At 38.9% G+C, this 54,487-nt stretch carries 66 protein-coding genes, 16 tRNA genes and 3 rRNA genes (2 of these 85 only partly in view); 10 read left to right on the top strand and 75 right to left on the bottom strand.

What is annotated here, in order from left to right; translation table 11 throughout:
* The 39 genes from LDX54_RS02635 to LDX54_RS02445 form a co-directional block, all read right to left on the bottom strand.
* A protein-coding gene (locus tag LDX54_RS02635; RefSeq protein ID WP_265666951.1) for a phage tail sheath C-terminal domain-containing protein crosses the window boundary here: on the bottom strand, positions 1-881 show its 5' portion. It extends 535 nt beyond the left edge of the window; only the first 881 of its 1,416 coding nucleotides appear in the window; it begins with the start codon at positions 879-881; its stop codon lies off the left edge, out of view.
* Positions 878-1,282, bottom strand: coding sequence for a DUF6838 family protein (locus LDX54_RS02630; protein WP_265666952.1), 405 nt, complete (start codon positions 1,280-1,282; stop codon positions 878-880). Before LDX54_RS02630 ends, LDX54_RS02635 begins: the two co-directional genes overlap by 4 nt.
* Positions 1,279-1,719: an HK97 gp10 family phage protein gene (locus LDX54_RS02625; RefSeq protein WP_265666953.1), complete on the bottom strand. Its 441-nt coding sequence runs from the start codon at positions 1,717-1,719 to the stop codon at positions 1,279-1,281. The genes LDX54_RS02630 and LDX54_RS02625 overlap by 4 nt, the downstream gene beginning before the upstream one ends.
* The gene (locus tag LDX54_RS02620; RefSeq protein ID WP_265667661.1) at positions 1,716-2,081 is read right to left on the bottom strand and encodes a hypothetical protein; all 366 of its coding nucleotides are present in this window, start codon (positions 2,079-2,081) and stop codon (positions 1,716-1,718) included. Before LDX54_RS02620 ends, LDX54_RS02625 begins: the two co-directional genes overlap by 4 nt.
* A complete protein-coding gene (locus LDX54_RS02615; RefSeq protein WP_265666954.1) occupies positions 2,081-2,440 on the bottom strand; it encodes a hypothetical protein in 360 nt (119 codons plus the stop codon). Before LDX54_RS02615 ends, LDX54_RS02620 begins: the two co-directional genes overlap by 1 nt.
* A 2-nt stretch (positions 2,441-2,442) precedes the next feature.
* Positions 2,443-3,462, bottom strand: a complete 1,020-nt coding sequence (locus LDX54_RS02610; protein WP_265666955.1) for a capsid protein — start codon at positions 3,460-3,462, stop codon at positions 2,443-2,445.
* Positions 3,462-4,016, bottom strand: a complete 555-nt coding sequence (locus LDX54_RS02605; protein WP_265666956.1) for a phage scaffolding protein — start codon at positions 4,014-4,016, stop codon at positions 3,462-3,464. The genes LDX54_RS02610 and LDX54_RS02605 overlap by 1 nt, the downstream gene beginning before the upstream one ends.
* A gap of 124 nt (positions 4,017-4,140) precedes the next feature.
* A complete protein-coding gene (locus LDX54_RS02600) occupies positions 4,141-5,166 on the bottom strand; it encodes a minor capsid protein (RefSeq protein ID WP_265666957.1) in 1,026 nt (341 codons plus the stop codon).
* The gene (locus LDX54_RS02595) at positions 5,144-6,580 is read right to left on the bottom strand and encodes a phage portal protein (RefSeq protein ID WP_265666958.1); all 1,437 of its coding nucleotides are present in this window, start codon (positions 6,578-6,580) and stop codon (positions 5,144-5,146) included. Before LDX54_RS02595 ends, LDX54_RS02600 begins: the two co-directional genes overlap by 23 nt.
* Positions 6,571-7,821, bottom strand: a complete 1,251-nt coding sequence (locus LDX54_RS02590) for a PBSX family phage terminase large subunit (RefSeq protein WP_265666959.1) — start codon at positions 7,819-7,821, stop codon at positions 6,571-6,573. Before LDX54_RS02590 ends, LDX54_RS02595 begins: the two co-directional genes overlap by 10 nt.
* Positions 7,805-8,647 carry a terminase small subunit gene (locus LDX54_RS02585; protein WP_265666960.1) on the bottom strand — a complete coding sequence of 281 codons (843 nt, stop codon included), beginning with the start codon at positions 8,645-8,647 and terminating at the stop codon, positions 7,805-7,807. Before LDX54_RS02585 ends, LDX54_RS02590 begins: the two co-directional genes overlap by 17 nt.
* A gap of 74 nt (positions 8,648-8,721) precedes the next feature.
* A tRNA-Trp gene (locus LDX54_RS02580) sits at positions 8,722-8,791 on the bottom strand.
* A gap of 348 nt (positions 8,792-9,139) precedes the next feature.
* Positions 9,140-9,643, bottom strand: coding sequence for an ArpU family phage packaging/lysis transcriptional regulator (locus LDX54_RS02575; RefSeq protein ID WP_265666961.1), 504 nt, complete (start codon positions 9,641-9,643; stop codon positions 9,140-9,142).
* A gap of 29 nt (positions 9,644-9,672) precedes the next feature.
* Positions 9,673-10,167 (bottom strand): hypothetical protein, encoded by a 495-nt coding sequence (locus LDX54_RS02570; protein ID WP_265666962.1) that lies wholly within the window; start codon positions 10,165-10,167, stop codon positions 9,673-9,675.
* Positions 10,164-10,691, bottom strand: a complete 528-nt coding sequence (locus tag LDX54_RS02565; protein ID WP_265666963.1) for a RusA family crossover junction endodeoxyribonuclease — start codon at positions 10,689-10,691, stop codon at positions 10,164-10,166. Before LDX54_RS02565 ends, LDX54_RS02570 begins: the two co-directional genes overlap by 4 nt.
* A gap of 21 nt (positions 10,692-10,712) precedes the next feature.
* Complete coding sequence (locus LDX54_RS02560; RefSeq protein ID WP_265666964.1) at positions 10,713-11,690, bottom strand: N-6 DNA methylase; 978 nt, start codon at positions 11,688-11,690, stop codon at positions 10,713-10,715.
* Entirely contained in the window at positions 11,687-12,190 is a 504-nt protein-coding gene (locus tag LDX54_RS02555; protein ID WP_265666965.1) for an N-6 DNA methylase, read from the bottom strand. The genes LDX54_RS02560 and LDX54_RS02555 overlap by 4 nt, the downstream gene beginning before the upstream one ends.
* Before the next feature lie 19 nt (positions 12,191-12,209).
* Entirely contained in the window at positions 12,210-12,689 is a 480-nt protein-coding gene (gene ssb / locus LDX54_RS02550) for a single-stranded DNA-binding protein (RefSeq protein ID WP_265666966.1), read from the bottom strand.
* Entirely contained in the window at positions 12,679-12,912 is a 234-nt protein-coding gene (locus LDX54_RS02545) for a hypothetical protein (RefSeq protein WP_265666967.1), read from the bottom strand. Before LDX54_RS02545 ends, ssb begins: the two co-directional genes overlap by 11 nt.
* Positions 12,913-12,926: 14 nt before the next feature.
* A complete protein-coding gene (locus LDX54_RS02540) occupies positions 12,927-13,379 on the bottom strand; it encodes a hypothetical protein (protein ID WP_265666968.1) in 453 nt (150 codons plus the stop codon).
* Positions 13,380-13,382: 3 nt separating this feature from the next.
* The gene (locus tag LDX54_RS02535) at positions 13,383-13,847 is read right to left on the bottom strand and encodes a methyltransferase domain-containing protein (RefSeq protein ID WP_265666969.1); all 465 of its coding nucleotides are present in this window, start codon (positions 13,845-13,847) and stop codon (positions 13,383-13,385) included.
* The gene (locus tag LDX54_RS02530) at positions 13,847-13,972 is read right to left on the bottom strand and encodes a hypothetical protein (RefSeq protein WP_265666970.1); all 126 of its coding nucleotides are present in this window, start codon (positions 13,970-13,972) and stop codon (positions 13,847-13,849) included. The genes LDX54_RS02535 and LDX54_RS02530 overlap by 1 nt, the downstream gene beginning before the upstream one ends.
* Entirely contained in the window at positions 13,944-14,156 is a 213-nt protein-coding gene (locus tag LDX54_RS02525; RefSeq protein WP_265666971.1) for a hypothetical protein, read from the bottom strand. The genes LDX54_RS02530 and LDX54_RS02525 overlap by 29 nt, the downstream gene beginning before the upstream one ends.
* 16 nt (positions 14,157-14,172) lie before the next feature.
* Complete coding sequence (locus tag LDX54_RS02520; protein WP_265666972.1) at positions 14,173-14,346, bottom strand: hypothetical protein; 174 nt, start codon at positions 14,344-14,346, stop codon at positions 14,173-14,175.
* 16 nt (positions 14,347-14,362) lie between these two features.
* Complete coding sequence (locus LDX54_RS02515) at positions 14,363-14,881, bottom strand: helix-turn-helix transcriptional regulator (protein ID WP_265666973.1); 519 nt, start codon at positions 14,879-14,881, stop codon at positions 14,363-14,365.
* A 19-nt stretch (positions 14,882-14,900) separates the two neighbouring features.
* Positions 14,901-15,347 (bottom strand): hypothetical protein, encoded by a 447-nt coding sequence (locus LDX54_RS02510; protein WP_265666974.1) that lies wholly within the window; start codon positions 15,345-15,347, stop codon positions 14,901-14,903.
* 10 nt (positions 15,348-15,357) lie between these two features.
* Positions 15,358-15,597 (bottom strand): hypothetical protein, encoded by a 240-nt coding sequence (locus tag LDX54_RS02505; protein ID WP_265666975.1) that lies wholly within the window; start codon positions 15,595-15,597, stop codon positions 15,358-15,360.
* Positions 15,598-15,599: 2 nt separating this feature from the next.
* A complete protein-coding gene (locus LDX54_RS02500; RefSeq protein ID WP_265667662.1) occupies positions 15,600-16,376 on the bottom strand; it encodes a phage regulatory protein/antirepressor Ant in 777 nt (258 codons plus the stop codon).
* Positions 16,348-16,560, bottom strand: a complete 213-nt coding sequence (locus LDX54_RS02495) for a hypothetical protein (RefSeq protein WP_265666976.1) — start codon at positions 16,558-16,560, stop codon at positions 16,348-16,350. Before LDX54_RS02495 ends, LDX54_RS02500 begins: the two co-directional genes overlap by 29 nt.
* The gene (locus LDX54_RS02490) at positions 16,526-16,741 is read right to left on the bottom strand and encodes a hypothetical protein (protein ID WP_265666977.1); all 216 of its coding nucleotides are present in this window, start codon (positions 16,739-16,741) and stop codon (positions 16,526-16,528) included. The genes LDX54_RS02495 and LDX54_RS02490 overlap by 35 nt, the downstream gene beginning before the upstream one ends.
* Positions 16,742-16,754: 13 nt before the next feature.
* Positions 16,755-17,444, bottom strand: coding sequence for an ATP-binding protein (locus LDX54_RS02485; protein WP_265666978.1), 690 nt, complete (start codon positions 17,442-17,444; stop codon positions 16,755-16,757).
* A 126-nt stretch (positions 17,445-17,570) separates the two neighbouring features.
* The gene (locus LDX54_RS02480; RefSeq protein WP_265666979.1) at positions 17,571-18,404 is read right to left on the bottom strand and encodes a conserved phage C-terminal domain-containing protein; all 834 of its coding nucleotides are present in this window, start codon (positions 18,402-18,404) and stop codon (positions 17,571-17,573) included.
* Positions 18,405-18,416: 12 nt separating this feature from the next.
* The gene (locus LDX54_RS02475) at positions 18,417-19,250 is read right to left on the bottom strand and encodes an ERF family protein (RefSeq protein ID WP_265666980.1); all 834 of its coding nucleotides are present in this window, start codon (positions 19,248-19,250) and stop codon (positions 18,417-18,419) included.
* The gene (locus LDX54_RS02470; protein ID WP_265666981.1) at positions 19,250-20,158 is read right to left on the bottom strand and encodes a DUF1351 domain-containing protein; all 909 of its coding nucleotides are present in this window, start codon (positions 20,156-20,158) and stop codon (positions 19,250-19,252) included. Before LDX54_RS02470 ends, LDX54_RS02475 begins: the two co-directional genes overlap by 1 nt.
* Entirely contained in the window at positions 20,158-20,457 is a 300-nt protein-coding gene (locus LDX54_RS02465; RefSeq protein ID WP_265666982.1) for a hypothetical protein, read from the bottom strand. The genes LDX54_RS02470 and LDX54_RS02465 overlap by 1 nt, the downstream gene beginning before the upstream one ends.
* A gap of 49 nt (positions 20,458-20,506) precedes the next feature.
* Positions 20,507-20,644, bottom strand: coding sequence for a hypothetical protein (locus LDX54_RS02460; protein ID WP_265666983.1), 138 nt, complete (start codon positions 20,642-20,644; stop codon positions 20,507-20,509).
* Between the two features lie 466 nt (positions 20,645-21,110).
* On the bottom strand, positions 21,111-21,659 hold the full coding sequence (locus tag LDX54_RS02455; protein WP_265666984.1) for a hypothetical protein: 549 nt from the start codon (positions 21,657-21,659) through the stop codon (positions 21,111-21,113).
* Between the two features lie 14 nt (positions 21,660-21,673).
* Positions 21,674-22,015: a DUF771 domain-containing protein gene (locus LDX54_RS02450; protein ID WP_265666985.1), complete on the bottom strand. Its 342-nt coding sequence runs from the start codon at positions 22,013-22,015 to the stop codon at positions 21,674-21,676.
* A 21-nt stretch (positions 22,016-22,036) separates the two neighbouring features.
* Complete coding sequence (locus LDX54_RS02445; RefSeq protein WP_265666986.1) at positions 22,037-22,246, bottom strand: helix-turn-helix transcriptional regulator; 210 nt, start codon at positions 22,244-22,246, stop codon at positions 22,037-22,039.
* A gap of 246 nt (positions 22,247-22,492) precedes the next feature.
* Between LDX54_RS02445 and LDX54_RS02440 the strand changes: the two genes are divergently transcribed.
* The 3 genes from LDX54_RS02440 to LDX54_RS02430 all read left to right on the top strand — a co-directional run bounded on the left by LDX54_RS02440 (position 22,493) and on the right by LDX54_RS02430 (position 25,304).
* Positions 22,493-23,239: an XRE family transcriptional regulator gene (locus LDX54_RS02440; protein ID WP_265666987.1), complete on the top strand. Its 747-nt coding sequence runs from the start codon at positions 22,493-22,495 to the stop codon at positions 23,237-23,239.
* Positions 23,240-23,332: 93 nt separating this feature from the next.
* The gene (locus LDX54_RS02435; protein WP_265666988.1) at positions 23,333-24,055 is read left to right on the top strand and encodes a DUF3862 domain-containing protein; all 723 of its coding nucleotides are present in this window, start codon (positions 23,333-23,335) and stop codon (positions 24,053-24,055) included.
* A 136-nt stretch (positions 24,056-24,191) separates the two neighbouring features.
* A complete protein-coding gene (locus LDX54_RS02430) occupies positions 24,192-25,304 on the top strand; it encodes a tyrosine-type recombinase/integrase (protein ID WP_265666989.1) in 1,113 nt (370 codons plus the stop codon).
* A gap of 73 nt (positions 25,305-25,377) precedes the next feature.
* Here LDX54_RS02430 and LDX54_RS02425 read toward each other — a convergent pair.
* The 18 genes from LDX54_RS02425 to LDX54_RS02340 form a co-directional block, all read right to left on the bottom strand.
* Positions 25,378-25,467 (bottom strand) — tRNA-Ser (locus LDX54_RS02425).
* Positions 25,468-25,471: 4 nt separating this feature from the next.
* Positions 25,472-25,545 (bottom strand) — tRNA-Ile (locus tag LDX54_RS02420).
* Between the two features lie 4 nt (positions 25,546-25,549).
* Positions 25,550-25,620 (bottom strand) — tRNA-Gly (locus LDX54_RS02415).
* 12 nt (positions 25,621-25,632) lie between these two features.
* A tRNA-Phe gene (locus LDX54_RS02410) sits at positions 25,633-25,705 on the bottom strand.
* A gap of 83 nt (positions 25,706-25,788) precedes the next feature.
* Positions 25,789-25,862 (bottom strand) — tRNA-Met (locus LDX54_RS02405).
* Between the two features lie 41 nt (positions 25,863-25,903).
* Positions 25,904-25,977 (bottom strand) — tRNA-Ile (locus tag LDX54_RS02400).
* A gap of 13 nt (positions 25,978-25,990) precedes the next feature.
* Positions 25,991-26,062 (bottom strand) — tRNA-Met (locus tag LDX54_RS02395).
* A 29-nt stretch (positions 26,063-26,091) separates the two neighbouring features.
* Positions 26,092-26,164: transfer RNA gene (locus LDX54_RS02390), tRNA-Ser, on the bottom strand.
* A gap of 6 nt (positions 26,165-26,170) precedes the next feature.
* Positions 26,171-26,244, bottom strand: a tRNA-Arg gene (locus LDX54_RS02385).
* 9 nt (positions 26,245-26,253) lie between these two features.
* A tRNA-Leu gene (locus LDX54_RS02380) sits at positions 26,254-26,339 on the bottom strand.
* Positions 26,340-26,349: 10 nt separating this feature from the next.
* Positions 26,350-26,421 (bottom strand) — tRNA-Gly (locus tag LDX54_RS02375).
* Positions 26,422-26,432: 11 nt separating this feature from the next.
* Positions 26,433-26,505 (bottom strand) — tRNA-Thr (locus tag LDX54_RS02370).
* A gap of 32 nt (positions 26,506-26,537) precedes the next feature.
* A tRNA-Leu gene (locus LDX54_RS02365) sits at positions 26,538-26,619 on the bottom strand.
* A gap of 11 nt (positions 26,620-26,630) precedes the next feature.
* Positions 26,631-26,703 (bottom strand) — tRNA-Lys (locus LDX54_RS02360).
* A 4-nt stretch (positions 26,704-26,707) separates the two neighbouring features.
* Positions 26,708-26,780, bottom strand: a tRNA-Val gene (locus LDX54_RS02355).
* A 4-nt stretch (positions 26,781-26,784) separates the two neighbouring features.
* Positions 26,785-26,901, bottom strand: a 5S ribosomal RNA gene (gene rrf, locus LDX54_RS02350).
* Positions 26,902-26,972: 71 nt separating this feature from the next.
* A 23S ribosomal RNA gene (locus tag LDX54_RS02345) occupies positions 26,973-29,877 on the bottom strand.
* Between the two features lie 206 nt (positions 29,878-30,083).
* Positions 30,084-31,644, bottom strand: a 16S ribosomal RNA gene (locus tag LDX54_RS02340).
* The 16S, 23S and 5S rRNA genes sit together here with 15 tRNA genes alongside, the layout of an rRNA operon.
* A gap of 460 nt (positions 31,645-32,104) precedes the next feature.
* On the opposite strand from LDX54_RS02340, the gene LDX54_RS02335 reads away from it, so the two are divergent.
* Positions 32,105-33,064, top strand: coding sequence for an NAD(P)/FAD-dependent oxidoreductase (locus LDX54_RS02335; protein ID WP_265667663.1), 960 nt, complete (start codon positions 32,105-32,107; stop codon positions 33,062-33,064).
* 9 nt (positions 33,065-33,073) lie between these two features.
* Positions 33,074-33,724, top strand: a complete 651-nt coding sequence (locus LDX54_RS02330; RefSeq protein ID WP_046324467.1) for a VTT domain-containing protein — start codon at positions 33,074-33,076, stop codon at positions 33,722-33,724.
* A 10-nt stretch (positions 33,725-33,734) separates the two neighbouring features.
* On the opposite strand, the gene LDX54_RS02325 is transcribed toward LDX54_RS02330, so the two are convergent.
* From LDX54_RS02325 to LDX54_RS02305, 5 genes are read right to left on the bottom strand one after another with little or no spacing between them, the layout of a single operon-like run.
* Positions 33,735-34,343, bottom strand: coding sequence for a TIGR01906 family membrane protein (locus tag LDX54_RS02325; RefSeq protein ID WP_265666990.1), 609 nt, complete (start codon positions 34,341-34,343; stop codon positions 33,735-33,737).
* Positions 34,340-35,116, bottom strand: coding sequence for a TIGR01457 family HAD-type hydrolase (locus LDX54_RS02320; protein WP_265666991.1), 777 nt, complete (start codon positions 35,114-35,116; stop codon positions 34,340-34,342). The genes LDX54_RS02325 and LDX54_RS02320 overlap by 4 nt, the downstream gene beginning before the upstream one ends.
* Positions 35,117-35,692 carry a YutD family protein gene (locus tag LDX54_RS02315; RefSeq protein WP_046324464.1) on the bottom strand — a complete coding sequence of 192 codons (576 nt, stop codon included), beginning with the start codon at positions 35,690-35,692 and terminating at the stop codon, positions 35,117-35,119. It lies immediately after the preceding gene.
* Positions 35,673-37,070 (bottom strand): bifunctional UDP-sugar hydrolase/5'-nucleotidase, encoded by a 1,398-nt coding sequence (locus tag LDX54_RS02310; protein WP_265666992.1) that lies wholly within the window; start codon positions 37,068-37,070, stop codon positions 35,673-35,675. Before LDX54_RS02310 ends, LDX54_RS02315 begins: the two co-directional genes overlap by 20 nt.
* Positions 37,071-37,082: 12 nt before the next feature.
* Positions 37,083-37,418, bottom strand: a complete 336-nt coding sequence (locus LDX54_RS02305) for a hypothetical protein (RefSeq protein ID WP_110445691.1) — start codon at positions 37,416-37,418, stop codon at positions 37,083-37,085.
* 85 nt (positions 37,419-37,503) lie between these two features.
* On the opposite strand from LDX54_RS02305, the gene LDX54_RS02300 reads away from it, so the two are divergent.
* Positions 37,504-38,892: a glycerophosphodiester phosphodiesterase gene (locus LDX54_RS02300; RefSeq protein WP_265666993.1), complete on the top strand. Its 1,389-nt coding sequence runs from the start codon at positions 37,504-37,506 to the stop codon at positions 38,890-38,892.
* A 26-nt stretch (positions 38,893-38,918) separates the two neighbouring features.
* Here LDX54_RS02300 and LDX54_RS02295 read toward each other — a convergent pair whose 3' ends face one another.
* Positions 38,919-39,920: a substrate-binding domain-containing protein gene (locus LDX54_RS02295; RefSeq protein WP_265666994.1), complete on the bottom strand. Its 1,002-nt coding sequence runs from the start codon at positions 39,918-39,920 to the stop codon at positions 38,919-38,921.
* A gap of 148 nt (positions 39,921-40,068) precedes the next feature.
* Between LDX54_RS02295 and LDX54_RS02290 the strand changes: the two genes are divergently transcribed.
* Positions 40,069-41,169 (top strand): Xaa-Pro peptidase family protein, encoded by a 1,101-nt coding sequence (locus tag LDX54_RS02290; RefSeq protein WP_265666995.1) that lies wholly within the window; start codon positions 40,069-40,071, stop codon positions 41,167-41,169.
* Between the two features lie 80 nt (positions 41,170-41,249).
* Here LDX54_RS02290 and LDX54_RS02285 read toward each other — a convergent pair whose 3' ends face one another.
* Both LDX54_RS02285 and LDX54_RS02280 read right to left on the bottom strand, forming a co-directional pair.
* Positions 41,250-41,663 (bottom strand): YtxH domain-containing protein, encoded by a 414-nt coding sequence (locus tag LDX54_RS02285; protein ID WP_046324458.1) that lies wholly within the window; start codon positions 41,661-41,663, stop codon positions 41,250-41,252.
* A gap of 17 nt (positions 41,664-41,680) precedes the next feature.
* Positions 41,681-42,106, bottom strand: coding sequence for a DUF948 domain-containing protein (locus LDX54_RS02280; RefSeq protein ID WP_046324457.1), 426 nt, complete (start codon positions 42,104-42,106; stop codon positions 41,681-41,683).
* Positions 42,107-42,217: 111 nt separating this feature from the next.
* Here LDX54_RS02280 and LDX54_RS02275 point away from each other — a divergent pair, with 111 nt between their 5' ends.
* Entirely contained in the window at positions 42,218-43,033 is an 816-nt protein-coding gene (locus LDX54_RS02275) for a mechanosensitive ion channel family protein (protein ID WP_046324456.1), read from the top strand.
* Positions 43,034-43,110: 77 nt separating this feature from the next.
* Here LDX54_RS02275 and LDX54_RS02270 read toward each other — a convergent pair whose 3' ends face one another.
* Together LDX54_RS02270 and murI are read right to left on the bottom strand one after the other, a co-directional pair.
* Positions 43,111-43,725: an XTP/dITP diphosphatase gene (locus LDX54_RS02270; RefSeq protein ID WP_265666996.1), complete on the bottom strand. Its 615-nt coding sequence runs from the start codon at positions 43,723-43,725 to the stop codon at positions 43,111-43,113.
* 16 nt (positions 43,726-43,741) lie between these two features.
* The gene (gene murI, locus LDX54_RS02265) at positions 43,742-44,530 is read right to left on the bottom strand and encodes a glutamate racemase (protein WP_265666997.1); all 789 of its coding nucleotides are present in this window, start codon (positions 44,528-44,530) and stop codon (positions 43,742-43,744) included.
* Positions 44,531-44,610: 80 nt separating this feature from the next.
* On the opposite strand from murI, the gene LDX54_RS02260 reads away from it, so the two are divergent.
* Together LDX54_RS02260 and mscL are read left to right on the top strand one after the other, a co-directional pair.
* A complete protein-coding gene (locus LDX54_RS02260) occupies positions 44,611-45,018 on the top strand; it encodes a DUF2507 domain-containing protein (protein ID WP_174795213.1) in 408 nt (135 codons plus the stop codon).
* A gap of 72 nt (positions 45,019-45,090) precedes the next feature.
* Entirely contained in the window at positions 45,091-45,462 is a 372-nt protein-coding gene (mscL, locus tag LDX54_RS02255) for a large-conductance mechanosensitive channel protein MscL (protein WP_265666998.1), read from the top strand.
* Between the two features lie 27 nt (positions 45,463-45,489).
* On the opposite strand, the gene trxA is transcribed toward mscL, so the two are convergent.
* The 8 genes from trxA to LDX54_RS02215 all read right to left on the bottom strand — a co-directional run.
* Positions 45,490-45,801 carry a thioredoxin gene (gene trxA, locus LDX54_RS02250; protein WP_046324452.1) on the bottom strand — a complete coding sequence of 104 codons (312 nt, stop codon included), beginning with the start codon at positions 45,799-45,801 and terminating at the stop codon, positions 45,490-45,492.
* 85 nt (positions 45,802-45,886) lie between these two features.
* Positions 45,887-48,241, bottom strand: coding sequence for an endonuclease MutS2 (locus LDX54_RS02245; RefSeq protein ID WP_265666999.1), 2,355 nt, complete (start codon positions 48,239-48,241; stop codon positions 45,887-45,889).
* A gap of 54 nt (positions 48,242-48,295) precedes the next feature.
* The gene (locus LDX54_RS02240; RefSeq protein WP_046324450.1) at positions 48,296-48,601 is read right to left on the bottom strand and encodes a DUF1292 domain-containing protein; all 306 of its coding nucleotides are present in this window, start codon (positions 48,599-48,601) and stop codon (positions 48,296-48,298) included.
* A 1-nt stretch (position 48,602) separates the two neighbouring features.
* Positions 48,603-49,031, bottom strand: coding sequence for a Holliday junction resolvase RuvX (gene ruvX, locus LDX54_RS02235; RefSeq protein WP_046324449.1), 429 nt, complete (start codon positions 49,029-49,031; stop codon positions 48,603-48,605).
* Complete coding sequence (locus tag LDX54_RS02230) at positions 49,031-49,288, bottom strand: IreB family regulatory phosphoprotein (protein WP_038521496.1); 258 nt, start codon at positions 49,286-49,288, stop codon at positions 49,031-49,033. Before LDX54_RS02230 ends, ruvX begins: the two co-directional genes overlap by 1 nt.
* Before the next feature lie 52 nt (positions 49,289-49,340).
* Complete coding sequence (gene alaS, locus LDX54_RS02225; RefSeq protein WP_265667000.1) at positions 49,341-51,980, bottom strand: alanine--tRNA ligase; 2,640 nt, start codon at positions 51,978-51,980, stop codon at positions 49,341-49,343.
* Positions 51,981-52,275: 295 nt separating this feature from the next.
* Positions 52,276-53,106 (bottom strand): ammonia-dependent NAD(+) synthetase, encoded by an 831-nt coding sequence (gene nadE / locus LDX54_RS02220; RefSeq protein ID WP_046324447.1) that lies wholly within the window; start codon positions 53,104-53,106, stop codon positions 52,276-52,278.
* On the bottom strand, positions 53,103-54,487 hold the 3' portion of the coding sequence (locus LDX54_RS02215) for a nicotinate phosphoribosyltransferase (protein ID WP_265667001.1). 94 nt of this gene lie beyond the right edge of the window; the window shows 1,385 of its 1,479 coding nt (coding positions 95-1,479); the start codon falls outside the window, past its right edge; it ends in the stop codon at positions 53,103-53,105. Before LDX54_RS02215 ends, nadE begins: the two co-directional genes overlap by 4 nt.

Below are 54,487 nucleotides of genomic sequence, written 5' to 3'. Positions count from 1 at the left end.
AATTGTGTTCCATCATTGAGAATTACACCGTTGGCCACTTGAGAAATACCCTCATAATTGGCACCGCCACCGATAGCTGGAATAACACCACGTACTTTAATACCGATGTCATCACGTAAGTGTTTAATCTCTGCCACTAATTGTTTATGGATTTCATCACCGATTGCAAAACCAGCTGTAGTAGCTACGTCATAGTTTTCAGTCTCGAGTGCATCAGTTAGTAGGTCACTAATCGGTTCAGGATTAGTCGCACCACCGGTTAAGTTGACTGTTACATCACTCTTTAGATCATCTAATAAATTAGAGCTTTGTGAGCCTACAATTGGCGTATTGTTTGTATCCTTGGTATCATCGCTTGCTGTGCTACCTGCATTACTTGGCACGCTTCTGTCAGTTAATTTAACGTCCACATAATCATTAGCCATTAAATCTTCCGGTCTCGAGGTACTGATCATCTGTTGATCTACCATTTTTGTGTTAAATAAAGTTGAAACAGTAACCTGGTCGTCTTTCTTTTCAACTGAAACATGTAAATTGTTGCCAATTGTTCCAGGGTATTTAGCAGTAAAAACCCAAGGTAATGTTTCATCATTAACAAGTGCCTTCTCACCATCATTGTTATTCAGCAATAACACTGTGTTGGCTCCCTTGAGCACTTCTCGCAACGTTTGCAATTCAGGGTCATTGATGTCATGACCTAGAGTCGCTAAAAAGTTAGATTCGGCATTTAGTTTGATAATTCCTTTAGCGCCCCAGTTAAGCTGAGTATTAATGGGCAATAGTGTTCTACCGATTTCTGCATTAAGTTGGTTGTTACCCTTGCCTATGACATTAATATAAGCACCAGGGCGGCGCTTATTTTGCGTTTTCCATACTGTCATTTAAGTCTTCCTTTCACTTCTTCATTATTAAATTTAACTTCGTCTTTATCCGGGTAAAATCTTCCCCAAATTTCAAATTGATAAATTAGTGTATTATCTTCCTGCTGAGTTACCTGAATATGTCTAAGTGGGGCATAGTCTTTTAGCTCTAGTAGGCCACTCAGGAGGTAATCTTCCACTTGTTCCATATCCGTTTTTGGATTGTCTGGATCAGGAAAATAGATTACCTGGTAAGCATACTTGCGATATTGTCTGTCAAACATTTCAGGAGCAGAACTGGTATCAATTTTTTCAATAAAAAAAGACGGCTCGTTAAATCCGTCTGCTTGATTCTCTGTGTAAATTGTTGCTTTAGGGAATATCCTAGCAATCTCATCTGCAATCCGTTCAATAATTGTCAATCCATTAACCTCCTTAGTATGTCGGTCATAACCGGTGTTAACAGTCTTGGCATTTGATCATCTGTCTGCTTAGTGGCTCTTTGCAAAAAATGCCTTCCTGGCACCCAACTGGCTTTTAACCTTTTGCCGATTGCGGGCACATATCTGCCTGGTGTCTGTCGGTGACCGTTCTCCACGAATGAAGCATAATCTTTGGGATTTTGAAGCTCTATTATAATGTCTGAGCCTGAGAAAAAGGGGCCTTTAAGCATCCAGTTACGACTAAGATCACCGGTCTTTTTCGGTGTCCTAGATTCTGCATTTTTCTTATAGGCTTCCCCAACATTTTTTACATTTTTCTTAACTTCATTTTTTAGCTCACCACCTGATACTTGGGCATTAACATGTTTTGCAAACTCTTCAAATTGGCTATTGTCAAAGTCTCCAAATCCACTCATGCTTTCTCATCCCTTGTCATAGCAATTTCTTGATGACTGACATAGCCTGAGTAACCCTTACTGCTACGCTTGTACTTCGTCACTTTGCCATTAACATCAGTAACAATAATAGTCGCACCTGCTGGCACATATATTCTTGTTCTGAGTAGTAACGTTGCGTCATACTCATCTGTGCCAAAAAACGACTGCTCACTGGCTTTTAGACCTTTAAGTATCACTTTAGCTGGTTCGTCTGAAACAACCGTCACAGGCTCACTGGTGGTTATATGATGTTCATTAACAACCTTTTTAGTGGATTGGATGGTTACTTTGTCAGTCCATAGCATTGGGGCTAATTCTTTCAACTTGTTAAAAGCATTAATCATTGTGGCAACCTCCGAAAATGGATTAAGTCGCTGATAAAGTCATCTGTAATCGGGTTAAGTTTCTGCACCTGAGCATATATTTCAGCAGGTGATCCGAAGTTAACGGACACATCGCCTTCACTGATTGAATTGACTGCATCGTTGTTAGTCCACTCGTGTGTTTGAATTAGCTGTAAGCACATCGCTGTAATGGTGCTATCTATTTCTGGTGGCAGTTCATCAACGGGAATGTTGGTAAAATTGGCTACTGCTTGATTTACTCTATCCACGCTGAAATCTATCAGATCATTATTTGCCTTATCACCCAATAATTGGGCGATCTTATCTTTAATCTCCTTTTTTCTTTCATCGTTCATTTTTACTTCCCACTTTTACTTGCAGTTTTAGTGCTACTTGCCTTAGTATCTGAATCTGCATCTGCTGACTTAGTCTCTGCTTGAGTTCCACTTGAACTATTAGATGGTGCTTGTGCTGTAGCTTTATCAGCTATAACGAATTGAATACCTGCTGTCTTGGTATTAAGTAAAAGAACATCATTGTAAGATTGCTCGTAGTAAAGGTAATTGCCATTATTAGCAGCACTAGGAGCGTCAAATCCTGCGAAACTGTATTTTTCAGGGGCAATTTGAACACCATTGTAAATGAGCATCATTTCAATTTGCTTAGAATCATCAATAGTCTTAGCACCAACCGTGAAATCATATGCTGTCTGCATTAAATCAGATGGAATTACCGTAATTGTGACATCATCAAGGCTGTAAACCGTACGTTGTACATTGTTTGGGTCTTTAAGCGTTAAGCCACGGTTCATTGCCTCAGCACGTTTTAAGATTGCGTTGATTTTAGGTGTAACGTACAGATATCTGTTTTGGTTAGGAATTCTTGCCTCGTCAAATTCAACCATCATGTTGTCAAAGGCAGTAAGGATATTCTTTTCGTCAAGCGTATCTGTTGTAATGCCTTTACCATTATCTTTAGTTTGTTTCTCTAAAAACAGCTTGCTGAACATGTACTTGTCCATCTCGGGCATCTTTTCGTCCAAATTAAACTGACGAGTAATATTGGCCATTGAAACGACGTAATTAGATTCGTCTACATCAGATGGATCTACAAGTGTGCTCCAGTAACGTTCATTCTTCAATTCATAAGAATCCCAATCATTGCTGTAGTTAGCCTTTATATCTGTGATGGTACGACGCTGTCTGTCTCGACGACCTTCCTCAATTGTGAGTCTAGGAAGTTTGATATGTTTAGCACCGTCAAATTTGATTAAGCTGTTGCTTGGTGATTGCCATAGTGGAGCAGTATACAAGTGTCCGTCATAAAATGCTTGTTGTACTGCTTGTTGATATGCTTCTGCGTAATTTACTGTTGCCATTATTTACTTTCTTCTCCTTTGAATATATTTGTCATAGTGGCTACTGGATCAGGGTCGGTCTTAGATCCGCCACCTTGTGGTTGATACGGCTCTTTACTGCCCTGGTCGAACAGGTAGCTATCTGTTTTTTGTAATGAACTAATTTGATCGTCTAAGCCTTCAAGTTCGCCTTTATCGTTGAGCTTTACCTCGTCCATATTCAGCAGAGCCTTAGCAGCCTTGTTATTACGTACCTTTGCCTTGCTTAATGCACTGTCGACTGCGCTATTAAGCTTGGTTTGTTGCAATTCCTTTGATAGATTTTCTGTGTCCTGCTTATATTTCGATTGAAGTTCCTTAAATTGATTAGTGAGTTCTTCGTTGTCACCAACCTGCTTTTTGAGTGTTTTTAAATCTTTATCTCTTTCGGCAATCTGCGACTGCAACGACTCATTAGTCTTATTTAGTTCTTCAGATTTAGACTTCATGCTTTCAACATCGGCGCCATGTAGGCTCATTACTTTGTCAATTTGTTCATCTGTTAAATTCAGTTTTTTTAGTTCTTCACGTTTCATATTTATTTCCTCTCTCGCTTCTTTTTTACGTGTGGCGAACACAATCAAGGCATAAAAAATAAGCCTTTTTACGCCATGCTCAGGGCAATAAAAAAAGCAGCTTAATTGCTGCTTTATTGAGTTATTAAATTGTCTTTTGCCATTGTTCAAAGGTCATGTTTTTAACATACACACCCTTACCTGTTTCAGGATCACGAGCCCAGCGCTCGGAGCTGTCTGGTAATCCTTCAATGTAAGGCATTGTGGTACATCTACAATATGGATGTATTAGCGGATAGTTCAAGCCTTCAACTTTGTCTTTCAAATCGAAGACTTTCTGATCTAAATGAGCGCACTCATCACACGTATGTGACTCAAGCGTTGCTAAATATTGGTATTGGTCAACTCCTTCTTCCTTGTAAGCATTAGCTGTAGCTGTCTCTGCTACATGTCCCATCTCAGTAATAATTAGCCTGTGTAATTGATAATCCTCAACGTCTTTTAAACGCTGGCGCATCATTTTAAATATTTGCTCGTTGGAATGACCTAGAACTGATCCTCGCAATAATGCATCGCCTAGCTCATTAGGTAAGATTTTGGTGTAGTTCTTCCAAATTCGCTTTGAGAAATCACTGCCTCGCCATGGCTTGTTCACGATGGTTTTTACCTGGTACTCATTTAAGGTGGCAAAGTTACTGGATAATTTAGCTTTCTCTATTTGCGTTAAATAGATGCTATGCATGTAGGTTTGCTGATACTGATTAGACAAACTACTCTCCATTTTATCCGTCTCAGATGTGGCGTATTGAGCTAACAAGCTAGTTAATTGTCCGTCTATGTTTTCTAGTCTTGATAATTGACTGCGAAAATACTCAGCATCTAGTTCTTTATCAAAACCACCTGCCTTTGCTTTGGCTTTGAACTCGGTAAGCGTCATGTGCCAGTCACGTGTACCAATGGTTGAGAGTATCTTACGAGCGTCTTTAACAGTGATCTCTTGATTAGCCGCATAGCGCTTTAGCCAATAATCAACTTCTTGCTCCAATACCTGCTCGACTTCTTTTAAGCGAGCACGCATAGCTGTTTCATATTCAGCTGTATTCTGAAGTTGCCGTTTTTTTTCAAAAAGAAAACGACGTTTCCAATAATTAACTTCCCTTTTCGTCGTCATTATTGTCACCGCCGTTTAGGTTGTCAGGGTTACCAAATTGATCAGTTCGTTCCTTTAAATCGTCCTGTTGGTCTTTCAGTTCTTGTTGCCAATCTTCAACAATTGGATTAGCCTTAGCAATTGCCTCTTTGCTAGTCCAATTTGCCAACTGAGCAACCACTTGCGCTTTTTCAACATCATTTTGAATGGCTGTTCTCGTCCAGATCTGTTCAATGGGTCGGCTATCAGCGTCTGACACATGCAGCCAATTCATAATTGCCCGAACTAATTCAGTCAGTGCGTCCCTGAAATATGCTTCCGTCTTGGCTGCCTTTAATTCAAGGTGGGAATATAGCATCTTAATTGCGGTACCTGTGGCATTGTTGGTTTTAAAGTCCGTTGGATCAATTCCTTGAGCATGAACAAAGATGCTAGTCTTAGTTGTCTCAAGCATTGCATTTCTGGCTTCGGTCGGAATATCAATTGCCATCTGATCTACTCCAGAGGCATCAGCATTGCCCAAATTTGCGATTTTAATTGCCTTATATTTTTGTAAGTTTTTCCTGAATTCGCCAAAATCTTGACCATCATAGTTTTTAAGAACAAGGAAAACCTGCTGAATATCGTCCAGGTCATTAACATAGCCGTTATAGATTTTGTCATAAACGTCAATTAAGCCTTTGTAATGATATAGATCAGGTTGTCGCTCTTTATTTTTCGGGAATGCAATAAACGGAATACGACCTAGACCATGATGGTTGACACTTGAGGTTCCCGTCTCAACACCTGTCGTTGCATCATAAATGGTAAATCTATCGTCCAGTGGTTGAAGATCAGTAAACTGTTCATCTCTCGACTTGAAGGCTGTAACTGTCTGATCATCCCAATATTCATGCACCCAATGATACTTGGCTGTGTCTGAATTTAGCTCCTTATACGAACGTCTCAGTGCCACTAGCTTGCGGTTTAGGTCAGTAGAGTAGATTGGCGTTATCTGATCAGGTGGCACAATTGCATATCTAAATTGCCCATTGTCATCAACCCAGTAGTGTAGCCATGCTATACCTGCATTAGCTGCGTCTACAACTAACTCATTCAATCTTAAGCCGAAATTATCTCCTAATGTGCTTTTGATTTGCTGATTTAGTTTATCGTCATCAACGTCTATTGTTGGTGGCTTCGTAGCGAGATAACCTGCTTCTTGGTCAACTAATAATTGATGGAAGTTTGAACTTACTCTGTTATCAGCTGCTCTAAAAGGGTTTTTGCTTTCTTTACCAGCATCTTCTTCCTTCGTTTTAGACTCGCCATTGTTCTTTAAAGTAATATCATTTTCGTTTAAATAATATCGTTTTGACGTGCCGTACTTCGATATAAATTGCGTACGTCTTGCTTGCGTGCTTTGCAATAGCTTTTTCATTGCTTCTACTTCCAAGGTTCGAAACCTCCTTTCTGAATTAATCTTTCTAATGCGTATCGTGTAGCGTCCATGGTATGGTCATTACCATCTGGATAACCTGATTTATAGTTACCGTTCAGGTCTAGTTCAAACTCATAACCCGTAAACTCACGCCACGCATCAGGACATCTTGCAGGATCAATGACTATTTCTCGTAAATCTTCTAACCACTTATAACCGTGATCTCTTGAGCCTTGTCCTTTGCGAGCGCCATAAATGTTTAAGCCTAAATCACGGTACTCGGCAATTGTTCCAGGGGATGCAGAATCAGCAATTACTGGCTCATTTAATGGATTGCGCTGTTTGATCATTTCAACTGCATCACGATTCTTAAGACCAACACGTTCAAACTCGTCAAAAATAAAAATACGGCGTCTAGCCGCATCCCAATATATTTTTACGTACGCTGTAGGGTCGTGTGCAAAACCGAAATCCAAGCCATGATAAACCTTATCAAAAGTAGCAATCTCATCATCAGTAATGGCACGTGTGGTGATATTGTTGAACACTTCTGCACCAGTACCTGTTACTTCACCTAGATACTCATGTCTGTATGCTTTCTCATTGTCTTTTTTTAACTGCTCCGCATCTGCTAAGAACTCAATACCTAGCCACGACTTCGGAACAGAGCGATAATCAGACAAGTTAACCAGTGTATCTTTACGCATCTGTTCCTGATCTACAGCCTGATTAACCCAGTTAGACTGCCTTGCTGGTGGGTTATAAGAATAAAAGGTAATTATTCCTGATCCACCACGTCCAAGAGACTGGTTGATTGAACGGATCTCTTCCATACCTTTAAACTCGGTTACCTCTTCAAAATGCTTGAACTTCGTGTAGCCTTGTCTAAAGGTCTGCGATTTAATTTTTCTCGGATCGTCCGCGCCCTTGAATCTAATTTGCTGACCTGTTGGTTTAAAGGTCAATTGCATAGGACTAACAGACGACTGCCAATATTCATCAACGTGTAATAGGTCTATTGCCCATAGGTATTGTTCAAAAACCGAGTCACGTAATGTATTAGCAACTTTACGCAAGACAATCGCATTAGCATTTTTATCTTGCATCACGCCAAGCGCAATCATAATCGAAATAAAAGAGGACTTTGTGCTTCCACGTCCTCCTTTTAGCCAATAATTAGCATGTTTTTTGTTATGTACGTCCCAAAAAAGGCTATAAAACGCTGGTGAGATGTTATTCTTAAGGCTTACCTGCATCTTTGTCCTCCTTTGGCACGTCAAAATTGATGTTTACTGTCGTATCATTGTCGTTGTTCTGTTCTTTCAGCCATTCAAGTAGCTTGTCACGAGCCTTAGTCTTGTCGTACAGCTCAATTGTTGCACCATCTTTGCCCTTGGTTATCTTCTTAATCAGGGAAGTATCAACTTGGTCTTTGTCTTTAAAGTACAAGTAGCTGTGGTGGATTGTGACCTGCTTGCCGTCAGCATCTAACACTGGCCTATCTTCAACAACATTAGTGCTTAGCTCATGACCTTTGTCGTCTTTGAAAGATTTTTTAGTCTTCTTCCTTTCGACTAGCTTCTCTGGCCAACTGCCAAAGTTAAGATAGTTACCAATATCTGCTTTGGCTTCCTTAGCTACGTCTTCGATTAGGTCTAATGGTTCGATTGCCAATTCTTTTAGCTTTGCTTCGCGAATATTTTTTATTTGTTGTTGAATACTAGGTTTTACTAATAATTGCGGACCACATACATTTGCCGTTTTATACCCTCCACCAAACACATTTAGGTAAGCTTGAGTAGCATTGTAAAGTCGCAAGTATTCAAGCACGAACTCTTTTTGCTTATCAGGTAAATCACTGTCATTTAGTTGTGCAATGGCTGCACCCGTTGGTGTTTTTTGGTGCACCCTTTTTGGCTTTTTAGTGCACCCTTTTTTTGCACCTTTTCTTACCCAGCCATAACGACTTCTCCATGACTTTACAGTATTAAAAGACACACCATATTTTTCGGCAATGTCCTTATACTTCATTCCCAGCTCATAATCGTGTTGTGCAGCTATCCGTTTCTCTGCATCAGTCACATCATTTCACCACCTCCTATACTTTTTCTAACTACAAAAAAACACCTATGACATTAATCATCATAGATGCTATACATGTCCTGCAGGGTTTGAACCCACATCTGCGGTTTTGGAGACCGCTATGCTACCTTACACCAAAGACATAAAAATATGGACTACTGATAGGTCTAATCCTTGCATTATCATATTGACCACCATATCAATTAGTCCACATTTGACACGCTCTCTTAATATTAAATATTAAACTCTGAAAACATATTATAGATTATCCAAATAAACATGTATTAAGGTCATGGCGTGTCTATTGCGGTGTCGGGAATCGGACCCGGCTTCAACCATTACCGCGACTCTTGGAGGAGTATATTTTAGAAAAAATAAAATTGTTTTTGCTAGTTTAACGTCGTCCCGGACGTTTTTTAATAGCTATCAAGGATTATCCCTAATCTTTCGACAATACCATAATATAACGTAAACACTCCGCTCGGACTTCGCTCATTGTCCGCTCATTGTCCGCTTTTGGAATTTTTCCTTTTGTTCATCTTCAAATATTCTTAGGTCTTCAATCGAGGTGTGATCTCGCTTACGGTATAGTTCCATTCGTTCCGCAAACTCAACTAAAGCCCTGTTCTTTAACTCATAATATCGTGTAGTCTGATAACCCAATCGTTGCGCTATAGCATAATTGCTAATATTTTTGATGTAGGACAGGTAAAGAATAGTTCCATATGGCTTCTCACCAGAATTACTGCAACTGCTAATCGTGTGATCAACTGCCAATACACAGTTCTCTGCATCAATGTTAACTGCCATACTTTCGTCCTGATGATTAACGCCATTGTGCGCTGTAATACCTGTAATATCCATTTGTGGACTAGACAAATCCGAGCGATGTTTGCCCGAAAGGTTCAAATAATGGTCAAAGTCATGCTCAAAAAAGTCTTTAACGTTCTGCGCCGTTTTCGTAATATCGATTTTTGTATTCTTTAAAAAACTCAATTGAACAACTCCAATCATTACTTTCAAACCTACTTTTTAACACAAAGTCCTTTACGTTCTAAATAAATGTCTCCCGGTGCCAATTTTTTCCAGCGAATAGGCTTATGCAACCTAATCAACCGATAACCTTTTCTAGCCATAGCTTTTCTCATTCTGGGTAAACCACAATGATGACCTGATATTACCTGGTGATAATTGTTATAGTTATTAGTATAAATTTTGGGGCTGCCCTTTTTTACGGCTACGTAAGTAAATAGTGGCCGTAACACTAAATGGTATCTTTTAATGACTCTCCTGACAGTATCTAATGACGTTGATGTCTTATCAACAATTTCTTGTCGACTATAGCCATCAAGAATTAACTGCTTAATCTCATTTTCTTTTTTAATGGGATTTTCGCTCGGATTAAAAAACAGTCTTAGCTTTTTCAATTTTGGATTATCTTCAGGCACATTTTTGATTGAGCCATCATGATCAGCTTCCAGCTCGTTTAACTGACTGATTATACTAGTCGGAATACTCACGTCTCTTTCTCCTTTCCTTTACTTTTACTTTGCCATTTAGCTGTTATTTCCACTCTAGGTCTTTCTGAGTAATACTTTTCCACCTTGAGTGATACCACCTGTTTGTCGTCCCGATACAGTCCCTCATGCACACATATTGCTTTATGTTGCACATGATCAACTTTCATCTTCGGATTTAAACCATCTAGGACGATTTTTGCGATATTGTCGCTGTCAGGCTTCTTGCTAGGGCGCTCCTCACCATTAAGGCACCTTTCTTTGCGCTTTTTAGAATAGGTTTTCGGAATTTTAAAGTAGGCTCTGATACCCAAACTAATGTCAGCTGAGATAGGCTTATTAATGCCATTTTTCTGTCTTACTTTTTGTGCGCAGTATCTAATCAGCTCCTCATATTTTTGAGTTGCGGATGGTGTGTAGGTACTGACAAAATCTCCTCTACGAGCAAACCTCGGTCTTGCTTTACCCTGCGGATCGCCGAGAACACCAAATACCAGGCTATGATATTCTGACTTATCACTCTGCATTAATTAGCCTCCTTTAATTTCCTAAAATAGGTCGTCTAAAAGAGCTTCTTTATATTCAGCTAAATAACGGTTTTCTTCTAGATTAAGAGCATAGATCATCTGTGACCATTCTTTAATTATTTGCGCGAACAAGATAGGTATTTCGTCCCAATCCTGCACTTCTATTTTTAGAACTTTGCTATTAGTCGTTGTCACCATTTTTTCTTCAATTAAGTTAAGCTTGTTATCTTCCTTAATGGTTTTAGCAATTTCCCTACTATTTTCTTGCGATTCTTTAAATTGCTGTACCAGCTCATATACACCTAAGTCTTTTGCCGCTTTATTATTAATCGTTATCTTTAGCTGATTTTTAAGTTTAATTATATGATTAAGGTCATTAACAATATCCTTATAATCCCTATGTTTTGCTTTTTTATACTCCACCTTAAAATATCTAGTTGGTGTCAAACAATAATCATTTTCTGCAATTTCATCTTGCGTAACTATCTGACTTAGTCCAGCTATATTTTCTGGCTTTTTTAACAATTGGATCGTTTGATCAATTACTTCTTTACTTAAAACATTAATTGTTTTTTTATAAGTTCGATTGGTAGCGGCCTGACCAAACTGTCCATTTTGTAAACGTGTTTCTTCCGTAGCCTTATCTGCTATATTAATCATCAACACATTATGACTATCATTCAGTTTGTCAAAAACAAGAAGGCAGGTTGGAATGCTGGTACTTTCAAACATCTTATCAGGAAGTGCAATAATTGCTTTAAGCCAGGAGATATTGACTACATTTTCAATTATCAATTTTTCATTTTTGTTTGAAGAAGAAAGAAGACCTTTAGGCATTAAGAAAACCGCGTGATCTACTTCATTTAATGCAGTTTCTATGAATGCCCAGTTAGCATTATTTTCCGGTGGCAAGCCTAAATCGAACCTAGATTGACTTGCAGCAAAAAATGGATATTCCCATTTCATGTTGTAAGGAGGATTACTAATTACTGTTGTCATATTTTTTCTACCTTTCCGAACTTTTCTCCAGGTGTTATTCGATATTTTTCGAATTGTTCACGCTTCAGAACATCTGCTCTTATTACTTTTGCTCTAATGTTCCTAATTGCAAGGTTGAAAACCAAAATTGGAATAACGTTTTGATCTAACTCAATGCACGTAGCTTTAACTTTAGGATTGCCTCTCCAAGCAGCTATAGTTAATGCACCACTGCCAGCGCACATGTCTACTACTTCATTGCTTTCACTTAGTGAAATTTTTGCCATCAAATCAGCTAGACTAGCTGGCGTGTAATCCTGTTTCTTATCTTTGCGATCAGCTTCATAGTATTGATATATTTTCTGCAACCAATCCACCGATAGGTCATTGTTTACTAGATCGCAGAATTGCTGCATGATATCGTTGTTGTTGTAACTTTTTTCAATTGCTGACAATAACTCTTTTGTATTTTTAACATTGAATAGCTTTAGAGTTTTGTCCGTCAGCTCTTTTAATTCCATTTTAAATTTTTAGTCCTTTCTAGAATGGCAAATCATCATCAGAAATATCAATGGTATCGCCCGAACCGTTAAATGGATCCTGACTGTTGTTGTCGTAGTTGGCACTATTATCGTTCTTACTGTAATTGCCGTTGTTACTGTTACTTGCATAACTGCCATTATTGTTATTCTGGCGGTCTTTCTTTGACTCAAGCAATGCAAAGTTATCAACAACCACCTCTGTTACATATACTCTCTTGCCATCTTTATCATCGTAATTTCTTGTTTGAATTCGTCCATCAATACCAACAAGTGAGCCTTTGGACGTAAAATTACAGAAATTTTCTGCAGCTTTGCGCCAAATGACACAGCTGACAAAGTCTGCATCTCTTTTGCCTTGTGAATTGCTGTATTGCCGATCTACTGCTAAGTTAAATGCTGCAACAGATAGTCCGCTCTGCGTTGTTCTCAATTCAGGGTCTTTAGTCAACCTACCAGTTAAAACTGCTCTATTTATCATGTTCTTGCTCCCAGAAAACTATGCTCGGTGTGGTGCACATATTAGCGTATTGATAAGTTTCTTTATCCACAAAAACCGTGCAAATTGCATTATTTTCGTTAAAAACATTAATCCAATGCATACCGCTGTTCGTGCTTGCACTGATTAATTTTACGAGTGGCACCGCAAGCCACTTTTTACTAAGCTGGTCTTGAAAAACCAGCTGATCATCGACTACTTGCATATTTATCACCGAATTTAATCATCTTTATTTAACTTCTCCTGTATATATTCAACAAGGAACTCTATCCCGTATCTTATAGATAGAGCTATAACGCTACCGTAAATTGGTATTGTCAGCCAAAAAACTATTTTCCAATGAAAATAAAAATAAATTGGTGGAATGATAAAAAAGAATGAATATGCTGCTACTAAAAATAAAGCTGCCCAAATGTATAGAATGTACCACGGTATATTTAGCAAAAATTCGGCTACTCTATCTAACCTTCTTTTTCTTTCTTCGATTTTTTCAACCCTGGCCTTAGCTTCATGCCACATTTTAGCTTCAACCATATAAAACCCTTGGGTAGTATCAATAGCTACAGCTGGTACCCCATCTTCAGTATCGGTTTCAATTTCTCTTAAAATTTCTCTTTCGGAAAGACTACGTTTTCTGCCTTGAATGTCTTCAAAATTAATGTTTACAACCATTAATTAGCTCCTTTTAATGAAAACTGACCATCGAGTGCTACCTCTGCGGTCGCCCAAAATAGGTTTTTGGTCAATCACGTTAAAAACTTTGGTAAATGGTATTTGATTGTTTGACCATTTAAAAAGCAAAGTCCCTGTTGGTTTTAAAACTCGCATGCACTCATCAAAGCCTGCCTTAATGTAAGTTGACCAATCTTCAGGAAGGCAGCCATATTTAAGTTTTAGCCAACTATTTTCACCTGCGTGTATCAAATGTGGTGGATCAAAAATTACCAGGTCAAACTCATCATCTTTGAATGGCAGCTTCCTAAAATCAGCTATAATGTCAGGACTGACAACTATATCTCTGATATATTGACGATCTTTGACCTGATCCTTTTCGCTGCGATTGTCGATATATGTCGTATGTGGCTCGTGCTTGTCGTACCAGAACATCTTAGAACCACAGCATGCGTCTAGTATCTTCATCAATCATGCCTTTCATTAGGCAACTTCTGAAAGAACTCGTTATCCTTCAATTGATACTCAGGTGGCACGTGCCCAACGTAGGTAACCTTGCCATCCTTATTCTTTCTGTAAACTGCTCTCGCCATTTGTTGTCTCCTCAACTGTAAAAATGCTGTCTATATTGATCAACACATTACCCTCTTTAACATCTGTAATTTCAATTAATTTTTCATCATGCAAATTTGCGTTAAATATTAGCTTTTTTATGAAAGATAAGTTCTCTTTCGCATCGTACTCAGTAACGCCGTCATTCATTTTGATTACTGTCATTTTGATCCTCCATTTTTTACTTAACCTTGCCAATCAGCAAATATTCATCATGTTTTCTCATGTACTCGAACATGCAATCAATATTGCAAAAATTCAATTTACCTTTATCAAAGCTTTTTACTGTGATAAAAAACTCACTCTTTCTAGTTATTTTTTGGCCACATGTTGAGCAATATACGTTTTCAGCCATTCATTTTTAGTCCTCCTTACAAGTTTTCATAGAGCTTAATCCATGCCTTAGCATTTTCTATATCGCTTTGATAATTTTCATCAGTGGCAGAAATTGAAGATTCTCTAATATAATCAAGTTTGGCTTTTCCTTTTATTCCTAATAAATTAGCGTTTTTGCTTACAATTTCTTCAAATTGTTTGTTATGATCCAAATTCAATACCTGATACATTAAAAGCATTAGTTCCGTAGCAGCTATAGTTCTGCTATCTTCTGTATTGTCGATAGTTTCTCTGTCAGAACACATTGGAATTCTATTGCAAATAATTAAATACATAGTATTAATTATTTTTGTCAGCATTTCAGTTTTTGTCTCGCCCTTTATATATGTGACAGATACACCGAAGTATTCAGCTAGCTTTTTCAACGTTTCAATCTTAGGCTTTATTTGGCCTTTTTCATATAAACTAACGGCTTGTCTTGTCACACCAAGTTTAGTTGCCAGTTCAGCTTGAGTTAGTCCTTTACTTTGTCGCAATTCTTTAATTCTGTTCATTTTGCTTTGCCTCTATTTATTAGCGTAAAGAAGCCACACCGTAGCTGTGAATTGTGTCATTTAATTCATACAAATGGTCACTTACTTCTTCGATAGTTTCAGTGACTCTGATTAAATTGGCAGCGATACAAAGCTGTGCCATTGCAGATACTCTGGGAGAAATCGCATCATCGAAATCATCATAAGGACAGTTAGCTTTAAAATTTTCAAACTCCTTTTGAGCAGCTTCTTTAATTTTCTTACGATATTCACGCTCTTCTTTGCTGAGATATTGGATATTGCCTTTTAGATATGCAACTGTTACACCAAAAAGCATTGCAATTTTCTCTACTTGTTCTTGATCCAATTTTCGATAGTCATCAACATTGTCTATATCTGATGGCTCATCAACTTCTAGCTCTATTAATTTGGCTAATTCTGCTTTGCTGATATTCTTTTCTTCACGTAATTCTTTAATTCTGCACATTTTTATACCTCTACATATTTTTGCTTAACAATTTATCTCCTTCATAAAATAGCCAGTCATCATTTGAATAATCTTTGTAGCCATTATTTTTAAGCTTATCTACCCATTTCTTAGCTTCGCTATAATCACTAAATGAGTAGCCATTACTTTTTCTTTTCAAAAAAACAGCTTCTAGTTCTTCTGAAATCATGTGTTGTCTAATTTCGCTTAGCCATTTGTGTTTTGAATTGTTAAAAACTTTTACAGACATTTCTAATCCTCCATAAATTCCATCTGCTCTAGTGTCGGTCTGATACCATCTTTCGCTAATAGATCGTAGATAAATTTTTTGCCCTTTTGCGTCCATTTCAAGTTGTTATGCATACCTTGTTTACCGCCATTTTTATAAGTAAATGGCTCGTATTGGGTATAGCCCTGATTAGCATAGTCGCGATAAACTACCCAAACTTTACGATGACCGCTTCCTTGCTGGTAGATAATGCCACGCTTATGCAATTCCTGATTAAGTTTGGCAGCACTCCAGCCGTAATCTTTAGCGATTTCTGTTGTAGTCATCAAACCAGGGTTCCTCATTTGAGAATTGAAATAATCAACTTTTGGTTTCTGCTTTTCCAATTGCTCAGCTTGTTCGGTAGCCAACTTAAGAGCACCTGCAAAGGTAGTCGGTATGTTCCACTCTTTGTAAACCATTTCAATGCGACTGCTTTCTCGTTGCTTCATGCGATTAAATAGCGTCACATATTCGGCAGTGAACTGATTGCCCTTCTTACCTGTCAGCTTATTAGCGACAAATTCGCAGCCTTGTTTTGTAAGCAAATAATTCCTGACTTCTTTGTTTTGCTTAGTACGGTAAGTGCTTGGAATAAACAGCTGATTAGGAGAAACCAATTTTGGATTCTCCTCAATATCACTGATATAGCCAGCAATATCTCTGCTTAAATGTGAATGTGACTTGCCAATCATATTAGCAACATCACGACTATCTATTACTTCTTCTCCGTTAAATGTAAATAACTGGACGTCTTGCATTGTTGTCACTTTCTTTCTCAATATTTACGAAAAATTTGTGTAATTCTTTTAGTTGTTCTTTTTCTCGTCTGTCAAATGCACCTATGCCGTGGGTACAGTCATAATTAAATCTGTCTACTGCTCGTTTCTGGAACATCTGGTTATAGATTTTATTCCAATCTGTAACTTTTTCTGTGCTTTTCATCTGATTCATCATCTTCAAGTTTTAAGGAATTCAGTATTCCTTTTGATCTTTCTAGCAGGCGAGGTATATCCTGATCTCTCCCGCTTTCAATATCACTTTTAATTTCTTGCAAATCACTAATTGCAATATCAAGCATGCCTGTTATACTAACTTTTATATTTAAATCGGTTTCTTTTTCCATTTTTCTTTTTCTCCTAAATTCTCGGTCTTTTATCTGTTATTTTTGAAAAATCAATAACCTTGCGCCGATCACTCTCTTGCATTCTGCTTACTAGCCTTGAGTGATACGTCCTGTAAAGCTCGTCCAAGCTCAAATTGGTTGTTGTTATGATCCGTTGATTGCTTTCGTATATGTCAAAGATTGTGTCCTGCACAAAGCTAGTAGCCATATTGTTGGCACTCTCTGCTCCCAGGTCATCCAGCACAACCAGGTTAGCTTTGCTGACAACATCGGTAACATGTTTTGGCGACCATATTCCTGTTTTGTCCTGGAACCAGTTCTTCATCTCACGGATTAGCTTGTTGACGCTGATGAACAAACATCTCACCATTGGATCTGCATTATCGTTAACTGCATTAAGGATTGCCATAGCAAGATGTGTTTTTCCCGAGCCAGCATTGCCGTAAAAGATACAGTTACCTTTTGCATTTGGATATCTAAGATAGCCTTTTGCTATGTCATGCGCGCCTTTTTTAGCCGAGTACTCAAAGGTTTTAGGCTGGGCTTTGAAATTTTTAAAGGTGTAATTAAACACCTCATCCCGATCGACCAGCGATTGCCGCTTAAGATAGCCTCTAGTCTGTCTAGTTCTCAAGTTCTGAGCCATCTTTTTTATTTGAGCCTGCTTTTTCTCGGCTTGGCACAATTCACAGAACGGCTTCATTTTTTTGAAACCTTCTAAATAGACCAGGTGCTCATGATGTATAGGACATATCTGATTAGTTACCTTTGTTCGATGTGCAATTATATTGACTGTCTTGCCATTAATTTTCATAGCTCCTCCAATTATCTAAAAGGGTAGGTCATCTTCATCCACACCATCCATTGTCCCGTTTGCGTAAGCTTCTTCACCAAACTCTGCGTGTGCTGGCACGTTAGGCGCTCGCTCGTTTAGGTAGCTTTCAAACTTTGTCCCGAATAACGTCTGTGGTCGCAGGTACTTACTCATTTTCGTGTCATTAGCCCACGAAGCCACTTTGTTGTCTATAACTTGCTTGAAGTCATCTAGCTTGTACCCCTCTTTGACTCGTGCATCTATTAGCCTTTTGTTAATAGCAGAGCTTGCCTTGTATCTAGCGCCTAGCTTTTCGTTAAGATAATCAATGACATCTTGATGGATAGAGCTAGGTTCTGCTTTAGCTGAACCATTATTTCTTTTATTTGATATTTCTTTATATTGATAATTCTTACTATTGTTATTACTTAGTGGGAGGTTTTGCGCTGGGCGTGTTTCACGCTGGGCGCGTTTCACGTCAGGCGTGTTTTGGCGGTTTTTTGGCGGTTTTGTCGACATTTTACCGTTAACGCTGTTTTGTGTTTGACGGTTGAGTCTACCTGTATCATCTAAGATCCAATCCAGTCCATCAAAGCTGCCGTTTTTTGAATGACGGTTAACTCTTTTTAAATAGCCATGTTCTTCAAGTTCTTGTAAACCCGACTGCAGAGCCTTTTCTCCGTCTTTGGAATGACTAGCTATTTCTTTTACGTAAAACTGCCATTCATTCGCTTGACTCCAGAGGTAGTTAAAAATACCTCTAGCCTTCCAAGTTAAGTCGTCATCTCTCACTAGCTGATTATTCGTATTGGTGTAATTGCCATTATCTTTCTTAATTAAACGCACCATGATACAATCCTCCTAAAAGAGATTAAGTGTTTGTGTTTCATCATCAGTAGTATCACCATCAACTAATTTTTTGATTTCATCATTTTTTTCTGTCTCAATGTCCTTGCTTGTACCTGTTTCTGTTTTATCAGCTGGCTTTGTTTCGTTTGCTTTCTTCGCCTTTTTTTCTTTTGCTTGATCTAAAATCTTTTTCATCTTGTATTGATCGTTGAATTGTTTAATAGCTTGCAAAGTTTGAGGATCTTTTTGATCCATTAGCCAATGCAATGTTTCAGGATCTTTATATTCTAAGTAATCATTCCAAATGTCTTTTAGAAGATAACTTTTGCCCAGGACATTGACCTTAAAGCTGTTTAGTTCATCAACATCTAATACCATTACTCGCCTACGGTTATCTTGTGGTTTGAGGCTCTGTGCATCATCGTCATCTTCACTAGCTATTCCAAAGGCAGCACTTAAGCTATATCTCTTTGCGTAGCTTATTAAACTCGCTGTCTTTTGTGCATCTTCACTTTTGGTATTGCTGAACCAGACCTTATTTGTTATCATCTGAGCGCCTGATGTGTCTACCATGACAGTCTGCACCCAAACGCCTTGGCTACTGTTGGCTATGTCGAAGTAGTATGCGAAAGCAGCATTGCCATCTTTGTCCTTAACTTGTCGACAAGCGTCCATTACAGCTTTGTCTACGTCTGCTAAATCAGCATACTTGTAGCTGTAATTCCTGCCCTTTTGCGTCACGACTTTAACTGTGTGTGTCCTTCTAGGCTGTTTGATCTGGCTTTTCACCTGAATGAAATGCTGATTCCAAATAGCACGGCTCTGTTCGTCTCCGATAAATTCCATCACTTAACCCTCTCAATTTTGAACCCCATATCTTTAAGGTATTGCATCAATTGATTAAATTGATAGTTAGTACCACCTAGCTTAATTCTTGCCTTTTTAGTAATCAGGTAGGCTATGTGATAGTCAGCTATAACTTCGCCAGTGTTCCTATCAATGGCTTTTCCATTTTTCTCGACAATGTTTTTGTTAGCCTCTGATTTGGGCTTATTTTCACGCTCAACGGCTTTTTTTACCTCTTCGGCGTAATTATCCATTTCCCCTAACACATCGCTTAGAGACGCATTTTTTAACTGCTCAACCCAGTGTTGATATGGCAGGCCTAGATCGTTAGCTTTGGCTGTGACAACTTTAATATTTTCTGTTAGTTGATTTTTTTCTTTAATTAGAAGATTAATTTGTTGGCTAATCTCTTTTTCAAACGTGGCATAAGACTCCGACTTGTTGTACCATTTTTGATTGATCTCAATTTTCTCTGCATCAACGCCAGCTTCTTTACATCGCTTATTAATATCAGCATTAATATTGGCTTCACGTTGCTTTTTAGCGTTATCTTCAAACACTTTAATCTGGTTGCCAATGTGGTCGGAAGCTTGACTTATTTCATCAATAAGTTCTTTAATTAGGTTTTTGAAGTCTAAAACAGGCTTGTCTGCCTCTTTAACAATGGCAATTTTCTTGTCATTGAGGTCTTTTTTTAGCTTGTTAAGACGGGCACGAGCTTCCTTTGCTGACTTAAGATTGTTAGTGTCTACATCGTATTTGGTAAATTCAGTGTTAATTGCATCAACACTGCTTTTCATTTTTTCGTATTCAGGGAAATCAATTTTTGCAGGCGTAAAAGCAATGCCATATTGCTTACTACCTAGCGCAATTATTTCTTGTCCCTTTTTAAGTTCATTTTCAGCCATTACAATGCCTCTCTTTCTTTGTCAGTTATTTCATGTCCGTCAAAGTAGAACATTGCTAAGTCGTACCACCATTCTCCGTCAGGATCGTCCCACCATTCAGAAAAGTCTTCCAACATGTCCTCATAGGTTCGCATTCCTCGTGGATTCTTTGGTGAGTAGCCAACTGCTTCAGTATATTTTTTTAGGTCGTTCATCAGAAAGGCTTGGGCGACTACAAAGTCCCTTGCGGTGTCGTAGTCGCAGCCATATTCGCCATATGTAGCTAAGCCACCATTAGCTTCTGTACCAATACACTCCATCTGTGTTATAATCTCCTTAGTATCCTTAAAACTTTCATTAAAAGTCCGATTAGTCGTCGGGCTTTTTTTCTGCTAAAAATCCGATTTCTTTTGTTTCTTTAACTACTTCCGTATCATCATCTCCTTCGTTAATCAACTTAATAAGCTTGTTGATTTCTTCTGGCTTTCCCACAATAGTTAATTTCATAATTGTTTCTTTCTACTCAAATCGTCCCTGGCAGAAAGGGCGGTAAACTTAGGATGTAAATCCCCAATGCTAGCACAGCAATTGCTAGAAGCAATGATACGATTAACAAGCCTTTGCTTTTCGGACAAGTGCCGAAACCTGCGTATAAAATGTGCTGCCATTCTTCTAATATCCTTTCCATAATTTTTTCCTCATACAACAACGTTACAAAATTACAAACGTTTAATTTCTGCAACTAAGCCATCTTCTTCAAACATAATTAATAAGCAATCTGGGTTTGTATCTCAAGTTCACATTTTTTGCAAAATAGAAATTTCTGAAAATAATAAAAACATTGTTTCTAGAAAATTAATTATTGTAGTGCCGACTATCCAAGTAATAGATACGTAACTTTTCTCTTTTTTCGAATGATATATAAGATAAAACTCCAATATCCAAAGAGAAGCTATCATTAATAAAATTCTTGTCATTTTGACCCATTTAAAATTTCATGAATGCGTTCAATATCTAATTCTTCAGGCTTTTTGAGCTTAAATTTTGTTCCATTGATCCAAACATAAAGTTCTGGTGACAAGTCACATTCTTTGGCAATTCCTGTTAAAATTCTGGAATATTCTCTATCAATCAAAGTTGCCCTTTTTAGGTCATCTGCCTTCAATGACATAGTGGCTAAAGGCACTTTGTTATCTTTTTCATCATGAGCATAAAAGATGATGCCGTATGCCTGTGAATTATCAGAATACAAGTTCAGTGCTCTTAATTTGTTTTTTGGAGGCCTCTCTGATTTATCTAAGCTTCCTAATTTGAATTCAACTCCATCTATCAATACATAAACATCTTTTGAAGTCTGATCCTTTGGCATTTGTTCCAAGATTAGTTTTTTTAGAGTCAAATTTGGATGTATTTCACTGTCCAGGTTTCTACCGTTATCAGCTCCTGCAATCAGTGGAACTCGTTTCCCAAATTGATCAAAGTAAAAATAAACATAGTTAATTTCTTTGGCTTGTGTTTCCATTGTGTTTCACCTCCTTATTGCGGTAGTTTTGCATTCCAGTCAATGTCATTTCGATGCTTCTCCATCCATTCCGCAGCCGGCTTTTCAAAAATGATAGTCTTACTACCCTCTTCCGTTCTTCTTGGGTTAACTACCCAGCCACCGTTTTTCACGTTAACTTCTGGATATTCATCAAAAATAAACAATCTAATCCAGTTAGGAGCTTTTTTACCGCAGTATTTTTCGGAAAATTCCTTCATTTTTATTGTTTTTCCTACTAAGGATTCTGCAGGTACATAGCCCCTTTCCTTCATTATTTGGTCAACAACACCAGTCAAGGTTTCAACTGGTATTGGCAGGTCTATTACATTTGCCATTGCTTAATCACTTCCTTTCGTTTAGTCAGTGATACCTAAGATTTTTTGCATCTTCTCCCTAATTTTTTTTGACATTGGAGATGTATCACCTTTAATCGCCCGATTAACTTGCTGAGGGGTAGTTCCTAATTTTGCTGCTAATTTTCTTTGAGTAATTTGTTTTTCAACAAGAGCAACTTTAAATTTAACTTCACATTCCTTAGCACTTTCTTCTAATGATTGATTAATCATAAATTTCACCTCATTTTCTGTTATTTCTTCATCAATTAGTTGACAAATTTTAGTAAGTATCCTAATATTAATCTATAGCAAATAAGCTTAACGGTATCCCCATACAGTTAGTTGCTTCTTTTTGCTATGCCAAATTAGTTAGTTAACTAGTTGACATCTACATAATAACAAAACTTTCTAATAGATGTCAACAATTAATTAGTAAACTTTATCAAAAACATCTTAAATTAGGAGGAATGCTAAATTATGAATACTTTCGAAAAAATCAAAGAAATAGCAAAAGAAGAGCACATGACTCTTTCTGAAGTTAATAACAAAGCTGGTCTAGGGACTAACTCAATATACAGCTGGAAAAATAGTGTTCCCAAAATAAGTAATTTGCAAAAAGTGGCAAAAGTATTACATGTCACTATTGATGATCTTCTGGGAGATCATGTTGAGAAAGTTAACAATACCATTAATAGTATTCATAAAACACAATATTCTGTTCATGAAAACACTAAAGATACTTTTTCAAAAATAATTCATTCTTACCCAATTGGAGAAAGTCCTTTACAACCTGCAACTGATAAAGAATTTAAAAGCTATACATATTCTAAACCTCACAATTATCAAGTTAGAGTTCCTATAATAGGAAATATTGCCTGTGGAGAACCAATTTTCGCAGAACAGAACGTAATAGGATATCGTGATTTAACTTTTGACCACAAACCGTCTGAAAAATTATTCATGCTGAAATGTCAAGGTGATTCAATGCAGCCACTAATTCCAGATGGTTCTTTGATAACCTTAGTTAGACAATCTACTGTAGAAAATGGTGATCTAGCTGCTGTATTAATTGATGATGAAGCAACGATTAAACGAGTTAAATTTGCTGGTAATGAAGTAATCTTGATTCCAGAAAATAATGCCTATGATCCGATCGTATTAAATAAAGATAAGCCAGGAAAAATTCTAGGCAAAGTAGTGCATGTTGAATACGATGTTTCCTAGTTATTGCCAAAACTGATTAAATAGGCTTTTAAGAACTCCTAAAAAGTAGTACATTTTATTTAACTAATAAATGTATTAATTTAGGAGGGAAAAATGAACAAAACTAGCAAGCCATTTTATAAAAAAATATGGTTTTGGATAATTACAATATTAGCTTTATTTGTTTTAATTGATGGAGCTTACGGTGCAGGAAAAAGTTCGAATGATTCTGATAATACTAAAACTGAACAAAAATCTGAAAATAAAACTACTGAGGAATCAGATGATACCAATGACGATACCAATGACGAAGAAATTTATACTGGTGAACGCGGCGATCAAATATCAATGGACAATCTTGCCATTTTACAAGCATATTACAAAATAAAATTGGGCGATCTTATGAAAAGCGGCCAAGGTGGTACTAGTTATAAAAAGGTTAAAAAAATATTTAATTCTTCACCATCAGAAACATCTTCAAGCGAAACCTCTGGTGTAAAAACTGAACTTGCCATTTGGAGATATGAGGATGTTACTATAACTGTTACTTTTGTAAATAATCATGCTGTTGGTAGTGCTGAAACTGGGCTACGCTGGAAAAGAGCAAAGCCTACGTTTACTAAAAAAACCTACAACAAGCTATCAGGTGACCTTAACAGCGAAAAAGCTTATAAAAAATTTGGTATTCCAGATGAAGTTACTCAAATGCTAATATTTGGTAGTTATAAAACCAAATTTACCTGGTTTACGGGACTAAAAGGTAGCTTGGGAGCAAATGTATCATTAGACTTTACAGGCGAGAGTTTGACCGGTAAATCTCAATATGGTTTGAAATAATTTATAATTTTTGGATAAATAAAAAAAGCTACTAAGAATACGCTTGGAAAACAAATTCTTAGTAGCTTTAAGAAAAATACATCAGGGAGTATGCCCTTTTGCATACCCTATTATAGCATAGGAGATAAAATTTAAAATGGCTTATATAAAAAAGCGTGGTAAATCTTGGCAAGCTCAAGTATCTTGGTACGATGAACAAAATAATCGTAAATATAAGACTAAAAGCGGCTTTGCAACAAAAATGCAAGCTAAAAAATGGGCTAATGAATTTGAAGTAGCCAAAGATAAAAATTTAATATCGGATCAAGATCCAACTTTTGCTGATTACTTTGACGAGTGGTATAAACGCTATAAAGCACCTGGAAAATCTAATAGCACTAAAAGGCGTTATCGTAGAGCCTATGATCTTATTAAAGAAAATTTTGGTAATATAAAGTTATCTAAAATGACCAGGGCACGTTATCAGGACTTTTTTAACTCATATGGCAAAACACATGCCAAAGTAACCGTTCAGAAAACAAATGGAACAATTCGTAGCTGTGTCAAAGATGCCATCAGTGAGGGTCTAATAACAACCAATTTTACAGATAGAATTAACTTAACCTGGAATTCTGAACGTACGCGTAAAATAGACTATCTAAATTTTAAACAAGTTCAAAAACTAAAAGAGTCACTACTTGACGGTCTAAATACTCGTTATACAAGCAGATATATGTTATTAACTATTATCTATACCGGTATGCGTCCAGGTGAAATAAAAGTCCTTACGTGGCACGATATTGATTTTAAAAATAAAACAATAACAATAAATAAGTCATGGGACTACGACAATAAAAATATTGTCAACTATGATTCAAATGAAATTAACAAGAGCACAAAAAATATTTCTTCGACCAGAATAATTAAAGTTGATCAAAAATTACTAGATATTTTAAGCAAATTAAAAGTAAATAACCATGAAAGAATTTTTATCGACAATAGAGGAACCATTCCTACTTCAAATGCCGTAAATAAAACTTTGCGACAACATTTAGCAAAAATCGGTATAAATAAAAAAGGCTTCCATTTTCACAGTTTACGGCACACTCACGTGGCTTTATTATTATTTAAGGGAGTTGACCTATATTCTATTTCTAAACGTTTAGGGCACGCAAATATGAGTATTACGGCAGGTGTTTATGCATACATGCTTGATGAGCTCAAACAGAAATCTGATCAACAAATTGTAAAGATACTTGATGAAATTTAGAAGCATGGCGAACTTTTGGCGAACATAGGTAAGTAAAAAGCTCATAACATCAACTGTTATGAGCTTTTATTTACGGAGACTGAGAGATTCGAACTCTCGCACCAGAATAACCCGATCTACACCCTTAGCAAGGGCGCCTCTTCAGCCACTTGAGTAAGTCTCCAGAATGGGCCTAAATGGACTTGAACCATCGACCTCACGCTTATCAGGCGTGCGCTCTAACCAGCTGAGCTATAGGCTCTAAAAGCGGGTAACGAGAATCGGACTCGCGACTAAAGCTTGGAAGGCTTTCGTTTTACCACTAAACCATACCCGCACTAATAATAAATGGCGCGGGACGGAATCGAACCGCCGACACAAGGAGCTTCAATCCTTTGCTCTACCGACTGAGCTACCGAGCCATCCTACGATTCATATCAGATTTGAACTGATGATCTTCTCCGTGACAGGGAGACGAGATAAACCACTGCTCCAATGGACTATATTGCGGGAGGTGGATTTGAACCACCGGCCTTCGGGTTATGAGCCCGACGAGCTACCAGACTGCTCCATCCCGCGATTATTTTAAATTAAAAGTACAAACAAACTCCATACTTTTATGGACCTTGTAGGACTCGAACCTACGACAGGACGGTTATGAGCCGTCTGCTCTAACCAACTGAGCTAAAGGTCCAAGCTCTGGGAAATAGCGGCGGGGGATCGAACCCTCGACCTCCCGGGTATGAACCGGACGCTCTAGCCAGCTGAGCTACACCGCCAACAAATGTAACCATATATTAGATTACAATCGGGAAGACAGGATTCGAACCTGCGACCCCTGATCTCAAACCAGGTGCTCTACCAAACTGAGCCACTTCCCGTTATTATGCGCCCTGAAGGATTTGAACCTTCAACCTTCTGATTCGTAGTCAGACACTCTATCCAGTTGCGCTAAGGGCGCATCACTAAATGCCGAGGACCGGAGTCGAACCGGTACGGTTGAAACCAACCGCGGGATTTTAAGTCCCGTGCGTCTGCCAATTCCGCCACCCCGGCAAGTAATGAAAGCGGAAGACGGGATTCGAACCCGCGACCCCCACCATGGCAAGGTGATGTTCTACCACTGAACTACTTCCGCAAAATATGAAATGCCGATTATACGATTTGAACGTACGACCCCCTGTTTACAAGACAGATGCTCTACCAACTGAGCTAAATCGGCAAAATGTAAATATGGTATATATTATTGGCGAATACGGGTGGTGGGACTTGAACCCACACGTCCGAAAACACTAGAACCTAAATCTAGCGCGTCTGCCAATTCCGCCACACCCGCAAAATGGGCTATGAGTCGTGACGGGCTTGAACCGTCGACCCTCTGATTAAAAGTCAGATGCTCTACCAACTGAGCTAACGACTCGGAATGGAGGATACAGGGCTCGAACCTGTGACCTCCTGCTTGTAAGGCAGATGCTCTCCCAGCTGAGCTAATCCTCCATATGCACGGCAACGTCCTACCCTCGCAGGCAGTCTCCCACCAACTACTCTCGGCGTGAAGAAGCTTAACTGCTGTGTTCGGCATGGTTACAGGTGTTTCCTTCTTGCTCTTGCCACCGTACTTTTCCTTGTGAGCTTTTACACTCAAAACTAAATATAATCCGCTAAAAAAACCTTGATTGCCTTTAAGCTTTGGTCAAGTCCTCGACTGATTAGTACTGGTCCGCTCCAAGCCTCACGGCTCTTCCACTCCCAGCCTATCTACCTCTTAGTCTTTGAGGTGTCTTACTACTTGCGTATGGGAAATCTCATCTTGAGGGGGCTTCGCACTTAGATGCTTTCAGCGCTTATCCCGGCCATACTTAGCTACCCAGCGATGCCTTTGGCAAGACAACTGGTACACCAGCGGTATGTCCATCCCAGTCCTCTCGTACTAAGGACAGCTCCTCGCAAATTTCCTACGCCCACGACGGATAGGGATCGAACTGTCTCACGACGTTCTGAACCCAGCTCGCGTGCCGCTTTAATGGGCGAACAGCCCAACCCTTGGAATCGACTTCAGCCCCAGGATGCGACGAGCCGACATCGAGGTGCCAAACCTCCCCGTCGATGTGAACTCTTGGGGAGATAAGCCTGTTATCCCCAGGGTAGCTTTTATCCGTTGAGTGATGACTCTTCCATGCGGTACCACCAGATCACTAAGCCCGACTTTCGTCCCTGCTCGAGTTGTCGCTCTCGCAGTCAAGCTCCCTTATACCTTTGCACTCTGTGAATGATTTCCAACCATTCTGAGGGAACCTTTGGGCGCCTCCGTTACACTTTAGGAGGCGACCGCCCCAGTCAAACTGCCCGTCTGACACTGTCCCATGCCTCGCTTAGAGGCTCTGGTTAGAGCAGCCATCAAACAAGGGTAGTATCCCAACATTGCCTCTGATAACACTGGCGTGCTATCTTCTCCGGCTCCTACCTATCCTGTACATGTTTAACAGCTGCCCAATATCAAATTGCAGTAAAGCTCCATGGGGTCTTTCCGTCCTGTCGCGGGTAACCCGCATCTTCACGGGTATTATAATTTCACCGAGTCTCTCGTTGAGACAGTGCCCAAATCATTACACCTTTCGTGCAGGTCGGAACTTACCCGACAAGGAATTTCGCTACCTTAGGATCGATTATAGTTACGGCCGCCGTTTACTGGGGCTTCAGTTCGCTGCTTCGCTTGCGCTAACAGCTCTCCTTAACCTTCCAGCACCGGGCAGGTGTCAGCCCCTATACGTCGTCTTACGACTTGGCAGAGACCTGTGTTTTTGATAAACAGTTGTTTGAGTCTATTCACTGCGGCTGGCTTTTACACCAGCACCCCTTCTCCCGAAGTTACGGGGCGATTTTGCCGAGTTCCTTAACGAGAGTTCTCTCGCTCACCTGAGTGTTCTCCACTCGACTACCTGTGTCGGTTTGCGGTACGGGTACCTATCTTCTCACTAGAAGCTTTTCTTGGCAGTGTGACGCTTGAACCTTCGCTACTATAATTTCGCTCCTCATCACGCCTTGTGCTTACCAGTAATAAGCATTTGACTCATTACCACACTTGACGCTTAAACATGGCTTCCAGCGCCATGCGTTCTTTGCCTCCTGCGTCCCTCCTTCGCTGTTAACGAAGATAAGCAGTACAGGAATCTCTACCTGTTCTCCATCGACTACGCCTTTCGGCCTTGCCTTAGGTCCCGACTTACCCTGGGCGGACGAGCCTGCCCCAGGAAACCTTAGTCTTTCGGCGGATAGGATTCTCACCTATCTTGCGCTACTCATACCGGCATTCTCACTTCTAAACGCTCCATTTATCTTCACAGTTAAACTTCGCCGCATTTAGAACGCTCTCCTACCACATGCATTACTGCACATCCACAGTTTCGGTACTATGCTTAGCCCCGGTAAATTTTCGGCGCAGCGTCACTCGACTAGTGAGCTATTACGCACTCTTTTAATGATGGCTGCTTCTGAGCCAACATCCTAGTTGTCTACGCAACTCCACATCCTTTTCCACTTAGCATAGATTTGGGGATCTTAACTGGTGATCTGGGCTGTTTCCCTTTCGACTACGGATCTTATCACTCGCAGTCTGACTCCAGTGCCTTGATCGCTGGAATTCGCAGTTTATCTGAATTCAGTAACCCCTGACGGCTCTTCGTCCAAACAGAGCTCTACCTCCATGATCTTTCTAGCACCAGGCTAGCCCTAAAGCTATTTCGGAGAGAACCAGCTATCTCCAAGTTCGTTTGGAATTTCACCGCTACCCACAACTCATCCCCGCAATTTTTAACTTACGTGGGTTCAGTCCTCCAGTGCGCTTTACCGCACCTTCAACCTGGTCATGGGTAGGTCACTTGGTTTCGGGTCTACATCAACTAACTACTGCGCCCTCTTCAGACTCGCTTTCGCTCCGGCTCCGTCTTTTCTGACTTAACCTCGCTAATTAACGTAACTCGCCGGTTCATTCTACAAAAGGCACGCCATTACCCCTTAATGGGCTTTGACTATTTGTAGGCACACGGTTTCAGGTTCTCTTTCACTCCCTCCCGGGGTTCTTTTCACCTTTCCCTCACGGTACTGGTTCACTATCGGTCACAATGTAGTATTTAGCCTTGCGAGATGGTCCTCGCTGCTTCAATCGGGATTCCTCGTGTCCCGACCTACTCAGGATCCTGCTCAGCGCGCTTGGGATTTCGCTTACGGGGCTCTCACCCTCTCTGGCTTACCTTCCCAGGTAATTCTGCTATCCTTTGCGCTGCCTTGTCGCAGTCCTACAACCCCAAATGATAAATCATCTGGTTTGGGCTCTTTCCGCTTCGCTCGCCGCTACTAGGGAAATCGATTTTTCTTTCTCTTCCTGCAGCTACTTAGATGTTTCAGTTCACTGCGTCTTGCCCCAGGTGGCTATTGATTCACCACCTGGTAATGCATCTGCATGCATTGGGTTCCCCATTCGGATATCTCCGGATCTTTGCGTACTTACTGCTCCCCGAAGCCTTTCGTGGTTCGTCACGTCCTTCTTCGCCTCATTGTGCCTAGGCATTCACCGTGCGCCCTTCTTTACTTGACCTTACTCAAGATACTCTCTCGGTCGCTCTTTAGCAATCTGTTCTCTTTTGATTGTTTCTCGGTTTTTCTTGGATTATATTCAGTTTTCAATGTACTAACTCGTTTGAGGTACTACCCTCAAAACTAAACAATGTCTTCCCTACTCATGTGCCTTTGCCGGACTTCTCTTAGTATTTCTACTCTCCGTCTCGGCTCCCTTTTCCTTAGAAAGGAGGTGATCCAGCCGCAGGTTCTCCTACGGCTACCTTGTTACGACTTCACCCTAATCATCTGTCCTGCCTTAGACGGCTGACTCCTTTGCAGGTTATCCCACCGGCTTTGGGCATTACAGACTCTCATGGTGTGACGGGCGGTGTGTACAAGGCTCGGGAACGTATTCACCGCGGCGTGCTGATCCGCGATTACTAGCGATTCCAGCTTCATGCACTCGAGTTGCAGAGTGCAATCCGAACTGAGATTAGCTTTCAGAGATTCGCTTGCCTTTGCAGGTTCGCTGCTCGTTGTACTAACCATTGTAGCACGTGTGTAGCCCAGGTCATAAGGGGCATGATGACTTGACGTCGTCCCCACCTTCCTCCGGTTTGTCACCGGCAGTCTCATTAGAGTGCCCAACTTAATGCTGGCAACTAATAATAAGGGTTGCGCTCGTTGCGGGACTTAACCCAACATCTCACGACACGAGCTGACGACAGCCATGCACCACCTGTCTTAGTGTTCCCGAAGGAAACATCCTATCTCTAGGACTGGCACTAGATGTCAAGACCTGGTAAGGTTCTTCGCGTTGCTTCGAATTAAACCACATGCTCCACCGCTTGTGCGCCTCGTCAATTCCTTTGAGTTTTAACCTTGCGGTCGTACTCCCCAGGCGGAGTGCTTAATGCGTTAGCTGCAGCACTGAGAGGCGGAAACCTCCCAACACTTAGCACTCATCGTTTACGGCATGGACTACCAGGGTATCTAATCCTGTTCGCTACCCATGCTTTCGAACCTCAGCGTCAGTTACAGACCAGAGAGCCGCCTTCGCCACTGGTGTTCTTCCATATATCTACGCATTCCACCGCTACACATGGAGTTCCACTCTCCTCTTCTGCACTCAAGAAACATAGTTTCAGCTGCAGTTCCCCAGTTAAGCTGGGGGCTTTCACAGCTGACTTATCTTCCCGCCTGCGTTCGCTTTACGCCCAATAAATCCGGACAACGCTTGCCACCTACGTATTACCGCGGCTGCTGGCACGTAGTTAGCCGTGACTTTCTGGTTGATTACCGTCAAACAAAGATCAGTTGCTTTCCTTGTCCTTCTTCACCAACAACAGAGCTTTACGATCCGAAAACCTTCTTCACTCACGCGGCGTTGCTCCATCAGACTTGCGTCCATTGTGGAAGATTCCTACTGCTGCCTCCCGTAGGAGTTTGAGCCGTGTCTCAGTCCCAATGTGGCCGGTCAGTCTCTCAACTCGGCTATGCATCATCGCCTTGGTAGGCCGTTACCTTACCAACTAGCTAATGCACCGCGCGCCATCCTTTAGTGACAGCTCGAAAGCCGCCTTTCTCAGCTTGAGCATGCGCTCTTGCTGCTTATTTGGTATTAGCACCTGTTTCCAAGTGGTATCCCAAGCTAAAGGGCAGGTTGCCCACGTGTTACTCACCCATCCGCCGCTCGCGCTTCTGACTTCCTACCGAAGTATTCCGTCAAAATTGCTCGCTCGACTTGCATGTATTAGGCACGCCGCCAGCGTTCGTCCTGAGCCAGGATCAAACTCTCATTTTTTAAATGTTTGTTTGAATGTTTGCTCATTCGTTCCAAGATTCGCATCTCGGATTTATTTGCTTGCGAAATTGACTTCGCTCTTTTGTTTTGGGTTCTTTAAACCCGCACATTTTTGCGAAAACATTGTTCAGTTTTCAAGGTACTACCTGCTGCTAAAGCAGCTTTTTTATTTTGCCAGATTCTTTTGCTTTTGTCAAGCACTTTTTTCTGACTTGTTTTGCCGTCTTACCGGACAGCGTTTATTATCTTACTAAAACAATTGACTTTTGTCAACTGCTTTTGCTTGATTTTTTTAACCCTGTCTTCGTGCTCGCGCCTTGCGGCTCATTGCCCGACGACAGTTATTAATACTAGCAAGTATTTTTCTTTTTTGCAAGTCTTTTTTGCAAATTATTCAAGTGACTATCTTCTTTATTCATGATAAAGTTGTCATATCAACGATTAGAGGGGAGTTTTCAAAATAAAAAAATTTGATTTAGCAATTATAGGAGCGGGACCCGTAGGGTTATTCTGTGCCAATTTTGCTCATCTTCATGGTCTAAATACAATAATTTTTGATTCACTAGCTGAGGTTGGCGGGCAACCAAAACTACTTTATCCTTTTAAAGAAATTTTGGATATACCAGCTTACAGTTCTATTTTAGCTCATGAATTAATTACCAAATTACAAAATGATGCCAGACAACATACAACATTTGTTTTAAATCATCCAGTTAGAGCCATTGAGCAAAGCAACAATGAATTTGTTATCGATGACGACTATTCTGTTAGAAGCGTCATTATTGCCACTGGGACTGGGGTTTTCAGTCCTAAAAAATTTCCACTAAAAACGAATGAGGCAATTGAAAAAAGGATTCACTATTATGTTAAAGATCCCCAGGATTTTGCTCATCAAAAAGTAGGTGTCTTCGGTGGTGGCGATTCAGCTCTTGACTGGGCAATTGAATTAGCAAGTCAATCGGCTGCCAAAATCAAACTAGTTCATAGAAGAAATGAATTTCGCGGTCTCGAATCAAGTGTCACCAAACTAAAAAGTTTAAAAAATGTTGAAATAAAGACCCCTTATCTTCCTAAATCAATTGAAATTAGAGATAATCAACTTAATATTAGCTTGAAAAAAATTGGAAGTAACGCTATTACTGACGAGCAATTTGATCAAATAATCGTTGGCTACGGCTTTCGAGCTAATAATCAGTTTGTAAAAAAATGGGGTGTTAATTTAGTTAATAACCAAATAGAAGTTTCTCGCTCTATGGAAACCAATATACCTGGTATTTATGCAATAGGCGATGTCACTACTTATTCTGGCCGAGTCCCACTTATTGGACTGGGCTTTGGAGAAGCACAAATTGCAATTACTACAATTATGCGTAAGCTTTTCCCTGAAAAGACCTTAACAATACATTCAACCAGCATTTAGGAGATGTTTATGACAGTAATCAATTTTATCTTGCATATCGATCACCATCTGATTGAAATAGTCAATCAGTTTGGCAATTGGACGTATTTGATTATCTTTGCCATTATTTTTATCGAAACTGGATTAGTTATATTTCCCTTTTTACCAGGTGATTCATTAATTTTTGCTGCCAGTTCTTTAGCAGTTAATCCTGCATACAAGCTAAATATCTGGTGGATTTATTTTGCAGTGCTGCTGGCAGCAATACTAGGCGATGCCTGTAATTATGAAATAGGCGCCTGGTCAGTCAGACAAGGTTCCAAGCATACCTGGTTTAATAGCTTAATCAATCAAAAAAATCGGACGGCTGCTGAAAACTTTTTTGAGCGGCATGGACCAATCACTATTGTTATTGGCAGATTTATCCCTTTCATCAGAACTTTTGTCCCGTTCATTTCGGGTGGAAGTAACATGCATTATGGCAAGTTTGCCTTATATAACGTAGTTGGCGGAATATTTTGGAGTGGTTTGTTCACAATACTTGGTGCCTTCTTTGGCAACATCCCTTTTGTCAAAAATCATTTCTCAATGTTAATACTTGCAATAATTATAATCTCGGTTCTGCCGCTTCTTATAGTATCGTTAAAAAAGCGGATTAAAAACAAAAAGGAGATCCATTAAGGACTCCTTTTTATTTTTGTAATAATTTATCTGCAAAATACAATTCATAGACGATACCGGCAATCGCAAAACAAGAAGCAAAAAAGCCTTCTGTGAGCACATTAATAATCGGATCTGTAGCGGGATCAAATAGCCAAGTATTGCTGCCAGCAAAAAACAAATGATGAAATGTAATAAAAAAGTTATCAAAATTTGCCAAAGCAAACGGTAAAACGGCAATCGGCAATAGTAAAAATAATAACGCCCAAATCTTATTTAAGCGCAAAAATTTTTGATTTTGTCTTTTACACCAAAAATATATGATTAAACAGCACAAGAAGGCAACGATCGCCAAAACAAATAATTTTTTGACATCAGCAAAATGCCTGGCAGCCATTGCAGACGTATGAAAATCACGCATGTGCAGCTTACGCTTAAATGGCCAAATGAGGTACCACAACAACTGATTATAACTATTCATCACTTGTTCAATCGATAAATTGACTGTTTTATTTGTTTTTTGCACTAATACAAATACGAATAACAGTGGCCAACTTGCAACAAGAGCTGTCACCACACTAGTAGAAATAGCAAAAATAAAATGATAAATAATAGTTAATATATTATTTCTTTTGCTCATAATTTAACCTGATCCAAACTGTCAACTAAAATTGTCGGCTGCCTTTTGCCTTCAATGTCAGCCAATTTTGTAATACCCGTCGTTACCAGCAATTGGTCAACATGACTGTTAAAACCCGCCTTGATATCAGTATCGTAGTTATCACCTACTAAAAGTGCATCTTCTTTAGAAAACTGTAGTTTAGCTAACAGCATATCAATAATCACGGAAGAAGGCTTGCCGATAAAAAATGGTTTATGGCCACTTGAAGCCGCAATCATCGCACACTGAGAACCATTACCGGGCAATAAACCTTTTTCACTAGGCAAATTTAAATCTGCGTTAGTCCCAATAAAAGTAGCACCATTCCTAATTGCAGTAGCAGCCACTTGAATTTTATGATAAGTCAAGTCCGTATCCATCCCCACAATCACGTATTCAGGATTAAAATCAGTGACTTCAAAAGCAGAATTTTGCAAAAATTCACGCCATAAACCAATTTGACCTATTATATAAATACCGATTTTACTTTGCCGCTTCTTTTCACGGTTTAAAATATAACTTACCGTTGCCATGCAAGGAGTATAAATGTGCGCAACATCGGTTTTAATGCCATGCGTTTTAAGCTTATCCACCACCATTTGTGGCGTACGAGTAGTATTATTAGTCAAAAAAATATAGCTTTTATGTGCCTGTTCAAGGCGCTTAACAAAACGAACACCTGCAGCAATAGTTTCCTTGCCCCGATAAATGGTGCCATCAAGATCAATTAAAAATAAACGGTAATCTCTCACTTATTTGCTGCCCTTCCTTTTTTTGATTACAAAAGAATGGTTATTCGCACGCTCTTTTTTTATTGCCACTGTTTCGGGCTTCTTTATCTTAGGTTGGCGAACATGGTAACTCTTAAACGATTTGTAAAGCTTCTTTCTGTGTATATTTTGTCCCCGATTTTTAAACGAATTTAGTCGCCTTTTTCTTTTATTATTATGATAATGATGTACTGGACTTAACAACTGCAAGATAAAATACGGACTGCCGGGATTACAATATTCAAGCAAATAATCCGCAATTGTTTGTTTTTTACGATCAATAGCAGCCTGAGCATTATCCTGGTAGAAACCTTTCAAACGCAAATGATCACTAGACAAGTCTCCTACAATAAAATCATATTGATCAAGATATGGGTCGTATTTTTGCCGCAAAAGTTCAAGATCCAGAGCATCATCCTTATTAACTATTACCTGGTACAATTGTTTGTTAATTTTTAACTGCTCATTATCCAAAGCCACTGCTGCCAGGGGATGGCGCAGAGGCTGCTCCTGGTCAAATTTATTTTCTTGTAGTTGATTACTGTTTATTTTTTTCACTATTATTTTCACTTCCAGTTATAGGGTATTTTTGTGCCAAATAGTCTCCAATCACCTCACGCAAGAATTGTGGAAACAAAAAGTCATTGTCGCCCACGATTGCCAGAGTTGGAAAAAACGGCACCAAAACATAATGATCCAAAACAGCAATTTGATATTCCTGGTATGGATCAACTTCTTTGCCGTTGACGAAGACTACTCTACTCATAGGGTCAAATTTAATACCCTTATAATGCATTTGACCAAATATTTTCCCCCGAAAACTCATTCCCTGCAAAGGGAATTGATCTAAAAAATGTCGGTTTTTTTCAATTTCCATAATTAGGCGCCATAGATCACTGCCTCTTAAAGTAGAACGCACTACATGCATTGAATGCGGTAAAGACTTTTGCAAATCATATTTAGTGATAATGCCTTTTTTAAAAGGGGTTAAGAAAAGACCCGAGCTGAGCATTGCCAAATCGGTTCCTGCAAAATGAGCAATTGCATTCATTGAAACTTGGATTGCAGCTTCACGGTCACCATCATATTTTTCGGGCAAATCAGCAACAAGTTCTCGACTCAAAATTTCTTTGCCCTTTTGCCTGTATCCTAAAATAGTGTCTTCATCAGCTGAATGAGACTTCATCAAACTGGTTGGTTCAACGTGCGGCGTAATCTTGCGTACATGGTGATTGTCATCAATTTCCATATACGTATTGCCTACATAGTTGCCCCATTTACCGGTTTGAGTAATCCAGACACCCTTAACTTCTTTACCATGGGGAAGCAAGTCGTGGCTATGGCCTCCCACAATCAAATCAATTTCTGGATAATTTTTGGCTAAAAAGGTATCCATATCTAAGCCAATATGAGTTATTAAAATTAACACGTCATAGTGGCCTTTTATTTGTGGCAAAACCTTATCCATTGTTTCTTTCAGCATTTTGACGTGCCAGTGATTAGGTTCATAAGAAAGTGGGTATGCGGCAGTCAGACCGATGAGACCGATGCGTGTTCCCTTTTTTGTAGTTAAGATTTTATCCTGAACTGCCCAGTGAGGCAGAGATTCATCTTCTTCACGCAAATTGGCTAAAATAACGGGAAAATCGGCATGATCAAATAGTCTTTCTACTACAGCGTGGGAATTGGAAATACCTTCATTGTTACCAATAGTAATTGCGTCGTAATGAAAAGAATTCATTAATTGAATATTAGCCTGGCCATAAGTTGCATCAGTCAAAGGATGTGAGCGGTCCATGAAGTCTCCAGCATCAAAAGTAAACACCTGGTCGACAGTTTGATCTTTTTGAGCTTCCCGCAAATACCGGCCAATTTTGGGAAAATGTTCGAAATGTGAGTGTAAGTCATTAGTATGTAAAATGCGAATTTTTTCCATTATCCTTGCTCTCTATCCAATTTGATTCGACTTTAAAACTATGTTATAGGCGTCTAGAACTTTTCCCTTAGGCTTTTGCCATTCTACCCAATCCGGATTTTTCCAATCATTTTCGTTTGTCAAAGTCTCAAGCTTATAGTTCTGATTGATATATTCTTCATAAGTAACAAGGGCTTTAGTACGTGGAATATTTAATTGTAAAATACGAACACTCTTAATTTTTCCTCTGTCAGCTGCAAGTTCTGCTATACCATTCTGATCAATATTAGAAATTTCAAAATACTTGCTGCCGTCATTGCGCACAATTTCTTCAATTAAATCTAATTCTTCATATTGTTGCTTATTCATCAATATTCCCCGTATAAATTAAATCTGTGACATATAGCAAAAAATGTGCAACCATGCTATTGTAATTAACAACAGAGGTGTACACATGAAATATCAAAGCCAACTGTTTAAGGCTCTCATTTTTAGCATCATATTTATCATAACTAGTGGTTTCACTGTGGTCGGCCATCGCGGAGACCCCAGCAAATATCCTGAAGAAACTATTCAAAGTGACAACTCTGCCTTTAATTCAGGTGCAGACTACGTTGAACTTGACCTGCGCCTTTCTGCAGACGGTGAACTAGTTGTATCACATGATGATGACCTATTTCGAGTGACCCATACACATGCAATTGTATCACAAAATTATTGGCAGGCACTTAGACAATTGACCTATGACAATGGTGAACATGTGCTGAGCTTACCAGAGCTATTTGAATATTATCAAAAAAAGCCTAATACCAAATTTATTCTTGAAACTAAAATTGACCATGGACTTGATCCTTCTTATGAATTAGAAGATCAGATTGCCGCCACTGTGAAGAAATATCATATGGAAAAAAGAATAATGATTCATTCATTTTCTGCAGCCAGTTTGTTTCATTTTCGTAAAATTATGCCCGATGCCTACTTAATTCTAATCGTCGGCAGTCTTAAACGAATAAATTTTAGTAATTTGCCGCAAGTCAATGCTGTCAATGTTTCCTCCGACTTGATTTTAAATCATTCCTGGCTGATACATTGGTTACACCAGTTAAATAAACAGGTTTTTGTGTGGACAGAAATGGACGAATCGCCCGATCTATGGCAATGGTTGATTAATAAAAATGTCGATGGCGTGGTAACCAATTTTCCCAGCACCGGATTTAAGTACAAGCTGGCTAAGGAAGGCACCAAAAAGTATGCTATCCACCGCAAAGGCAGCTATTTTGGCAAAAAGAAAGCCAAGACCATGATGAACCCTTATGTACAGAAAATGCAAAATAAATATGTTTATCCGGGACAAAAATTTGAAGTAATGTATGGTGTCAGGGCGCATAATCAACTTTATTATCAGATTGCAAATCAAACATTTATCTCAGCTGAGTTTGTCAACATGGACTTAAGACCAGCAGATATTGCACCTTATCAAAGTAAGCAAATTATTGCTAAACCGCAAAAAGATGTTCGAATTTATCGTTACCCTGATAATCAAGCCAAAACAAAAAAATTGCTACCGGCAAATACTCTTTTTAAAATCCAGAATTTTAATGGTAGTCCTAAGAGTTTATGGCTATTTACATCACAAGGTTGGATCAAAGCACGTGATATTCTTTTCTATGGTTTCTTTGACGACGCAAATTGGCAAAATTATCGCCGCTTGCCGCGAATGAGCCGTTATTCAAATATTGCTTTAACTCCTTATTTACAGCTGCAACCAGCAAAGACGTTAAACACGTGGCAGAAGATCAAGCAAATTAAAAAAATAACTACTAAAAAAGTGCTGCATAATTAACTGCAACACTTTTTGTGTGAATAATATTATTCATTTGTAGTACTTTGCTTTTTCAATATCTCATAAGAAAGCTCAATTTGCTTCTCTGGCACTTCTTCATTATTCATCAATTTAGTCAACATTCTCATTGCCACCGCTCCAATATCATAAAGCGGCTGACGAATGGCTGTTAACGCTGGGCGCACAACTGAAGCAATTTGAGTTGCGCTGGCTGTAATTATTTCTAAATCTTCCGGCACTTTTTTACCAGCATCAATAGCAGAATTCAAAATTCCCACTGCAGTGACATCACGACTGACAATCACGCCATCAATACCGTCCTGCTCCAGTTGGGATAATAAATTATAGCCATCAGAATGGTCTTTAATCTTAGTATAGATATGACCTTCACCTAAACCGTGATCAGCCATAAATTTTTTGTAAGCCGGAATTCTATTTTCAGCGCTAACTACAGTATCTGGATTGCCTAAGACTAAGGCCAAATTTCTCCTGCCATCATTATACAGAAGGTTTAAAGCTTCTGTATCGGCCTTTTGATAATCAATCGCAACTGATGGAAATTCACTGCGACTATCTTTAGTACCAGCTAAAACTACTGGCGTATCAGTCCGCTTAAAAGCCTCAACTGCCTCTTCCGGCAAATTGTCTGACATGTAAATCACACCATCGACCTGCTTATTAAGCAATCCCTGAATTGCCTGATCTTCTCTCATTAAACGGTTTTCAATACTGGTGATAATAATGTTGTACTTATATAAAAGCGCAATATCATCAATTCCTTTTGACAATTCCGCAAAATAAAGATTAGTTAAATCCGGCACGATTAAACCAACAGTGGTGGTTCTTTTAGATGCCAGTCCTTGTGCTACCGCATTTGGCTGGTAATGCAACCGGTTGATTACCTTCATAACCCGTTCGCGAGTGTCTTTACGCACATTTGTATTGCCGTTAACAACTCGTGAGACAGTAGCCATTGAAACTTTAGCCTCACGAGCAACATCATAAATTGTAATATCCTGTTTTCGCATTTTGGTTCCCCCATCTTAAAATTACTAGAATAAAATTTATCATTCTTTCCCATAAATTGCAAACGTTTACAACTATTCTTTCATTTTTTCAGGTCTAGAACATGATATACTGATTTTAATCATAAAATCAAGATGGAAGGAAGAAGCTATGAACTTAACTAAATTACAAGAATGGCTGCAAAGTACCAATTGCGATGTTGCCTACATTTCTAATCCAACGACAATTGCTTACTTTACAGGATATGACATGGAGCCACATGAACGAATCTTTGCCCTTTTAGCATTTAAAGATCAAGATCCGTTCGTCTTTGTTCCAGCTTTAAATGTTGAAGAAGCTAAAAATTCAGCTTGGAACGGTGATGTATATGGTTATCTTGACTCAGAAGATCCCTGGGCAATTATTGCTGACAAAGTGAAAAGCAGAACCAAAGAATACCAAAAATGGGCTTTAGAAAAAAATAACCTCTCTGTTTCCCATTATCAATTCATCCATGAGCAATTTCCAGATGCTAATTTTGACGGTGATGTTTCTAATTTTGTTGCAAAAATTCGTCTCTACAAAACTCCTGAAGAAATAAAGCAATTGCAAGCCGCTGGCCGTGAGGCAGACTTTGCTTTTCAAATTGGTTTTGACGCCATTAAGGAAGGTGTTACTGAAAGGTATATTGCTGGTCAGATTGAATATCAGCTAAAGGTACAAAAAGGCGTAATGCATGAAAGTTTTGAAACCATTGTACAAGCCGGTGCCAACGCCGCTAATCCTCATTTAGGTCCTACTATGAATAAAGTCAAGCCAAATGAATTGGTGTTATTTGATCTTGGTACTATGCACAACGGTTATGCTTCTGATTCCAGCAGAACAGTTGCTTATGGCGAACCAACAGCCAAAGAAAAAGAAATTTACGAAATTGATCGCGAAGCTCAACAAGCTGCAATTGACGCAGTGAGACCGGGAATGACAGCTTCTGAATTAGATAGTGTTGCTCGTGATATTATTACTAAAGCGGGCTATGGTGAATACTTTATTCACCGTTTGGGTCACGGCATTGGTAAAGAAGTACACGAATACCCTTCAATTGTTCAAGGCAACGATTTGATCATTGAAGAGGGTATGTGTTTTTCAATTGAACCTGGTATCTATATTCCTAATGTAGCGGGGGTCAGAATCGAAGATTGTGGTGTTGTAACTAAAAACGGCTATGAACCATTTACTCATACAAGTAAGGAACTAAAAGTTTTACCTCTTTAAATAAACTCACTTTATTTATTGCATAAAAATGGCACTGACAGATTTTATTTTCTGTCAGTGCCATTTTACTAAAATCGTGTTTATGGTCTAGAATATGGATCAGCAGGTGCATCTGCAGGGCCTTCAGGCTTTGGGTCTGAGGGTTCCGAGTGATTAAAATCATCTGGACCCTCTGCATGGTGCAAGTCATCAGCTACATCTGCAGCATGATCTTTTTGCTGTACATCAGTATCTTTTGAACTATCAATAACGATATCATCAAAATCTTTCAGTTCAGAATCATCTTCTACATTCTTGGGGAATGAGGCCAGTTGATTCTTTACAATTTCAGTACCGTTATCATATTTTTTCTTTAAGTCTTGAACAGTTTCATTGTTCTTAACTTTTTTCTTCAGTTCGTCAATTTGTTCATCACTGACTAATAAGGAACCAGCTAGGAACCCTACAGCACTTCCGACAATAGTACCTAAAACAAAATTTGCAAAATTTTTCATAAAAGTAACTCCTTTTACTAATCTTCACCTTTACGCCGCTTATGCCGTGCAAACACTGATGCTAAAGCAGAAGACATCAACCCGTTACGTTTCCAATGAAAATTATTGAAACGCTTTGCCATATTTCTGGTAGATGTGTTGACATCCGAAACGCTTTCGCCTAAATCAGCTGCTGCTTGCACAACAGGATCAATAGTTTTCATTTTAACATTAACATCTGCTAGCAAGACATTAGTTTTATCAAGCAAATCACTGGTTTGATGAAGTAAATCATTTACATCCCCAGTGACCTGTTGAATTGACTCGTTAGCACTCTGGATCGTTTTTTCTGCTTCTCTAGTCGCTTTTGCGGCACGTATAAGCACTGGAATTGTGAAAAGTACTAAAATTAATAATGCAATGGCGGCTATTAAACCTGCTAATGCACCATAAGAAAATTTCATCTTTTACCTCCAATTCTATACCTAAAAAAAGTCTAGCATGAAAATGCTTCAATCTCAATCTATATGTAATATTTTGTTATAGTTAATATGCATATACGAAAGGTAATTATTATGGATAAAATATTTCAAATCAATAAAAACGTGCTTAAGTTTAACTGGGACAGGCTGGGAGAACAAGTTCTGACAATTATTTGGCAGCTCCTAGTTTCAGCTTTAGTTTTTTACCTGATCGACCATGTTGGTAAAAAAATAATTAAACATTATTTAGAGCATAGTAAAAGAAAACAAAATAAGAGAACTCAAACAGTTACTGCATTAATTAACAGTATCTTTGAATACACTGTGATTTTTTTCTACTTGTTTGCTGTTTTATCTATCCTAGGTATTCCAATTGGTACGCTACTTGCGAGTGCTGGTATCTTTTCTCTGGCTTTAGGGATGGGAGCCCAGGGCTTTGTCAGCGATTTAGTTAACGGCTTCTTCATTTTAAGTGAAGACCAGTTTGACGTAGGAGATATTGTCTCAATCAACAATCAAACTGGAGTAGTGGTTCAGTTGGGATTAAGGACTACCAGACTTAAAGGGTCTGATGGTTCTTTAATCTACATCCCCAATCGTAATATTTCAATCGTACAAAATTTAGCCCACGGTGGCATTGGCTTAGATATTGAAATCCAACTAAAAGCTAATAACGATTTTGCAAAAGTTCATAGTCTTATTGAACAGGTAAACAAAAAATTGAGTACCGATATTAATTTTTTAGTGCAAGAACCTAAAATTATTGGCATCGCTACGCAAACAGCACAAACTGTTAATTATGTGGTTCATTTTCAAGTTAAACCCGGTTATGAAAAAGAAGTGCAGGATAAATACTTAACGCAGTATTTAAACGTCCTGCAAAGCAACCAAGTTCTTTTAGCAGAATAAAATAAAAACTGATAAATGTCTTTAACACTTTTCCAGTAAAAAGTATTAAAAATAATATTTAGCAGTTTTTTAGATATTTATTCAAACTGAGCGAGCCAGTTTGGTAAACACTTTAATAATTTGGCGAGTGCTTTTCCTCGGTGAGAAAGACTATTTTTTTCTGCAGTTGTCATTTCGGCAAAAGTTTTCTGCTTTTCCGGTACATAAAAAAGCGGATCATAGCCAAAGCCGTCTTCACCTTCAGGCGCTGGTAAAATTAGGCCTTCACATTGACCTGAGACAACCAAATCTTTTTCAAAATGACTTGGCATTGATACTACAATTGTAGTATTAAATCTAGCTGTTCTTTTTGCTAACGGCACACCACCAAGCTCGGCCAGTAATTTAGCATTATTCTTTTGATCATTATGCTCAGGGCCGGCAAAACGCGCCGAGTGAACTCCAGGAGCACCATCAAGTGCATCAACCATTAAGCCGGAGTCATCCGCTATTGTCAGCAGCTGACTATAGTCAGCTAATTCATGTGCCTTTAGCTTAGCATTTTGCTCAAATGTTGTACCGTACTCATCAACAATTGGCGGCCTATCTAAATCGGCATTAGTCTTAACTGTGAGGTTAAGCGCAGCTTTTTTAAAAGCTGCTCTCAATTCTTTTACCTTGCCCTGATTAGTTGTTGCAAATAAAACTTCCATTTTTTCTCCTTTCTTCTTAAAGGTGTTTTGCACTAACGTATTGCTCGTCTAATACTATTTTACCCAATTCGTTAAACATTCTGACGTCCCCCGTTGTGTAATACTCGTGCGCACCATCATTAGAATTACTGCCAAAAAGGTCGTCACGTTTCATCACATTATACGTATATTGCGCTACCTGGTCAGCTGGATCAATAATTTGAACATTTGGTTTTAAACATTGTGCAAACTCACTGCGAATAATAGGATAGTGCGTACATCCCAAAACGAGAGTATCTATGTCCAGCTTGTCGATTGGCAGCAAAAGTTCTTGCAGTGCAGAAACATACGCCTGATGACTTGCATCAGCTTCAATTAGGGGTACAATCTGAGGGGCTGCTATTTCATGCACAACTATTTGGGAATCACGCTTTTGAATCTCCTTTTGGTATGCATTTAAACTAACAGTCATTTTTGTCGCCACAACTGCCACGTTTTTGTTTTTAGTAGCTTGCGCTGCCGCTAGAGCGCCCGATTGAATTACGCCGATAATTTGCGGCTCAATCTCTTTTTGAATAGCATTCATAGCTACTGCCGTGGCAGTATTGCAGGCAAAGACAATTAGTTTAACGTTTTTACTTAATAAAAAATTAACACTTTGCTTTGTTAGCGCAATAATTTCCGCCTTAGACTTATCACCATAGGGAACATGAGCATTGTCACCAATGAAAACAGTTGATTCATGAGGCATTTTAGCAATTATTTTTTTGACTACCGTTAAGCCGCCAACTCCTGAATCTAATAAGCCAATTGGTCGATTATCCATATTAAAAGACTCCCTAAATAATTTATACTTCAGTCAATTTTACGGTAAAATAAAAGAAAATAAAAGGGATGAATTTCTTTATGCAAGACAATAACCAGCAACATGAACATGTTTATTTTGTAAATCAGCTTTATCGTGACTTTTTACTGCCAACGATCTTAGGCAAAGACAATGATGTAATTCTATATTGGGGTGGCAAGCGCATAGCCCGTAAATATGACTTAGCGTCCTTTGAAGATGTAGCCAGCTTTTTTACAACTACTGAATTTGGCAATATTGAAAAAGCAAGAGCCCATCATAGTGAAAAAATTTTCAAATTAACCGGACAAAATGTAGCCGATCGGATTAGCAGTGGTAATCAGGAATTTTCCCTTGAAGCAGGAATAATTGCAGAAGCAGTTGAAAAAGAAACTGGTCGCACTACTGAATGCGAAATTAAGGTTGATGAACATAAAAAAATAGTAAAATTAATCGCTAAATTTGATTAAGTACTTTGAAACAAATAATTTAGTTTTTTACCATTTTTGCAATATTATTAAAGTAAGAATGGAGGAAACAAAATGCTTAGAGAATTTAAAGAATTTATTCAACGGGGCAACGTTATCGATTTGGCTGTTGGTGTAATCATCGGCGGAGCTTTTACCAACATTGTTAATTCATTGGTAAACAATTTAATTAATCCCCTTTTGGGTCTATTTATCGGACGAATTGATCTTTCCAATCTGGTATTTAAAGCCGGAGGTGCTACTTTTAAATACGGTGAATTTATCAATACTGTGATTAACTTTTTGATTATTGCATTCATCGTCTTTTTGCTAGTTAAAGCTGTCAATAAAGTAATAAGACATAACGACCAGAAACAACCAGCTGGCCCAACCGCTGAAGATTACTTGAAAGAAATTCGCGATCTATTAAAAGAAAAAAGCAATTAAAAAAATTCCTGCAGTTGCAGGAATTTTTTAATTGGTATATTGATCCAAAATTTGACTCAATTTTGCTTTAGGTGTGTAACCCGTAATGCGATCTACAATTTCACCGTTTTTCTTGATTAGCAAAGTCGGAATAGCCATAACTCCCAAAGAGCTTGGTACTTCCTTGTTTTGATCAACATCCATTTTGGTAAATTTAACGTCTTGTCTCTCCTCAGCCAATTCATCAACTACCGGAGATTGCATTTTGCACGGACCACACCAGGTTGCCCAAAAGTCCGTTAACACGACACCATCTTTTGTTTCTTCTTCAAAGTTTTGATCTGTAAGTTCATCAACCATTGAAAAAACCTCCTTTAGAGAAAAACATTATTCTATTGATATTTTCATTATAGCAACCAGACTTACTTTTTACAAGTAAAGTAAATTATTGCAAATGCACAATGGTTGCACCATTTCCGCCCTCGTTTGCAGGGGCGTAATTATAACTTTTCACATGCTTATTCGTCCGTAAATATTGCCAAACGCCTTTTCTAATAGCACCAGTACCTATGCCGTGAATAATGGTAACAACATCTAAACCAGCTAACAGCACCGAGTCAATATAGCGATCTAAATTAGTCATTGCTTCATCATAACGCTGACCGCGCAAATCGAGCTCACTTTTAGCATTGCTACGCCTGTTTGCACTAACTGCACGCACTTTCGAATGAGTTTGCGGCTTTTCATGCTGAGTGCTTTTTTCAATGTCGCGATCACTGACTTTAACCTTAATAATACCCATCTGGACCTCATATTCATGTTCAGACAACTTTTTGGTAATCGTACCAGTTTGCCCATAAGACAGTACTTTTACCTGATCGCCTACATTAACATGGTGTCTTCTTTTTTCGCGTTGCAGAACACGATTATGAGCCAGATTTTCGTTTTGTCGTTCAAGCTGATTAAATTCACCCTTGGCAGCAATAATTTCGTTTTGTTTAACATTACCTTTTTGCTGCTCAAGTTGTGCGATAATTTTATCAGCTTTTTTACGGCTTTTGGTAACTACTTCATTAGCTCTTTCCTGAGCAAATTCCAGCTGCTTTTGCACACGTTGATTGTACCAATCGAGTGCTTGCTGCAATGTCTTTTCCAACTTTTTAGCACGATCAAGACTGGTAGTTAAATGACTGCGGGCATCTGAAGCAGCCTTAGTTTGCTTCGTTAACTCAGTAATCATTTGGTTAATATCAACGTTTTCATCACTCATTAGCCCCTGTGCTTTTTTAACCACGTCTTCGCGCATCCCTAATCTGCGCGCAATTGCAAATGCGTTACTGTGACCAGGAATACCAATTTGTAAACGGTATGTTGGCGACAAGGTCTTTAGATCGAACTCCATTGATGCATTAGTTGTTCTTTCACGATTATAGCCATATAGTTTCAGTTCTGGGTAATGGGTAGTAACGATAATTTTAGCTTTCTTTTGCCGTAAAAAGTCCAAAATACTGATTGCCAGACTTGCGCCTTCTTCTGGGTCCGTTCCCGCACCAATTTCATCAATCAAAACCAGTGTCTTGGCATCGACCTTTTTCATTATTTTGACAATGCCATTAATATGTGAAGAAAAGGTACTGAGTGATTGCTCAATAGATTGTTCATCCCCAATATCTGCGCAGATGTCTTTAAAAACACCGGCTTTGCTTCCTTCTGCAGCAGGAATAAACAGGCCTGATTGTGCCATTAACTGTAAAATACCCACTGTTTTTAATGTAATCGTCTTTCCACCAGTATTTGGACCAGTAATCAACATAGTATCGTAATCTTCACCCAGACAGATATCATTGGCAATAACTGTTTCCGGATTAATTAAAGGATGTCGTGCTTGTAAAAACACCAGTGACTGATCATCAGTCAACTTAGGCTCAGTTGCTTTCATAGCATGAGCTAATTTCGCTTTTGCCTGAATAAAATCGAGTTTAACTAAAGCACCAGCAATCGTATCAATGCTATCAGCTTCCGGTCGCACTAGATCAGACAAGTTACGCAGAATATGACTGATTTCTCTTCTTTCTTGTGCCAGAAGGTTTTGCTGACGATTATTGAGATTTAAAACTGCACTAGGTTCAATAAAAAGCGTTTGTCCACTGGCACTTTGATCATGAACAACGCCGCCAAATTTATTGCGGTATTCTTGTTTGACCGGAATAACATAACGTTCATCACGAATTGTCACAATCTGCTCTGACAAATACTTGCTGCTACTACCCTTGATATAGCCATCCATTCTCTGCTTAATTTCAGCATCATTGCTTTTGATTTCATGACGTAAATGGGCTAATTCGCTGGAAGCAGTATCGAGAACTTCTCCATCAAAATCTAGAGAACGATTAAGTTTGTTATACAAACTTTGAGGTACATTTAATTGTGCCAAAATAGAATCTATGGCGGTTAAATCTAGTTTTTCCTCATCAATTTCACCAAAAAATTCATTTGTTTCATTTGCAAGCGCCAAAACTAATAACAAATTACCCAATTCCTTGGCGTTTAAGTTTGCCTTGATCCGCAAACGCTTGGTACTTGCAGTAACATCAGCAAAATCTGTCAATGGCAATTGCCCTTTAACCCGCAAAATATCAGCACCAGCAAGAGTTTGCTTCAAACTAAGTTCAACTTGAGCAAAATCATTACTTGGCAGTAAGTTGAATGCTGTCATTTTAGCTGGTGTAGTAATCGCCATTTGTTGTAATTGTTCAGTAATTTTGGCAAATTCTAAAGTTTTTAATATTTTATCATTCATTATTTTTCTAAATTATTAATCTTTAATAAAAAAGGCTGGCCCAGCCAGTCTTTCTTATTCACCACTTAATCGGTCATCGTCCAAAAATGTATTTAAGACTCCTTGGACCATGTTCCACTCATCATCTGCTTCAATCTCGTGTAAATCACTACTGGTAACATCACCTGCGGAATCTGAATCATAGCTGAATGCTAAGACTTCAATTTCGTCATCATCACTAGCAGCTGCTGGATAGAGCAAAACATATGATTTATCATAATCATCTGAATGAAACGTAAATAAAATTTCGTATAATTCTTCATTACCCTGATCATCAATCAGGGTAATCTGACGGTCATCACCGTTAATTTCTTGTGCCATATTAATCCTTTCGGTTTAGATCCAAATAATTCTGTAAAATCAAAACAGCAGCCATTTGGTCAATAACTTCTTTGCGCTTATGGCGATCGTACATTCCTGCCTCTTCAACTAAAACTCTTTCAGATTCCACTGTCGTTAGTCTCTCATCTAAATAATGCACTGGCAAACCAAACTTTTTCTCCAGTCTCTCACCATATGCTTTACTGCGATTAACTGAAGCACCTGAAGAGCCATCCATGTTTTTAGGCAAACCCAGCACAAAAGCCTCTGGTTCATATTGGCGGACAATTTTTTTAATTGCACGCATACCAAAATTATAACGCGTTTCATCAATAGGGATGGTTTCAACCATCTGCGCAGTTATTCCTAATTCATCACTAACAGCAACGCCTACTGTCTTTGATCCAACATCTAAACCAACTAGTCGCATTATTTATCTTTTCCAAGATAATTTTTGACAAGCTCTTCAATAATTTCGTCACGTTCATGCTTCAAAATTAAATTACGAGCATCATTATGCCGTGGAATATAAGCCGGATCGCCAGACAATAAGTAGCCGACAATCTGGTTAACTGGATTATAACCCTTCTCTTCCAGAGCATTATAAACGTCTTGCAGAGTATCATGAACATTTTTGCCTTTATTTTCGTTAAAGTCAAAATGCATTGTCTTATCTAGCGAACTCATAATTATTCCTCCTAGCATAATTTTACTTGAAAAACAGCACAAACTCAATTAATTATTTTTCGGAAATCATTGTAACCACTGTCTGAATAGCCTTTTCAAGGCCTTCAGGGTTTTTACCACCTGCTTGAGCCATGTTTGGTCGACCGCCACCGCCACCACCAAAGATTGGTGCGACTTGTTTAATTAGATCTCCTGCTTTAAGCCCCTTTGCCAAAGCTTTATCACCTAAGCTAATAATCATATTGGCCTTGCCATCACTGGCAGTTCCTAAAACGAGCACATCAGACTTCTGACCACTCTTCCAAGCATCAGCGAACTCACGCAAATCATTCATGCCACCGGCATCAACTTCTTGGGCAATAATGGACAAATCACCTGCTTGTTTTACATCATTAAAAATTGAATTTGCTTTACTCTGATTAATTTGCAAGTTTAAATCTTCAACCTGCTTTTGACTATCATGTAATTCCTGTTCAAGGGAATCAACCTTATCAATAATATCTTCGGGCTTGGTCGATTTTACTTCCGCTTGAATATCATCCAGGAGTTCAGATCTGTTAGCCAGATATTCGTAGGCCTTTTTAGAAACAACTGCTTCAATTCTTCTCATTCCAGCACCAATGGCAGATTCAGAAATGATTTTAAAAATACCTATTTGGTTAGTATTGGCGCAATGAGTACCACCACAGAATTCAATAGAAAAATCTTGCATTTGGACAACTCTAACTTTATCACCATATTTGCCATCAAATAAAGCCAAAGCTCCCATTTTTCTACCAGTATCAGGATCGGTAATAGTAGTTTTGACATCAATTGCTGCCCAAATCTTTTGATTTACCAAATTTTCAACTGACTTAATTTCCTTGGCAGTCATTGGTTCAAGTGCAGTAAAGTCAAAGCGCAAATAATCAGGCTCCACCAAACTGCCGGCTTGATGCGTATGTTCACCCAGAACGCTTCTCAAAGCCGCATGCAACAAGTGTGTAGCTGTATGTGAGTGGCGCAGGCCTTCGCGGCGAACTCTGTCAATTTTTAAAGTATAGTCTTCACCCTTTTTCAGAGGCAAAATCACATCGACAAAGTGCATATTTTGATCATTCGGAGCGTGTTGTACATCCGTTACCTGAGCAACCAGTTCACCTTCTTGATTATAGATATTACCGTGATCTGCTACCTGGCCACCACGTTCACCGTAAAAAGGAGTCCGGTCAAAGATTAAAACCGCATTATCACCATCTGCTCTATCAACTAATTGGTCATTGACTATAATATCAATTAATTTAGCATGTTTTTCTTCATAAACACCATATTCAAACTCTGATTTATCCTTTAAGTTCATCAAAGTTTCATCCTGCGCACCCATTGATTGCAGATTACCCCGAGCTTTACGCGCACGCTCTTTTTGGGCCTTCATTTCAGCATCAAAGCCCTTTTGATCAACCTTTAAGCCTGCATCTTGTGCAGTTTCAAAAGTCAATTCATAAGGAAAGCCATAAGTATCAAACAACTTGAACGCATCTTTACCGGTAATTGTTTTATCTTCAGAGTTTTGGGCCTTGGCAATTAAGTCATCAAGTAAAGTTAACCCAGATTCAAGAGTTAGCTGGAATCTTTCTTCTTCATTTTTAATTACTTTGGCAATAAAGTCCTTTTGGTCTGTAACCTCTGGGTAATGACTTTCCATAATTTTACCGACCACTGGGACAAGTTGGTAAAGAAAAGCACCCTTAATCCCTAAACGTTGACCATTTAAATCAGCGCGCCGAATCAAGCGCCGTAAAACATATCCTCTACCTGTATTTGATGGCAACGCTCCATCCGCAATGGCAAAACAGACAGTCCGTACATGATCAGCAATAATCTTAAAGGCTGTTGTATCCGCCTTGTTTGTGCCGTATTTTTTAGCAGCAGTCATTTTTTCAGTTTCATGAATAATTGGCAAGAAGAGGTCAGTTTCAAAGTTAGTTGGTGCGTCTTGTAAAATAGACAAAACACGCTCTAGGCCCATACCAGTATCAATATTCTTGTGTGGCTGATCTACATATTTGCCATTTGCCAAATGATTATATTGTGAAAAGACTATATTCCAAATTTCCAAGTAACGGGCATTTTCACCGCCAGGGAAGTTTTCAGGATCATCTTCTGCCACATCGTTATTTTCTTGACCACGATCATAGAAAATTTCAGAGTCAGGACCACAAGGACCTTCACCAATATCCCAGAAATTTTCTTCCAGTTTAACAATATGGTCTTCAGGCATACCAACTTCCAGCCAAATTTTATGTGCTTCTGTATCTTTAGGATAAACCGTACAGTAAAGTTTTTCTTTATCTAAATCGAGCCAGTCAGGACTGGTCAAAAATTCCCAAGCCCAGGTAATCGCTTCTTTTTTGAAATAATCGCCAACTGAAAAGTTACCCAGCATTTCAAAAAAGGTCTGGTGTCTGGCAGTTTTACCAACATTTTCAATATCATTAGTTCTAATGGACTTTTGTGAACTGGTGATCCGGTGATTCTTGGGCACTACTGAGCCGTCAAAATACTTTTTCATCGTTGCCACACCGGAATTGATCCACAGCAATGTTGGATCATCTTGCGGAATCAATGATTGACTGGGCAATACCATGTGGCCGTGCTGCTTGAAGAAATCCAAAAACATCTGTCTAAATTCTGAACTTGTCAGTTTCTTCATCAAATATATCTCCCTTTTTGCCAAAATAAAAACACCGTTGCTTATCTTAAGGACGCCTTTAAACGCGGTACCACCTCAATTGCAACAGTGTTTGTTACCTCTTAATTATTTTATTTATTTGAACTGTAAGGAGCATCTTTTAAGTAACAGTAAGCCATTTTCACCAGGCGGCTCTCTCTTTGAACTGTTATTCTTAAAAAACATATCTTAAGTTAACAGTAATTGTACTACTTGCACAGTTTTTGTCAATAACAGGCCTATTAAGGTAAAATTTAAACTCAAAATGCCCTAGTCCTTATTTACGATAAAAATCATCAAAAACGGTTACGGGCAAATGCCGTTTGTGTTCACTCTTACGCCATAAAGATTCGATTTTTTCAGCGGCTTCTTCAGAAACTTCGTGCCCTTCTAAATAGTCATCAACATCCCTGTAGCTGACGCCGAGTGCAACTTCATCAGGTAAGCCAGGCTTATTTTCTTCCAAGTCTGCTGTGGGCGCTTTGTGATACAAATGCTCCGGACAATTTAAAAACTTGAGCATCTGTTTTCCTTGGCGCTTGTCTAAACGAAAGAGCGGAGTTAAATCTGCCGCACCATCACCATATTTGGTATAAAAGCCGCTGAAGTTTTCAGCTGCGTGATCCGTCCCCACAACTGCACCATTATGGGCACCAGCAATAGCATACTGCACCACCATGCGCTCGCGCGCCTTAATATTGCCCTTATTAAAATCGGTAATCTCCTGCCCAGCTTCATTTAGAGTAGAAACTAAGGCATCAACAGCCGGTTTAATATTAACTACCAAGTCTTGATCCGGTCTTTGAAAAGCCACAGCATCTGCCGCATCTTGTGCATCAGCTTGAACTCCATAAGGCAAGCGCACTGCAATAAATTGGTATGAATTATCGCCAGTTTCACTCCTCATTTCCGAAATTGCCATTTGACATAGTTTTCCTGCTAACGTAGAGTCTTGTCCACCAGAAATACCCAATACATAAGACTTTAAGAAGGTATTTGCTTTGAGATAATCTTTTAAAAAATCAACTGAACGTCTAATTTCTTTTTGCGGATCAATTTGAGGCAAAACATGCTCATATTTTATAATTTCTTTTTGTAAGGGTCTCATTGTGCAGTATCTCCTTTATTGATTTTGGTGCGAATATCCTGAATAATAGTCATTTTACTGTCATATAAATCTTGAGAAAGATCAACAGGATATTCCTGGGGGTTCAAGCTGCGCTTGTATTCATCCCATAGTCCGTCCAGATTGGCTGCACAAAAGTTCTTAATATCTATTAGTTTGGGCTTTTGGTATGTTAATTGGCCTTTAACAAAAATATCTTTTAAAAGTGGTTCTGCAGTGTAATCAGTCACCACTTTATTGATATAAGAATATTGCGGATGAAACATGTACAATGAATCAAATTTACGCGGATCTACGCCGGCCCGTGCAATCCAGTCACCTTCATTTTTCTTAGCAGTATTAGCTGAGATACGCCAGACTTGTTTTTTACCTGGAGTTGATACCTTTTCTACATTCGAAGAAATTTTTAAAGTGTCACGCATATGGTGCTGATCATCTTCAATTGAAACTAATTTATAAACAGCTCCTAAAGCAGGCTGGTCGTAAGCCGTAATATATTTAGTCCCTATCCCCCAAACATCAATTTTTGCTCCTTGCATCTTTAAACTCGTAATCGTAGTTTCATCCAAATCATTTGAAGCAAAAATTTTAGCATCAGTATAACCAGCATTATCCAGTTCCCGGCGTACTTGCTTTGAAATATAGGCCATGTCGCCCGAATCAATACGCACGCCTTGAAAGTTAATTTTGTCTCCCATTTCGTCAGCAACCCGAATTGCGTTTGGTACGCCGCTTCTAACTGTATCGTATGTATCTACCAGAAAGACGCAGTCTTTATGCGTTTCTGCATAGGCCTTAAATGCTTCATATTCGCTGCCAAAGGCTTCTACTAAGGAATGGGCATGTGTGCCAGAAACTGGGATACCAAATAATTTGCCTGCCCGAACATTACTGGTGGAATCAAAGCCACCAATATAAGCAGCACGAGTGCCCCAAATAGCTGCATCTGCTTCCTGTGCACGCCTGGTACCAAATTCCATCACTCCGTCACCTTGAACGGCCAGCTTGACGCGCGCCGCTTTAGTAGCCAGTAAAGTCTGGTAATTAATAATATTTAAGATAGTTGTCTCAACCAATTGGCATTGCGCAAGTGGACCCTCAACTTGCAATAAGGGTTCGTTGGCAAAAGCAATTTCTCCTTCAGGCATCGATCGTACAGTAAGCTGCAATTTCAAATGACGCAAATAATCAATAAAATCGTCATCATAGCTAATTTCTTCTTTTAAATATTTTAAGTCACTTTCTTTAAATTTCAGGTTTTGTAAATATAAAATGACGTGTTCTAAGCCTGCATATACGGAATAGCCATTGCCAAAAGGCTCTTTCCGATAGTAAACTTCAAAAACAGCATTGCGTTCAGAAA

This window comes from Lactobacillus sp. IBH004 (assembly GCF_026185255.2).
Taxonomy (GTDB): Bacteria; Bacillota; Bacilli; order Lactobacillales; family Lactobacillaceae; genus Lactobacillus; species Lactobacillus melliventris.
Note: the sequence above shows the minus strand (reverse complement) of the source record. Positions and strands in the feature narration are given on the sequence as shown.

What these genes read in the sequence shown, in the direction of transcription:
- LDX54_RS02625 (WP_265666953.1), bottom strand. Translation starts at nt 1,719, where the DNA reads ATGAGTGGATTTGGAGACTTTGACAATAGCCAATTTGAAGAGTTTGCA.
- LDX54_RS02615 (WP_265666954.1), bottom strand. Translation starts at nt 2,440, where the DNA reads ATGAACGATGAAAGAAAAAAGGAGATTAAAGATAAGATCGCCCAATTA.
- LDX54_RS02610 (WP_265666955.1), bottom strand. Translation starts at nt 3,462, where the DNA reads ATGGCAACAGTAAATTACGCAGAAGCATATCAACAAGCAGTACAACAA.
- LDX54_RS02605 (WP_265666956.1), bottom strand. Translation starts at nt 4,016, where the DNA reads ATGAAACGTGAAGAACTAAAAAAACTGAATTTAACAGATGAACAAATT.
- LDX54_RS02600 (WP_265666957.1), bottom strand. Translation starts at nt 5,166, where the DNA reads ATGACGACGAAAAGGGAAGTTAATTATTGGAAACGTCGTTTTCTTTTT.
- LDX54_RS02590 (WP_265666959.1), bottom strand. Translation starts at nt 7,821, where the DNA reads ATGCAGGTAAGCCTTAAGAATAACATCTCACCAGCGTTTTATAGCCTT.
- LDX54_RS02565 (WP_265666963.1), bottom strand. Translation starts at nt 10,691, where the DNA reads ATGCAGAGTGATAAGTCAGAATATCATAGCCTGGTATTTGGTGTTCTC.
- LDX54_RS02560 (WP_265666964.1), bottom strand. Translation starts at nt 11,690, where the DNA reads ATGACAACAGTAATTAGTAATCCTCCTTACAACATGAAATGGGAATAT.
- LDX54_RS02555 (WP_265666965.1), bottom strand. Translation starts at nt 12,190, where the DNA reads ATGGAATTAAAAGAGCTGACGGACAAAACTCTAAAGCTATTCAATGTT.
- ssb (WP_265666966.1), bottom strand. Translation starts at nt 12,689, where the DNA reads ATGATAAATAGAGCAGTTTTAACTGGTAGGTTGACTAAAGACCCTGAA.
- LDX54_RS02545 (WP_265666967.1), bottom strand. Translation starts at nt 12,912, where the DNA reads ATGCAAGTAGTCGATGATCAGCTGGTTTTTCAAGACCAGCTTAGTAAA.
- LDX54_RS02540 (WP_265666968.1), bottom strand. Translation starts at nt 13,379, where the DNA reads ATGGTTGTAAACATTAATTTTGAAGACATTCAAGGCAGAAAACGTAGT.
- LDX54_RS02535 (WP_265666969.1), bottom strand. Translation starts at nt 13,847, where the DNA reads ATGAAGATACTAGACGCATGCTGTGGTTCTAAGATGTTCTGGTACGAC.
- LDX54_RS02530 (WP_265666970.1), bottom strand. Translation starts at nt 13,972, where the DNA reads ATGGCGAGAGCAGTTTACAGAAAGAATAAGGATGGCAAGGTTACCTAC.
- LDX54_RS02525 (WP_265666971.1), bottom strand. Translation starts at nt 14,156, where the DNA reads ATGACAGTAATCAAAATGAATGACGGCGTTACTGAGTACGATGCGAAA.
- LDX54_RS02520 (WP_265666972.1), bottom strand. Translation starts at nt 14,346, where the DNA reads ATGGCTGAAAACGTATATTGCTCAACATGTGGCCAAAAAATAACTAGA.
- LDX54_RS02515 (WP_265666973.1), bottom strand. Translation starts at nt 14,881, where the DNA reads ATGAACAGAATTAAAGAATTGCGACAAAGTAAAGGACTAACTCAAGCT.
- LDX54_RS02510 (WP_265666974.1), bottom strand. Translation starts at nt 15,347, where the DNA reads ATGTGCAGAATTAAAGAATTACGTGAAGAAAAGAATATCAGCAAAGCA.
- LDX54_RS02505 (WP_265666975.1), bottom strand. Translation starts at nt 15,597, where the DNA reads ATGTCTGTAAAAGTTTTTAACAATTCAAAACACAAATGGCTAAGCGAA.
- LDX54_RS02500 (WP_265667662.1), bottom strand. Translation starts at nt 16,376, where the DNA reads ATGCAAGACGTCCAGTTATTTACATTTAACGGAGAAGAAGTAATAGAT.
- LDX54_RS02495 (WP_265666976.1), bottom strand. Translation starts at nt 16,560, where the DNA reads ATGAAAAGCACAGAAAAAGTTACAGATTGGAATAAAATCTATAACCAG.
- LDX54_RS02490 (WP_265666977.1), bottom strand. Translation starts at nt 16,741, where the DNA reads ATGGAAAAAGAAACCGATTTAAATATAAAAGTTAGTATAACAGGCATG.
- LDX54_RS02485 (WP_265666978.1), bottom strand. Translation starts at nt 17,444, where the DNA reads ATGAAGCCGTTCTGTGAATTGTGCCAAGCCGAGAAAAAGCAGGCTCAA.
- LDX54_RS02480 (WP_265666979.1), bottom strand. Translation starts at nt 18,404, where the DNA reads ATGGTGCGTTTAATTAAGAAAGATAATGGCAATTACACCAATACGAAT.
- LDX54_RS02475 (WP_265666980.1), bottom strand. Translation starts at nt 19,250, where the DNA reads ATGGAATTTATCGGAGACGAACAGAGCCGTGCTATTTGGAATCAGCAT.
- LDX54_RS02470 (WP_265666981.1), bottom strand. Translation starts at nt 20,158, where the DNA reads ATGGCTGAAAATGAACTTAAAAAGGGACAAGAAATAATTGCGCTAGGT.
- LDX54_RS02465 (WP_265666982.1), bottom strand. Translation starts at nt 20,457, where the DNA reads ATGGAGTGTATTGGTACAGAAGCTAATGGTGGCTTAGCTACATATGGC.
- LDX54_RS02460 (WP_265666983.1), bottom strand. Translation starts at nt 20,644, where the DNA reads ATGAAATTAACTATTGTGGGAAAGCCAGAAGAAATCAACAAGCTTATT.
- LDX54_RS02455 (WP_265666984.1), bottom strand. Translation starts at nt 21,659, where the DNA reads ATGGAAACACAAGCCAAAGAAATTAACTATGTTTATTTTTACTTTGAT.
- LDX54_RS02450 (WP_265666985.1), bottom strand. Translation starts at nt 22,015, where the DNA reads ATGGCAAATGTAATAGACCTGCCAATACCAGTTGAAACCTTGACTGGT.
- LDX54_RS02445 (WP_265666986.1), bottom strand. Translation starts at nt 22,246, where the DNA reads ATGATTAATCAATCATTAGAAGAAAGTGCTAAGGAATGTGAAGTTAAA.
- LDX54_RS02440 (WP_265666987.1), top strand. Translation starts at nt 22,493, where the DNA reads ATGAATACTTTCGAAAAAATCAAAGAAATAGCAAAAGAAGAGCACATG.
- LDX54_RS02435 (WP_265666988.1), top strand. Translation starts at nt 23,333, where the DNA reads ATGAACAAAACTAGCAAGCCATTTTATAAAAAAATATGGTTTTGGATA.
- LDX54_RS02430 (WP_265666989.1), top strand. Translation starts at nt 24,192, where the DNA reads ATGGCTTATATAAAAAAGCGTGGTAAATCTTGGCAAGCTCAAGTATCT.
- LDX54_RS02330 (WP_046324467.1), top strand. Translation starts at nt 33,074, where the DNA reads ATGACAGTAATCAATTTTATCTTGCATATCGATCACCATCTGATTGAA.
- LDX54_RS02325 (WP_265666990.1), bottom strand. Translation starts at nt 34,343, where the DNA reads ATGAGCAAAAGAAATAATATATTAACTATTATTTATCATTTTATTTTT.
- LDX54_RS02310 (WP_265666992.1), bottom strand. Translation starts at nt 37,070, where the DNA reads ATGGAAAAAATTCGCATTTTACATACTAATGACTTACACTCACATTTC.
- LDX54_RS02305 (WP_110445691.1), bottom strand. Translation starts at nt 37,418, where the DNA reads ATGAATAAGCAACAATATGAAGAATTAGATTTAATTGAAGAAATTGTG.
- LDX54_RS02300 (WP_265666993.1), top strand. Translation starts at nt 37,504, where the DNA reads ATGAAATATCAAAGCCAACTGTTTAAGGCTCTCATTTTTAGCATCATA.
- LDX54_RS02295 (WP_265666994.1), bottom strand. Translation starts at nt 39,920, where the DNA reads ATGCGAAAACAGGATATTACAATTTATGATGTTGCTCGTGAGGCTAAA.
- LDX54_RS02290 (WP_265666995.1), top strand. Translation starts at nt 40,069, where the DNA reads ATGAACTTAACTAAATTACAAGAATGGCTGCAAAGTACCAATTGCGAT.
- LDX54_RS02285 (WP_046324458.1), bottom strand. Translation starts at nt 41,663, where the DNA reads ATGAAAAATTTTGCAAATTTTGTTTTAGGTACTATTGTCGGAAGTGCT.
- LDX54_RS02280 (WP_046324457.1), bottom strand. Translation starts at nt 42,106, where the DNA reads ATGAAATTTTCTTATGGTGCATTAGCAGGTTTAATAGCCGCCATTGCA.
- LDX54_RS02275 (WP_046324456.1), top strand. Translation starts at nt 42,218, where the DNA reads ATGGATAAAATATTTCAAATCAATAAAAACGTGCTTAAGTTTAACTGG.
- LDX54_RS02270 (WP_265666996.1), bottom strand. Translation starts at nt 43,725, where the DNA reads ATGGAAGTTTTATTTGCAACAACTAATCAGGGCAAGGTAAAAGAATTG.
- murI (WP_265666997.1), bottom strand. Translation starts at nt 44,530, where the DNA reads ATGGATAATCGACCAATTGGCTTATTAGATTCAGGAGTTGGCGGCTTA.
- LDX54_RS02260 (WP_174795213.1), top strand. Translation starts at nt 44,611, where the DNA reads ATGCAAGACAATAACCAGCAACATGAACATGTTTATTTTGTAAATCAG.
- mscL (WP_265666998.1), top strand. Translation starts at nt 45,091, where the DNA reads ATGCTTAGAGAATTTAAAGAATTTATTCAACGGGGCAACGTTATCGAT.
- trxA (WP_046324452.1), bottom strand. Translation starts at nt 45,801, where the DNA reads ATGGTTGATGAACTTACAGATCAAAACTTTGAAGAAGAAACAAAAGAT.
- LDX54_RS02245 (WP_265666999.1), bottom strand. Translation starts at nt 48,241, where the DNA reads ATGAATGATAAAATATTAAAAACTTTAGAATTTGCCAAAATTACTGAA.
- LDX54_RS02240 (WP_046324450.1), bottom strand. Translation starts at nt 48,601, where the DNA reads ATGGCACAAGAAATTAACGGTGATGACCGTCAGATTACCCTGATTGAT.
- ruvX (WP_046324449.1), bottom strand. Translation starts at nt 49,031, where the DNA reads ATGCGACTAGTTGGTTTAGATGTTGGATCAAAGACAGTAGGCGTTGCT.
- LDX54_RS02230 (WP_038521496.1), bottom strand. Translation starts at nt 49,288, where the DNA reads ATGAGTTCGCTAGATAAGACAATGCATTTTGACTTTAACGAAAATAAA.
- alaS (WP_265667000.1), bottom strand. Translation starts at nt 51,980, where the DNA reads ATGAAGAAACTGACAAGTTCAGAATTTAGACAGATGTTTTTGGATTTC.
- nadE (WP_046324447.1), bottom strand. Translation starts at nt 53,106, where the DNA reads ATGAGACCCTTACAAAAAGAAATTATAAAATATGAGCATGTTTTGCCT.